Origin of the sequence: Mycolicibacterium parafortuitum, from assembly GCF_002086815.1 — a bacterium.
GTDB lineage: Bacteria > Actinomycetota > Actinomycetes > Mycobacteriales > Mycobacteriaceae > Mycobacterium > Mycobacterium parafortuitum.
Genome location: NZ_MVID01000009.1, coordinates 1 through 56,082 on the forward strand (window position 1 = coordinate 1; position 56,082 = coordinate 56,082).

General features: G+C 68.1%; 60 protein-coding genes (1 of these 60 only partly in view). 22 read left to right on the forward strand and 38 right to left on the reverse strand.

Annotated features, from left to right (window positions below):
- From BST38_RS12250 to BST38_RS12270, 5 genes are all read right to left on the reverse strand, one after another.
- A partial coding sequence (locus BST38_RS12250) for an NlpC/P60 family protein (protein ID WP_237160768.1) occupies positions 1-441 on the reverse strand: 441 nt, incomplete at its 3' end.
- Between the two features lie 267 nt (positions 442-708).
- On the reverse strand, positions 709-1,842 hold the full coding sequence (locus tag BST38_RS12255) for an alkaline phosphatase family protein (protein WP_083143587.1): 1,134 nt from the start codon (positions 1,840-1,842) through the stop codon (positions 709-711).
- A 13-nt stretch (positions 1,843-1,855) separates the two neighbouring features.
- Entirely contained in the window at positions 1,856-2,296 is a 441-nt protein-coding gene (locus tag BST38_RS12260) for a response regulator (protein ID WP_083143588.1), read from the reverse strand.
- The gene (locus tag BST38_RS12265) at positions 2,293-3,882 is read right to left on the reverse strand and encodes a sensor histidine kinase (RefSeq protein WP_083143589.1); all 1,590 of its coding nucleotides are present in this window, start codon (positions 3,880-3,882) and stop codon (positions 2,293-2,295) included. Before BST38_RS12265 ends, BST38_RS12260 begins: the two co-directional genes overlap by 4 nt.
- Positions 3,879-5,054, reverse strand: coding sequence for a PP2C family protein-serine/threonine phosphatase (locus BST38_RS12270; RefSeq protein ID WP_083143590.1), 1,176 nt, complete (start codon positions 5,052-5,054; stop codon positions 3,879-3,881). Before BST38_RS12270 ends, BST38_RS12265 begins: the two co-directional genes overlap by 4 nt.
- A 283-nt stretch (positions 5,055-5,337) precedes the next feature.
- Between BST38_RS12270 and BST38_RS12275 the strand changes: the two genes are divergently transcribed.
- On the forward strand, positions 5,338-6,549 hold the full coding sequence (locus BST38_RS12275; RefSeq protein WP_083143591.1) for an acyltransferase family protein: 1,212 nt from the start codon (positions 5,338-5,340) through the stop codon (positions 6,547-6,549).
- A 58-nt stretch (positions 6,550-6,607) separates the two neighbouring features.
- The gene (locus tag BST38_RS12280) at positions 6,608-7,297 is read left to right on the forward strand and encodes an Rv0518 family GDSL lipase (RefSeq protein WP_083143592.1); all 690 of its coding nucleotides are present in this window, start codon (positions 6,608-6,610) and stop codon (positions 7,295-7,297) included.
- A gap of 54 nt (positions 7,298-7,351) precedes the next feature.
- Here the strand turns inward: BST38_RS12280 and katG are convergent, their stop codons facing one another.
- Together katG and BST38_RS12290 are read right to left on the reverse strand one after the other, a co-directional pair.
- Positions 7,352-9,583, reverse strand: a complete 2,232-nt coding sequence (gene katG / locus BST38_RS12285) for a catalase/peroxidase HPI (protein WP_083143593.1) — start codon at positions 9,581-9,583, stop codon at positions 7,352-7,354.
- Positions 9,584-9,631: 48 nt separating this feature from the next.
- Positions 9,632-10,084 (reverse strand): Fur family transcriptional regulator, encoded by a 453-nt coding sequence (locus tag BST38_RS12290; protein WP_083143594.1) that lies wholly within the window; start codon positions 10,082-10,084, stop codon positions 9,632-9,634.
- A gap of 76 nt (positions 10,085-10,160) precedes the next feature.
- On the opposite strand from BST38_RS12290, the gene BST38_RS12295 reads away from it, so the two are divergent.
- Positions 10,161-10,454, forward strand: coding sequence for a Dabb family protein (locus tag BST38_RS12295; RefSeq protein WP_083143595.1), 294 nt, complete (start codon positions 10,161-10,163; stop codon positions 10,452-10,454).
- 102 nt (positions 10,455-10,556) lie between these two features.
- Positions 10,557-10,934 (forward strand): group I truncated hemoglobin, encoded by a 378-nt coding sequence (locus tag BST38_RS12300; protein ID WP_083143596.1) that lies wholly within the window; start codon positions 10,557-10,559, stop codon positions 10,932-10,934.
- Between the two features lie 3 nt (positions 10,935-10,937).
- Here the strand turns inward: BST38_RS12300 and BST38_RS12305 are convergent, their stop codons facing one another.
- Both BST38_RS12305 and BST38_RS12310 read right to left on the reverse strand, forming a co-directional pair.
- Entirely contained in the window at positions 10,938-11,681 is a 744-nt protein-coding gene (locus tag BST38_RS12305) for a glutamine amidotransferase (RefSeq protein ID WP_083143597.1), read from the reverse strand.
- 36 nt (positions 11,682-11,717) lie between these two features.
- Positions 11,718-12,854, reverse strand: a complete 1,137-nt coding sequence (locus tag BST38_RS12310; RefSeq protein ID WP_083143598.1) for an ABC transporter permease — start codon at positions 12,852-12,854, stop codon at positions 11,718-11,720.
- A 43-nt stretch (positions 12,855-12,897) separates the two neighbouring features.
- Between BST38_RS12310 and BST38_RS12315 the strand changes: the two genes are divergently transcribed.
- Positions 12,898-13,674, forward strand: coding sequence for an O-succinylbenzoate-CoA synthase (locus BST38_RS12315; RefSeq protein WP_083143599.1), 777 nt, complete (start codon positions 12,898-12,900; stop codon positions 13,672-13,674).
- A 4-nt stretch (positions 13,675-13,678) separates the two neighbouring features.
- Here the strand turns inward: BST38_RS12315 and aceA are convergent, their stop codons facing one another.
- The 5 genes from aceA to tenA all read right to left on the reverse strand — a co-directional run bounded on the left by aceA (position 13,679) and on the right by tenA (position 20,083).
- Positions 13,679-15,967, reverse strand: a complete 2,289-nt coding sequence (gene aceA, locus BST38_RS12320) for an isocitrate lyase ICL2 (protein WP_083143600.1) — start codon at positions 15,965-15,967, stop codon at positions 13,679-13,681.
- Positions 15,968-16,026: 59 nt separating this feature from the next.
- Positions 16,027-16,662, reverse strand: coding sequence for a uracil phosphoribosyltransferase (gene upp, locus BST38_RS12325; protein WP_083143601.1), 636 nt, complete (start codon positions 16,660-16,662; stop codon positions 16,027-16,029).
- Positions 16,662-17,873: a URC4/urg3 family protein gene (locus tag BST38_RS12330; RefSeq protein ID WP_083143602.1), complete on the reverse strand. Its 1,212-nt coding sequence runs from the start codon at positions 17,871-17,873 to the stop codon at positions 16,662-16,664. The genes upp and BST38_RS12330 overlap by 1 nt, the downstream gene beginning before the upstream one ends.
- A 188-nt stretch (positions 17,874-18,061) precedes the next feature.
- Complete coding sequence (locus BST38_RS12335) at positions 18,062-19,300, reverse strand: GTP cyclohydrolase II (RefSeq protein WP_083143603.1); 1,239 nt, start codon at positions 19,298-19,300, stop codon at positions 18,062-18,064.
- An 84-nt stretch (positions 19,301-19,384) separates the two neighbouring features.
- Complete coding sequence (tenA, locus tag BST38_RS12340; protein ID WP_083143604.1) at positions 19,385-20,083, reverse strand: thiaminase II; 699 nt, start codon at positions 20,081-20,083, stop codon at positions 19,385-19,387.
- A 99-nt stretch (positions 20,084-20,182) separates the two neighbouring features.
- Between tenA and BST38_RS12345 the strand changes: the two genes are divergently transcribed.
- The 4 genes from BST38_RS12345 (at position 20,183) to BST38_RS12360 (ending at position 24,023) form a co-directional block, all read left to right on the forward strand.
- Entirely contained in the window at positions 20,183-20,866 is a 684-nt protein-coding gene (locus BST38_RS12345; RefSeq protein ID WP_083143605.1) for a DUF899 domain-containing protein, read from the forward strand.
- A gap of 42 nt (positions 20,867-20,908) precedes the next feature.
- Entirely contained in the window at positions 20,909-21,406 is a 498-nt protein-coding gene (gene tpx / locus BST38_RS12350) for a thiol peroxidase (RefSeq protein WP_083143606.1), read from the forward strand.
- Positions 21,407-21,604: 198 nt separating this feature from the next.
- Positions 21,605-22,228, forward strand: a complete 624-nt coding sequence (gene ripD, locus BST38_RS12355) for an NlpC/P60 family peptidoglycan-binding protein RipD (protein WP_083143607.1) — start codon at positions 21,605-21,607, stop codon at positions 22,226-22,228.
- A 658-nt stretch (positions 22,229-22,886) separates the two neighbouring features.
- A complete protein-coding gene (locus BST38_RS12360; protein ID WP_237160769.1) occupies positions 22,887-24,023 on the forward strand; it encodes a PE-PPE domain-containing protein in 1,137 nt (378 codons plus the stop codon).
- A gap of 48 nt (positions 24,024-24,071) precedes the next feature.
- Here BST38_RS12360 and BST38_RS12365 read toward each other — a convergent pair whose 3' ends face one another.
- Both BST38_RS12365 and BST38_RS12370 read right to left on the reverse strand, forming a co-directional pair.
- A complete protein-coding gene (locus tag BST38_RS12365) occupies positions 24,072-24,785 on the reverse strand; it encodes a type II CAAX endopeptidase family protein (RefSeq protein WP_083143609.1) in 714 nt (237 codons plus the stop codon).
- A gap of 18 nt (positions 24,786-24,803) precedes the next feature.
- The gene (locus BST38_RS12370; protein WP_083143743.1) at positions 24,804-25,415 is read right to left on the reverse strand and encodes a YdcF family protein; all 612 of its coding nucleotides are present in this window, start codon (positions 25,413-25,415) and stop codon (positions 24,804-24,806) included.
- A 121-nt stretch (positions 25,416-25,536) separates the two neighbouring features.
- Here BST38_RS12370 and BST38_RS12375 point away from each other — a divergent pair, with 121 nt between their 5' ends.
- The gene (locus BST38_RS12375; protein ID WP_083143744.1) at positions 25,537-26,118 is read left to right on the forward strand and encodes a hypothetical protein; all 582 of its coding nucleotides are present in this window, start codon (positions 25,537-25,539) and stop codon (positions 26,116-26,118) included.
- Between the two features lie 3 nt (positions 26,119-26,121).
- Here the strand turns inward: BST38_RS12375 and BST38_RS12380 are convergent, their stop codons facing one another.
- From BST38_RS12380 to BST38_RS12405, 6 genes are all read right to left on the reverse strand, one after another.
- Positions 26,122-26,556, reverse strand: coding sequence for an MOSC domain-containing protein (locus BST38_RS12380; RefSeq protein ID WP_083143610.1), 435 nt, complete (start codon positions 26,554-26,556; stop codon positions 26,122-26,124).
- A 40-nt stretch (positions 26,557-26,596) separates the two neighbouring features.
- Complete coding sequence (locus BST38_RS12385; RefSeq protein ID WP_083143745.1) at positions 26,597-27,349, reverse strand: alpha/beta hydrolase family protein; 753 nt, start codon at positions 27,347-27,349, stop codon at positions 26,597-26,599.
- A 122-nt stretch (positions 27,350-27,471) separates the two neighbouring features.
- Positions 27,472-27,792: a hypothetical protein gene (locus BST38_RS12390; protein WP_133057221.1), complete on the reverse strand. Its 321-nt coding sequence runs from the start codon at positions 27,790-27,792 to the stop codon at positions 27,472-27,474.
- 132 nt (positions 27,793-27,924) lie between these two features.
- Entirely contained in the window at positions 27,925-28,869 is a 945-nt protein-coding gene (locus BST38_RS12395) for a TAXI family TRAP transporter solute-binding subunit (protein WP_083143612.1), read from the reverse strand.
- The gene (locus BST38_RS12400; RefSeq protein ID WP_083143613.1) at positions 28,866-30,245 is read right to left on the reverse strand and encodes a sensor histidine kinase; all 1,380 of its coding nucleotides are present in this window, start codon (positions 30,243-30,245) and stop codon (positions 28,866-28,868) included. Before BST38_RS12400 ends, BST38_RS12395 begins: the two co-directional genes overlap by 4 nt.
- Positions 30,245-30,919 carry a response regulator transcription factor gene (locus BST38_RS12405; RefSeq protein ID WP_083143614.1) on the reverse strand — a complete coding sequence of 225 codons (675 nt, stop codon included), beginning with the start codon at positions 30,917-30,919 and terminating at the stop codon, positions 30,245-30,247. Before BST38_RS12405 ends, BST38_RS12400 begins: the two co-directional genes overlap by 1 nt.
- A gap of 192 nt (positions 30,920-31,111) precedes the next feature.
- Here BST38_RS12405 and BST38_RS12410 point away from each other — a divergent pair, with 192 nt between their 5' ends.
- Complete coding sequence (locus BST38_RS12410; RefSeq protein WP_083143615.1) at positions 31,112-31,993, forward strand: TIGR03854 family LLM class F420-dependent oxidoreductase; 882 nt, start codon at positions 31,112-31,114, stop codon at positions 31,991-31,993.
- On the opposite strand, the gene BST38_RS12415 is transcribed toward BST38_RS12410, so the two are convergent.
- A complete protein-coding gene (locus BST38_RS12415) occupies positions 31,965-33,512 on the reverse strand; it encodes a class I adenylate-forming enzyme family protein (protein WP_083143616.1) in 1,548 nt (515 codons plus the stop codon). The two genes, BST38_RS12410 and BST38_RS12415, sit on opposite strands and share 29 nt — an antisense overlap.
- Positions 33,513-33,573: 61 nt before the next feature.
- Between BST38_RS12415 and BST38_RS12420 the strand changes: the two genes are divergently transcribed.
- Together BST38_RS12420 and BST38_RS12425 are read left to right on the forward strand one after the other, a co-directional pair.
- A complete protein-coding gene (locus BST38_RS12420) occupies positions 33,574-34,086 on the forward strand; it encodes a DinB family protein (RefSeq protein ID WP_083143617.1) in 513 nt (170 codons plus the stop codon).
- 59 nt (positions 34,087-34,145) lie between these two features.
- Entirely contained in the window at positions 34,146-34,538 is a 393-nt protein-coding gene (locus BST38_RS12425; protein WP_083143618.1) for a DUF4267 domain-containing protein, read from the forward strand.
- Positions 34,539-34,544: 6 nt separating this feature from the next.
- Here the strand turns inward: BST38_RS12425 and BST38_RS12430 are convergent, their stop codons facing one another.
- Together BST38_RS12430 and BST38_RS12435 are read right to left on the reverse strand one after the other, a co-directional pair.
- Entirely contained in the window at positions 34,545-35,090 is a 546-nt protein-coding gene (locus BST38_RS12430; RefSeq protein ID WP_083143619.1) for a class I SAM-dependent methyltransferase, read from the reverse strand.
- Positions 35,091-35,116: 26 nt separating this feature from the next.
- Complete coding sequence (locus BST38_RS12435) at positions 35,117-35,458, reverse strand: DUF3253 domain-containing protein (protein ID WP_083143620.1); 342 nt, start codon at positions 35,456-35,458, stop codon at positions 35,117-35,119.
- Between the two features lie 115 nt (positions 35,459-35,573).
- On the opposite strand from BST38_RS12435, the gene BST38_RS29775 reads away from it, so the two are divergent.
- Entirely contained in the window at positions 35,574-35,969 is a 396-nt protein-coding gene (locus tag BST38_RS29775; protein WP_083143621.1) for a hypothetical protein, read from the forward strand.
- Between the two features lie 86 nt (positions 35,970-36,055).
- Here the strand turns inward: BST38_RS29775 and BST38_RS12445 are convergent, their stop codons facing one another.
- A complete protein-coding gene (locus BST38_RS12445; RefSeq protein WP_083143622.1) occupies positions 36,056-37,012 on the reverse strand; it encodes an alpha/beta hydrolase in 957 nt (318 codons plus the stop codon).
- Between the two features lie 141 nt (positions 37,013-37,153).
- On the opposite strand from BST38_RS12445, the gene BST38_RS12450 reads away from it, so the two are divergent.
- Complete coding sequence (locus tag BST38_RS12450; protein ID WP_083143623.1) at positions 37,154-37,402, forward strand: hypothetical protein; 249 nt, start codon at positions 37,154-37,156, stop codon at positions 37,400-37,402.
- Between the two features lie 6 nt (positions 37,403-37,408).
- On the opposite strand, the gene BST38_RS12455 is transcribed toward BST38_RS12450, so the two are convergent.
- The 4 genes from BST38_RS12455 to BST38_RS12470 all read right to left on the reverse strand — a co-directional run bounded on the left by BST38_RS12455 (position 37,409) and on the right by BST38_RS12470 (position 40,100).
- Entirely contained in the window at positions 37,409-37,651 is a 243-nt protein-coding gene (locus BST38_RS12455; RefSeq protein WP_181792129.1) for a hypothetical protein, read from the reverse strand.
- A 62-nt stretch (positions 37,652-37,713) separates the two neighbouring features.
- A complete protein-coding gene (locus BST38_RS12460) occupies positions 37,714-38,370 on the reverse strand; it encodes a DJ-1/PfpI family protein (RefSeq protein WP_083143624.1) in 657 nt (218 codons plus the stop codon).
- An 83-nt stretch (positions 38,371-38,453) separates the two neighbouring features.
- Positions 38,454-39,419, reverse strand: coding sequence for a GlxA family transcriptional regulator (locus BST38_RS12465; protein ID WP_083143625.1), 966 nt, complete (start codon positions 39,417-39,419; stop codon positions 38,454-38,456).
- A 9-nt stretch (positions 39,420-39,428) separates the two neighbouring features.
- Positions 39,429-40,100 carry an HD domain-containing protein gene (locus BST38_RS12470; protein ID WP_083143747.1) on the reverse strand — a complete coding sequence of 224 codons (672 nt, stop codon included), beginning with the start codon at positions 40,098-40,100 and terminating at the stop codon, positions 39,429-39,431.
- A 147-nt stretch (positions 40,101-40,247) separates the two neighbouring features.
- On the opposite strand from BST38_RS12470, the gene BST38_RS12475 reads away from it, so the two are divergent.
- Together BST38_RS12475 and BST38_RS12480 are read left to right on the forward strand one after the other, a co-directional pair.
- Complete coding sequence (locus BST38_RS12475; RefSeq protein WP_083143626.1) at positions 40,248-41,012, forward strand: SDR family NAD(P)-dependent oxidoreductase; 765 nt, start codon at positions 40,248-40,250, stop codon at positions 41,010-41,012.
- Between the two features lie 49 nt (positions 41,013-41,061).
- On the forward strand, positions 41,062-41,613 hold the full coding sequence (locus tag BST38_RS12480; RefSeq protein WP_237160770.1) for a TetR/AcrR family transcriptional regulator: 552 nt from the start codon (positions 41,062-41,064) through the stop codon (positions 41,611-41,613).
- 36 nt (positions 41,614-41,649) lie between these two features.
- On the opposite strand, the gene BST38_RS12485 is transcribed toward BST38_RS12480, so the two are convergent.
- From BST38_RS12485 to BST38_RS12495, 3 genes are read right to left on the reverse strand one after another with little or no spacing between them, the layout of a single operon-like run.
- Positions 41,650-42,015: an Hsp15 family ribosome-associated heat shock protein gene (locus BST38_RS12485; protein WP_083143628.1), complete on the reverse strand. Its 366-nt coding sequence runs from the start codon at positions 42,013-42,015 to the stop codon at positions 41,650-41,652.
- 44 nt (positions 42,016-42,059) lie between these two features.
- A complete protein-coding gene (locus BST38_RS12490; RefSeq protein WP_181792047.1) occupies positions 42,060-42,926 on the reverse strand; it encodes an EamA family transporter in 867 nt (288 codons plus the stop codon).
- Between the two features lie 50 nt (positions 42,927-42,976).
- Positions 42,977-43,552 carry an FKBP-type peptidyl-prolyl cis-trans isomerase gene (locus BST38_RS12495; RefSeq protein WP_083143749.1) on the reverse strand — a complete coding sequence of 192 codons (576 nt, stop codon included), beginning with the start codon at positions 43,550-43,552 and terminating at the stop codon, positions 42,977-42,979.
- Positions 43,553-43,649: 97 nt separating this feature from the next.
- Between BST38_RS12495 and BST38_RS12500 the strand changes: the two genes are divergently transcribed.
- The 4 genes from BST38_RS12500 to BST38_RS12515 all read left to right on the forward strand — a co-directional run bounded on the left by BST38_RS12500 (position 43,650) and on the right by BST38_RS12515 (position 46,232).
- A complete protein-coding gene (locus BST38_RS12500) occupies positions 43,650-44,114 on the forward strand; it encodes an SRPBCC family protein (RefSeq protein WP_083143629.1) in 465 nt (154 codons plus the stop codon).
- 88 nt (positions 44,115-44,202) lie between these two features.
- Entirely contained in the window at positions 44,203-44,670 is a 468-nt protein-coding gene (locus tag BST38_RS12505; RefSeq protein ID WP_083143630.1) for a nuclear transport factor 2 family protein, read from the forward strand.
- A 209-nt stretch (positions 44,671-44,879) separates the two neighbouring features.
- A complete protein-coding gene (locus BST38_RS12510; protein ID WP_083143631.1) occupies positions 44,880-45,716 on the forward strand; it encodes an enoyl-CoA hydratase/isomerase family protein in 837 nt (278 codons plus the stop codon).
- A 39-nt stretch (positions 45,717-45,755) separates the two neighbouring features.
- Positions 45,756-46,232 (forward strand): SRPBCC family protein, encoded by a 477-nt coding sequence (locus BST38_RS12515; RefSeq protein WP_083143632.1) that lies wholly within the window; start codon positions 45,756-45,758, stop codon positions 46,230-46,232.
- Positions 46,233-46,316: 84 nt separating this feature from the next.
- On the opposite strand, the gene BST38_RS12520 is transcribed toward BST38_RS12515, so the two are convergent.
- The 4 genes from BST38_RS12520 to BST38_RS12535 form a co-directional block, all read right to left on the reverse strand.
- The gene (locus tag BST38_RS12520; RefSeq protein ID WP_272818847.1) at positions 46,317-52,853 is read right to left on the reverse strand and encodes a type I polyketide synthase; all 6,537 of its coding nucleotides are present in this window, start codon (positions 52,851-52,853) and stop codon (positions 46,317-46,319) included.
- Positions 52,854-53,108: 255 nt separating this feature from the next.
- The gene (locus tag BST38_RS12525) at positions 53,109-53,732 is read right to left on the reverse strand and encodes a TetR/AcrR family transcriptional regulator (RefSeq protein WP_083143633.1); all 624 of its coding nucleotides are present in this window, start codon (positions 53,730-53,732) and stop codon (positions 53,109-53,111) included.
- The gene (locus BST38_RS12530) at positions 53,725-54,978 is read right to left on the reverse strand and encodes a cytochrome P450 (RefSeq protein ID WP_083143634.1); all 1,254 of its coding nucleotides are present in this window, start codon (positions 54,976-54,978) and stop codon (positions 53,725-53,727) included. Before BST38_RS12530 ends, BST38_RS12525 begins: the two co-directional genes overlap by 8 nt.
- Before the next feature lie 185 nt (positions 54,979-55,163).
- The gene (locus BST38_RS12535) at positions 55,164-55,577 is read right to left on the reverse strand and encodes a nuclear transport factor 2 family protein (RefSeq protein WP_237160771.1); all 414 of its coding nucleotides are present in this window, start codon (positions 55,575-55,577) and stop codon (positions 55,164-55,166) included.
- A gap of 101 nt (positions 55,578-55,678) precedes the next feature.
- On the opposite strand from BST38_RS12535, the gene BST38_RS29010 reads away from it, so the two are divergent.
- On the forward strand, positions 55,679-55,825 hold the full coding sequence (locus BST38_RS29010; RefSeq protein ID WP_110781737.1) for a hypothetical protein: 147 nt from the start codon (positions 55,679-55,681) through the stop codon (positions 55,823-55,825).
- Positions 55,826-55,852: 27 nt separating this feature from the next.
- On the opposite strand, the gene BST38_RS12540 is transcribed toward BST38_RS29010, so the two are convergent.
- On the reverse strand, positions 55,853-56,082 hold the 3' portion of the coding sequence (locus BST38_RS12540; RefSeq protein ID WP_083143636.1) for an LLM class F420-dependent oxidoreductase. The gene runs 580 nt beyond the window's last position; 230 of the gene's 810 nt are visible here — the last part of the coding sequence; its start codon lies beyond the right edge, outside the window; it ends in the stop codon at positions 55,853-55,855.

The window sequence follows — 56,082 nt, forward strand, 5'->3', positions numbered from 1 at the left end:
GCCCGACGGAACCCCGGTGTCGTCCGGCGAGGGCGGCGCGAGCATCGGATCGGGCGGGGGCGGCATATCGGCGGGCATGGGCAGGAACATGTGGTTGGTGAACTGCGCCTGGTAGGCGCCACCGCCTCCGACCTTCACCCCGCCGCCCTCGCCGGACGACACCGGGGTTCCGTCGGGCAACGTGACGGCGGTGTGGCCGCGGTTCCAGCCGACGACCAGCGCACCCGGCTGGGTGCCGTACTGGAAGCCCCGCGAGAGCAGCGCGCTTTCGATGTTTCCGGTGTGGAACCTGTCGCCGTAGACCGGTCTGCCGGTCGCGGCGTTGGTCACCCACGACACGAGGCCTGAGCAGTCCGTGCCGGCGGGGGAGTCACCGCCGGCCACATACGGAGTCCCTGACACCTGGTTGACAAGTGTCAAGAGCGTGGCGATAGCAAACATGTCGACGGACGTTAACAGAGGGTCTCTAATACGGCCAAAATCTGTGACGGTGGGCACATCAGCTGCTGATCGTTGTGCATCGTCACGAAAAACGTTGAATCAGACCCGGTTTGGAGGACATGTGCGGTGCAGCCTAGTCATCGCGAAAGGGGTTGCCGAGGAATGTCAATCACCCTTCTGGGTGTCGGTGCGTGACACCACACGGTGAGGTCACGTTTTGGCAAATCTCTTTGCTGCGAAGTGGCGGGAACTGTGTCGGGCGGGTGCTCAGCGGTGGGCGAGCAGCAGCGGCACCCGTTGTTCGGCCGTCGTCAGCGATCCATGCTGACCGACCAGCGAAGATTCGATCGGCTCGGTGGCCCGTCGCAGTAAGCCGGTCGAGCCGCGGGCCGCGGCCACCACATCACCGATTCTGGCGAGAACGGGGGCGCCGACCCGTTCGCCGAACCACCCCGCCGCGACCGCTTCGTCGCGGCTCACCACCCAGGCCCGCTCGCCGAGCGTCGTGCGCCACGCGGCGAGCACATCCTCGGTCGCGCCGGCGCGGGTGTAGATGTGTCGTGCCCTGACCTCGCCGCCGATCGCCTCGGTGCCGGCGCGCAGCTCGTCGCTTTCGTCGATGTCGATGACGGTGTCGTCGAGTGTGACCATGCCGTGGTCGGCGACCACGGCGAGCAGGCCGCCGGGCGGCAATCCCTCCACGATCGACTCGACCAGCCGGTCGACCTGGCGCAGCTGCAGACGCCAGGCCTGTGACCCCGGTCCGTGCAGGTGCCCGACGAGGTCGAGATCGCCGTGGTAGCCGTAGCAGAAGCCCCGATCGGCGAGCACCGAGCGAACAGCGGCCGCCAGATCTCCGATCGCGTGCACACCTATATATCTGCCGCCACGCAGCACGGCCCGCGTCAACCCGGAGCCGGTGAACTGCGCGGCGGACACGACGCTGACCGCGACACCGGCCGACGCGGCGCGCTCGAACACGGTGGGGTCGGGCTGGACGCGCTCCGGCGGCGCCTGTTCCCGAAGGTCCGGGCCCCACGGGTGCGTGGTCCAGCGCAGCGCGTTGATCAGGCCGACATCGGGGAGCCGGAACGACATGCCGACCATGCCGTGTTCTCCCGAGCGGTGCCCGGTGCCCACCGCGGCGAGACCGGCGGCGGTGGTGGCCGGGAATCCGACGTGCAGGTTCCTGCCGCGCATACCGGCCAGCACCGGCGCGTCGGCGGCGTAGCGGTCGAGTAGTTCGGCGCCGAGGCCGTCGATGAGCAGGACGCAGGCACCTGCGACGTCGAACGGTAGGTCGATCCGCGGGTCGAAGCCGTCCACCCCCATGGCGGCCAGTACCGACGGGGCGACGTCCGCGAGGTGCGGGACGGCCGGGTCGGGGCGGGGCAGATCCACGGGTGGCGCCGGATCAGTACTGGGGAAGCCGTACGACCTGGACGAAGAACTCGTCGATCTGGCGCACCGCGTTCATGAACTGGTCGAGGTCGACGGGCTTGGTCACATACGCGTTCGCGTGCAGCTTGTAGCTGCGCAGGATGTCCTCCTCGGCAGCCGACGTGGTCAGCACCACCACCGGGATATGGCTCAGTTCGGCGTCGGATTTGATCTGCTCGAGCAGCTGGCGGCCGTCGTACTTCGGCAGGTTCAGATCGAGCAGGATCAGATCCGGGCGCGGCGCACCTTCGAAGGCGCCGCGCTGGTAGAGGAAGTCCAGACCTTCCTGACCGTCGTGGGCGACGTGCAGATTGTTTTTGATCTTGTTGTGTTCGAATGCTTCCCGCGTGATCAGCTCGTCCCCGGGATCGTCTTCGATGAGCAGGACGTCGATAGCGCGTTCGGCCGGTGTCATGACGCCGATCCTTCCAGGGCGGTGTCCGCGGTGTCACCCTCGGTGACCGGCAGCGTGAAACGGAAGCGGGTGCCTTCCTGGAAGGACGTGTCGATCTCGATCGTGCCGCCATGGTGCTCGACGATCTTCTTGCACAGGGCCAGCCCGATGCCGGTGCCGGTGTAGGCGTCGCGGCCGTGCAGGCGCTGGAAGATCACGAACACCTTCTCGGCGAACTCCGGCGCGATACCGATCCCGTTGTCGGTCACGGTGAACGACCAGTTGGTGGACTCGTCGTCAACCTCCCGGTCGCAGTCGATGACGATGTGCGGGGCGACGCCGTCGCGGCGGAACTTCACCGCGTTGCCGATCAGGTTCTGCCACAACATCGTCAACAGCGTGGGATCGCCGTTGATCGTCGGTAGCGCGACGGCGGGGCGGTCGACGACGGCGCCGGACTCCTCGATCGCCGCCGACAGGTTGCCCAGCGCGGCGTCCAGCGCGGCCCCGAGGTCGACCTCGGACTCCGTCGCGTTGAGCCGCCCGACCCGGGAGAACGTGAGCAGGTCGTTGATCAGCACCTGCATCCGCTTGGCGCCGTCGACGGCGAAGCCGATGTATTCGATGCCGCGCTCGTCGAGCTTGTCGCCGTAGCGCTTCTCCAGCAGCTGACAGAACGACGCGACCTTGCGCAGCGGTTCCTGCAGGTCGTGGGAGGCGACGTAGGCGAACTGTTCCAGTTCGGCGTTGGACCGGCGTAACTCCTCGGCCTGCTGGTCGAGGGTCTCGGTCGCCGCGCGCGACGCCTCCAGCTCGGCGACGATCCGCTGCCGCATGTTGTCGACGTCGAGGCTGATCAGACGGATGTCACGGGGGCCGTGCGGGACGATCTTCTCGCCGAAGTTGCCGCCGGCGATGCGCCGGCACGACTCGGCCAACTGCGACAGCGGCCGCACCAGCGCACGGCGCAGAAGCACCGCCAGCGCCACGATGGTCACCGCGAATGTGACAGCCATGCCCAGCAGCACCGCGTTGCGCAACGTCCGGATTCTCTGCAGTTCGGCGACGCCCTGGTCGCGGGCCTGGGTCAGGTGCTCGTTCTGGGTGTCGAACAGTGTGCGCAGAGTGTCGAAATCCCGCTTACCGATGTCGGTCAGCGCGGTGTCGACGGGTCCGGGCGTACCCGGCCGGACGTCGGCCATCACGGGTTCGGCGTATTCGACACGCCAGGCTCCGGAAGCCTGCTCGATCGCGTCCAGATCCTGGAGCAGATCGGGCCGCGCCTGCTCCAGCTGGCGGATGTCGGCGGCGGCCCGCTGTTCGACGACCCGGCCCTCGTCGTAGGGCAGCAGGAACTGCTCGTCGGCGGCGATCAGATAGCCGCGCACCGCGGTTTCCTGGTCGCGAAGCGCCGCCTGCAACTGATAGGCGGCCACCCGGGCCGGCTGGATCTCGTTGATCAGCTGATTGGACACCTGGTCGGTGCGCTGCAGCAGCACCGCGACCGCGATGCCGCCGAGCAGCACCACCACGCCCGTCACCGCCAGCACGACGTACTGCCATCCCTGCACCGTCAGGGCGCGTATGCCGCGCTGGTCGGGGCTCATGTGGTCTGGGTCCGCTCGACCCGGACCACGGCGATGTCGTCGCTGATTCCGCCGTGCGAGGCCGCGCGCTCCTCGACGGCGTCGATCAGCGCGTCGACGAACGCGGGGCCCGGCAGATGCGCCAGCGAGCGCGCCAGTTCGAGCAGTCCCGCCTCACCGAGCCGCTCGTTGCCGCGGCCGATGTGGCCTTCGAACAGGCCGTCGGTGAGCAGCACGAGCCCCATCCCGTCGGGAAGCTCGAGCTGTTGTTCCGCCCAGTCGCTGCCGTGCAGGCCGAGTGCCGGGCCGCTGGCCGGTTCCACCCATTCGACGGTGCCGCGGCCGTGCAGCAGCATCCCGGGGTGGCCGGCCCGGACCGAGGTGATCGCGGTGCCGGCCGGCGGGATCCGCAGGCTCAGCACCGTCGCGAAGATGCCGCGGCCGGCGCGTTCGGCGCGCAGGATGCGTTCCAGTTGTTTCATCCGCTCGGGGCCTTTGAAGCCGGCGAACGTCAGCGCGCGCCACGCGATGCGCAACGCCACCCCGAGTGCGGCTTCGTCGGCACCGTGCCCGGCGACGTCGCCGATCATCACGTGCACGGTGCGGTCCGGGGTCTGGACGAAATCGTAGAAGTCGCCGCCCAGCAGCGCGTTCTCCCGGCTCGGACGGTACTGGGTGACGATTTCGACCCCAGGGTTGTCGAGCAGCAGCGGAGACGGCAGCAGGCCGCGCTCCAGCCGGGCGTTCTCCCGGGCCCGCAACTGGCTGGCGTGCAGGTCGACCGCGGTCAGCTCGGCGCGCTTGCGCTCGATCGCGTAGAGCACGGCGCGGCGCAGCACCTCGGGGTCCACCCGGTCTTTGATCAGGTAGTCCTGCGCGCCCGCCGACACCGCGGACACCCCGAAGTGCTCGTCGTTCAACCCGGTGAGCACCACGATCGGGATGGTCGCGTCGAGTTTGGAGATCCGGTTCAGCCCGTCGATGCCGTCGGTGTCGTGCAGATGCAGATCGAGGAGGATGCAGTCGGGCCGGGCGATCGAGATCTCCTGCTCGGCCCTGGCCATCGACTGAGCCCACACCACGTCGATATCGGCACCTGCGTCGGCGATCAACTCCTCGACGAGGATCGCGTCCGCGCGATCGTCCTCCACCAGGAGCAGCGACAACGTCTCGCCGTTACTCGGGGCAAGCATGTTCCCCTGGCACCCTTGCCGGCGCGCGCACGGGGCACGGGCCTATGTGTGTGGTTGACAATTCTCCAGGAGGATACCCGTGCGGCGGGCTGCTCGGGCACACCGCGGCACGCGGCGTTGCGGACCTCCTCCGGGCCCGGCTCGCTGGTAACCTCCGACCCGTCGCCGGTTTTCACAGGCGCGGATCGGCGGGGCCGAATGCGTCGTCCTGCCGACGGGACCGGCATGAGAAGCCAGGGATTTCACGACCGAAACTCTGGGCCATTCGCTGAGATCTGACGAAATGAGTCGCGTGCGTACCGGAGAGATCAGGGCCCTGTCCGGGCTGCGCATCGTCGCCGCGCTCTGGGTCGTCCTGTTCCACTTCCGCCCGATGATCGCCGAGGCCGCTCCGGGCTTCAGTAGTGCGCTGGCGCCGCTGCTCAACGCCGGCGCACAAGGCGTCGACCTGTTCTTCATCCTCAGCGGGTTCGTGCTGGCGTGGAACTACCTGGACCGGATGGGGGACCGCTGGTCGACGCGCTCGACGCTGAGGTTCCTGTGGCTGCGGTTGGCGCGGGTGTGGCCGGTGTACCTGGTCACGATGCACCTGGCCGCGGCATTCGCGGTCTTCACGCTGTATGTCGGCGGGTTTCCGCTGCCGCCGCCGGTCATCGAATCGCTGAACGCGCTGAGCTGGCTCAAGCAGGTTTTCCTGGTCCAACTGTGGTTCCAGCCGTACTTCGACGGGTCGAGCTGGAACGGGCCGGCGTGGTCGATCAGCGCGGAATGGTTGGCGTACCTGCTGTTCGGCGGCCTCGTCCTGGTCATCTTCCGGATCGCGTCGGCCACCCGGGCGCGCGGACTCATCTGGCTGGCCGTCGCCGCCGCGCTCGCGCCCACGCTGCTGTTGCTCGCCCACGGCGTTTTCTACACCCCGTGGAGCTGGTTGCCGCGGATCATCATGCAGTTCACCGCCGGTGCGCTGGCTTGTGCGGCGGTGCGCAAGTTGGTGCTCACCGACCGCGCCCGCCGGACCGCGGGCCTGACCTCGCTGCTGCTCGGCGGCGCCATTGTCGGTGGGCTCTACGCGCTGGACACGTGGCCTCCGGGTGAGATGCTCGACGCCGGCGGTCTGGTCGATGTGCTGTTCGTGCCGTTCGTGATCGCGCTGTCGATCGGAGCGGGCACGTTGCCGGCTTTCCTGTCGACGCGGGTCATGGTCTATCTGGGGCATATCTCGTTCGGGCTGTACATGATTCACGAGATCGTGCACACGGTGTGGAATTGGGCGGTGCTGCAGTTCCGCATCGAACTGGTGCCGAGTTGGTGGGCCAAACTCGTGGTCCTCGGATTGATCCTGGTGGCCGGCGTCGGCGCGGCGGTGCTCTACCACGTGGTCGAGGAACCGGCGCGGCGCTGGATGCGAAGGATGATCGATCCGCCGCCGCGTGTCGCCGACGCGGCTGAGCACACCGCCGGGCGGTTGCAATCCGTCGCGGCGCGGGCCGGGTGACGGTCGCCGAGCGGCGCGTCGTCGGGGCAACACAGAGCGGCAACCCTAGGCTGGTGCAGTGAGTCGCCTTCTGTCAGTGGTGCTTTCCCTCGCTGTGCTTCTCAGCGCCGGCTACGTCCAGAGTCCGGAACCGCAGCACCGCGAGGTGCGGTACACCGATTTCGTCCGCAACCGCGTCGCCGTGATCGGGGATTCGTACACGACGGGCAGTGATCAGGGCGGCAACGGCGCGCAGGGCTGGACCCCGCAGGTCTGGGAGGCGCTGACCGACCACGGCATCGCGGTGACCCCGACGGTGGTGGCCGAGGGCGGTGCCGGGTACTGCGTCCGCGGTAACCGCGGTGGCGTGTTCGAGGACCTGGTCGTCCGTGCTGTCCGGCCCGACGATGTGCTGGTGGTGTTCTTCGGCTCCCGCAACGACATGCCCGTCGATCCGTCGCGGCTGTCGATTTCGATGTACGGCACGCTGCGGCTGGCCAAGCAGATAGCGCGGGCGGCGGACCTGTTGGTGATCGGCCCGCCGTGGCCGACCCTGAACCCGCCGCCGGAGGTCTTGCGGATCCGCGACGTGCTGAGCTATCAGGCCGAACTGGCCGGCGCGGACTTCGTCGATCCGATCGCGGCGGGCTGGTTCGCCGGACGGCCGGAGTTGATCGGCAAGGACGGTGTGCACCCGACCGACGCCGGGCACGCGTACATGGCGCAGAAGATCGCCCCGCTGATCAGTTCGCGGCTGAATCCGTTCTGAGGCACCGACAAAAAGGGGCGCCCGGAATCCGGGCGCCCCTTTCTGGTCGGGCTGTTACTCGAGTCCCTTGCCGATGTCGTAACGGTCGGCGTCGAGCACCTTGGTGAAGGCGGCGACGAAGTCGTTGACGAACTTCTCCTTCGCATCGTCTTCGGCGTAGACCTCGGCGAGCGCCCGCAGCTGCGAGTTCGAGCCGAACAGCAGGTCGACGCGGGTGCCGGTCCACTTCTGCGCGCCGGTCGCCCGGTCGGTGGCGACGTAGGTGCCGTCGTCGGCGGGCGACGCCTTCCACTCCACACCCATGTCGAGCAGGTTGACGAAGAAGTCGTTCGTCAACGCACCCGGCTTGTCGGTGAACACGCCGTGCTGGGTACCGCCGAAGTTGGTGTCCAGCACGCGCAGACCGCCAACCAGCACCGTCATCTCCGGCGCCGACAGACCGAGCAGGTTGGCGCGATCGACCAGCTTGAACTCGGCGGGCAGCACACCCGCCTTGCCCAGGTAGTTGCGGAAGCCGTCGGCCTTGGGCTCGAGGTAGGAGAACGACTCCACATCGGTCTGCTCGGCGGTGGCGTCACCGCGACCCGACGTGAACGGCACCTCGACCGGGAAGCCCGCATCCTTGGCGGCCTTCTCGACGCCGACGACGCCGCCGAGGACCACGAGGTCGGCGAACGACACCCCGGTGCCGGAGGCCTGCTGGATCGCCTCGAGCTTCTTGATCACCTGGGCCAGCTCGTCGGGCTCGTTGACCTCCCAGCCGAGCTGCGGCTGCAGCCGGATCCGGCCGCCGTTGGCGCCGCCACGCTTGTCGCTGAGGCGGTATGTCGAGGCGGCCTTCCACGCGGTCGACACCAGCTGCGACACCGTCAGGCCGGAATCGGCGATCAGGGTCTTGAGCTTGGCCACCTCGTCGGCGGACAGCTGCTTGCCGGCCGGGACCGGGTCCTGCCACAGCCAGGTGTCCTTGGGCACCTCGGGGCCGAGGTAGCGCACGACGGGACCCATGTCGCGGTGCAGCAGCTTGAACCAGGCCTTGGCGAACTCCTGGGCCAGCTCCTCCGGATGGTCGAGCCAGCGGCGGGTGATCTGCTCGTAGATGGGGTCGAACCGCAGCGCGAGGTCCGAGGTCAGCATCGACGGATGGGTCTTGCCCTCGCCTTGCGCGACCGGCACCGAGTTGGCCCAGCCGTTGTCCTTCGGCTTCCACTGGTTGGCGCCGGCGGGGCTCTTGGTCAGCTCCCACTCGTTGCCGTAGAGGATCTCCAGGAAGCTGTTGTCCCACTTGGTCGGGGTGTGGGTCCAGATCACCTCGAGGCCGCTGGACACGGTGTCGTTTCCGTGGCCGGTGCCCTGCGGGTTGTGCCAGCCCAGGCCCTGCAGCTCCAGGTCGGCGGCCTCGGGCTCGGGGCCGACGAGGGACGCGTCACCGTTGCCGTGGGTCTTGCCGAAGGTGTGTCCACCGACGATCAGCGCCGCGGTCTCGACGTCGTTCATCGCCATCCGGCCGAACGTGTCACGGATGTCCTGGGCCGACGCCAGCGGATCCGGATTGCCGTTGGGGCCTTCGGGATTGACGTAGATCAGGCCCATCTGGACGGCCGCGAGCGGGTTCTCCAGATCGCGCTCACCGGAGTAGCGCTTGTCGTCGAGCCATTCCTGCTCGGGGCCCCAGTACACGTCCTCCTCGGGCTCCCACCGGTCCTCGCGACCGAACGCGAAGCCCGCGGTGTGGAAGCCCATGTCCTCCAGCGCGACGTTGCCCGCGTAGACGATCAGGTCGGCCCACGAGATGTTCTTGCCGTACTTCTTCTTGACCGGCCACAGCAGGCGGCGGGCCTTGTCCAGGTTGACGTTGTCGGGCCAGCTGTTCAGCGGCGCGAACCGCTGCATGCCGGCTCCGGCGCCGCCACGGCCGTCGTGCACCCGGTACGTGCCGGCGGCGTGCCACGCCATGCGGATGAACAGCGGGCCGTAGTGCCCGAAGTCGGCCGGCCACCAGTCCTGCGAGTCGTGCATGACCTCGACGATGTCGGCGCGCAGCGCGTCGACGTCCAGCGACTGCACCGCGTCGGCGTAGTCGAAGTCCTCGTCGAGCGGATTGATGACATCCGGGTTCTTCTGGAGGATCTTCAGGTTCAGCTGGTTGGGCCACCAGTCATGGTTGCCGCCGCCGGCGACCGGCGGCTTGAGCCGACCGAAACCTGCGGGGCAACCGCCTTCGGCCACATCCGACTGGGCTTCGCCGACCGGGGGGCTGTCTTCGATAGGACGATCGTCAGGCACTGCGACTTCCTTCCATGGGGGTGTTGGTGGTGGTGAATCGGGCTGCGATCACGAGATTGTGATCGAAGTACCTTGTGAGGCCGCGCAATCGGGGCAGACGCCCCAGTAGACGACCTCGGCTTCGTCGACGATGAAACCGTCCAGGTCCCCGGTGGGGTCGGACGGAACCAGGCACGGCGCGTCACCGACGGCGCAATCGACATCGGCGATCACGCCGCAGGACCGGCACACGACGTGGTGGTGGTTGTCTCCGACACGCGACTCGTACCGGGCGACCGAGCCGGTGGGCTGGATCCTGCGCACCAGCCCGACCGTGGTCAGCGCGGCGAGCACGTCATAGACCGCCTGGCGCGAGACGTCGGGCAGCGCGGCGCGAACCGTGCCGAAAATCGTGTCGGTGTCGGCGTGTGGTTGACCGCTGACGGCCTCCAGCACAGCTAATCTCGGACGCGTCACACGCAGGTGCGCGCCGCGAAGCAGTTCCGCGTAGTCCGAGTTCACACAGATGTTGTACGCCCTTTTCTGGACTCAGTCAAGATTGACGCGCAGAGCAATTCTGTCCTGTTAGGGTTCTCCGGTGATCCGAAACGTGGTGCTGGCCAAATTGAAGGCGGGCTACGACGCCGCCGAGGTGTCCTCGATCCAGGACGGACTTCGCAGCCTGAACACCACGGGCACGGTGCGCTACACCGTCGGCACCGACGCCGGGCTGCGGGACGGCAACTGGGATTTCGTCATCGTCGCCGACTTCGAGGACGTGGACGCATACCGGACCTATGACGAGGACACCGCGCACAACGAGCTGCGCGCGCGGCTGGCGCCGTTCGTCGACCAGATCGCCCGCGCACAGTTCGAGATTCCCGACGCCTGACGCGCTGACCTCACTGCGGCCGACCGCCGCGGTGAGGACAAGTTAACGCGTTCTCAAAGCCGCGCGACGCGGCGTGTTACCGGGGTCGGCCAACCTCTCGAGATGAGCATCTTCGACCACATCGGTGGCCCGCCGGCCGTCACGGCCGCAGTCGACGACTTCTATCGCAGGCTGGTCGCCGACCCCGACCTGACGCACTACTTCGACGGTGTCGCGATGAACCGCCTCAAGACGCATCAGCGTTCCTTCATCGCTGCCGCGCTGGGCGGGCCCGAGCCGTACCTCGGCCGCTCCATGCGCGAAGCCCACTCGCACCTGGCCATCACCGCCGAGCATTTCGACCGGGTGGTGGCGCACCTGGCCGACACGCTGACCGACCTCGGGGTCGGTGCGGACATCATCGAACAGATCGGCGCAAAGCTGGCGCCGCTCAAGGACGAAGTCGTCAGCGCCGACGGCGCGGCCGTCCGCGCCGGCTGACGGTCACACGCCGCGGGTGTAGCGCCGCACGAAGGTGCGCAACACCGTCATCGGGTGCGTGACGTCGTACCGGCGGGCATCGTCCTTGAGCGCATCGGCGGTCTCGGGAGCGAAGTAGCCGTGGTTCTTGTACACGTCGATGCGGGTGTACAGACCGTCGATGTCGAGTTCGGGATGGAACTGGGTGGCATAGACGTTCGCGCCGACGCGGAAGGCCTGCACCGGGCAGTCGCGCGAACTGGCCAGCCGGACGACTCCGGCGGGCAACCGGGCCGCGGCTTCCTTGTGCCCGCCGTAGGCGTCGAACGTGTCCGGGAGCCCGCCGAACAGCGGATCGCGCCGGCCGTCGTCGGTCAGATGTACGGTGACCCCGCCGACCGGCTCACTGTGCACCCGATCGATCTCGGCGCCGATCACCGCCCCGACAGTGCCGACGCCGTAACAACATCCGAGGAACGGGAAGTCACGGGCGACGACCTCGGTGAGCAGCGCTGCCAGTTCGCCCTCGACGCGGGTCTGGGTCGAGGACTTGGTCGCCGCGTCGTCGCTGACGTTGTAGGGCCCGCCGCCGAGCATGATGCCCGACCACCGCGCCAGGTCCACCGTGCCGAGCTCCTGATGCGTCAACCGGACGCGGCGCAACCCGGACTCGTCGAGCCCGCCGAACCGCATCATCGCCGCGTACTCGTCGTCTGCGGCCTCGTCCTCGGCGCGGATCGACAGCAGCAGAAACGGGGCGTCGGCCACGGCGTAAGCGTAACGAGATCGCCGGTCCCGGCCGGGTCATTCCGGCTTGCGATACACGACCATCTCGCGCGACAGCACCCGCCGCACCCGAGGATCCCGGCTGCACGCCACCGCGAACACCGTGAGCAGTATCCAGCTCAGCAGTGCACTGGCGAACACCATGGTGAAGGCCGCCCAGGCCCCGCCCGTGAGCTCGGTGGACGCCTTGTACCTCGCCCACAGCCGCCAATAGATCATCAGGTTCACGGTCAGGCCGACACCGTAGGAGATCGCGAACGACAACAGGAAGGGCCGCCACGTGCCGTCGTGCCGGCGCGCCGACACCGGCTCGTGCCGTAGGGGATACACCACCGACAGCACGTTGCCGACCCCCAGCCAGATGAACACCATCGTGACCAACTGGTCGATCATCGGCACCGGGTTGACCTCACCGGCCACCGCGAGCAGCGCGATCACCGGAAGCCCCGCGGCGGTGATCATCGCGGCCATCGCCAGGTTCTTCGCCACCAGGATCCGCCACAGCGGTTCCCCGCGCTCCAGCATCGCGCGGACTCGGGCCGCCTCGAAACACAGCGCGTTGGTGCAGATCACGCTGCCCACGACGGCCGAGAACAGGTACAGCGTCAACCGCCCGGCGTCGTCGTATCGGGTAAGGCCGGTGAGGTGATAGAAGGTCACCATCGACAGCGCGATCGCCAGCGTGACCACGATGCGCGCCAGGATCGCGCGTGGCCGGTCGGCCAGCAGGTGGCGCACCTCGCCGGCGACGGGGCGGCCGAGGGACCCGAGTTGGGTCAGCAGGTTCCGCGCCGCGGCGCTTCGCACCGGGGCGCCGGCGCCCTCGGCCGTGGCACGCCGGGCCGCGGCGACGGCGATCACGGCTTCGGCGAGTGCGACCCGGGCCAAACCCACGGCGACGACGGCGTTCGCGCGCGCCTCCTGCGGCGTCGCCGCCCGCGGAGCGTCGCCGGCGCGGCACTGCGCGCGGGTCCGCCACCACGGACTCGCCGCCGCCGCGGCGATGTCGGCACCGCCGTCGACCGCGGCGAGGTCGGCGTGGGCCCGACCCTCCGCTCGCGCCAGCGCCGCGTCGTCGTCCCAGTCCGCCGCCGCGGCGGCGGCGTCGAGGTGGCGCAGGGCGTCGGCGAGGTGTCGCAGCTCGTCGGTCGGCATGGCGCACACTCAATCATGTCGCGGGCGGCTAGCTTGTCCGACAGTGAGAACGCTGATTGATTTCGACGACGCCCCGGTCTTCGCCATCCCGACCGAGACGGGGGTGCGCGAGGGCGTGCTGCTCGACGGACCGCAGGGCTGGGGCGAGTTCTGTCCGCCCGCCGATGTCGACGACGTCGGAGCCGCACTCTGGCTGACCGCGGCGATGGAGCCGAGCACCGTCGGCTGGCCGGATGTGTGGCGGGGCCGGGTCCCGGTGTCCGACGGCCGCTCGCGGCACACCGTCGTGATCGACGACGTCGACGATGCCGTGACGCGCATCGCCGCGCTGGGATCGGCCGAACTGGTGGAGCTGGTGTGCCGGACACCTCAGGACGCCGCGGCGGTCCGGCGCCGGGTCGGCGTACCCGTGGCGGCCGACGCCGCATTGCTGACCGCGGACCCCGAGTGCGCCGACGTCGTGGTGCTGCGGTGCGGCCCGCTCGGGGGAGTGCGCCGGGCGCTGCGCCGCGCCGAGCGGTTGGCGCTGCCGGCGGTCGTCGACTTCACCGGGACGACGAGCATCGGGCTGGCCGCCGACGTGGCGCTGGCCGCGGCGCTGCCGGAGCTGCCCTACGCCTGCGGCCCCGTCCCGCGGTGGCTACACGATGCCGACATCGTCTCTGCCGCACGGTCACTCGTGCCTGTCGACGGGTTCCTGCCGGCGGCCCCGATGCCGGCCGCCCCGGACCCGGAGCGGCTGGCACGGTTTCAGGTCACCGATCCCGAGACAGCCGCACGCTGGCGCGGACTGCTGCACCGCGCCGCCGCACTGCTCTGACGGGTCAGTCCTGCTTGGTGATCAACCGCGTCAGCGCCTTGCGGTCGGGTGCGAGGAGTTCGTCGATCCGGGTCTGGTTCACGTCGGCGACGATGATCTCGCCGACCTCCTGGTAGACATCGCTGAAGATGCCGTGCGACTTCATCTTGTCGGTCTGGTAGATGTTGTCCTCGGTCGGCGTCACGTAGTACACGATCTCGGCCTTGAATCGGTGGATCAGCCACAGGTGGATGACGTCCATCAGCCGCTTCTGGCGCAGCTGCTCGGCGAACGTGTTCTGGTCGCGCACCGTCAGGATGCTGCGACCGTGCCGGTCCTTGATCGGGTCGACGACTACGTTGGCCAGCGGTTCGTCGCCGTCGCCCAGGATCTGCAGGTCCAGCACGTCCGAGCCGGCGCGCCGCGGACGCAACTGCACGTGGAGCCGTTCCGGCAGCTGATAGTGCTCGCTCCACAGCGCCAGCCATTCCTCCAGCAGCTTCTTGGGCACCTCGGTCTGCACCAGGTGCTGATGCTGTGTGGAGCCCTTGCCCATCGATTTCGTCGTCGCCGTGCGACCGGACGAGGCCGCCAGCGCGGCATCGCTGCGCGGTCCGCCGACGAGTGTCTGCGGTGTGCGGTACGGGGATTCGACCAGTCGCATCTTGCGCTGCAACCGGGCCAGCGCGAGCATGCCCTCTTGCCGTAGCGAGGTCGCGAACTCTTCGGACGCCACACCGTCGACCTGGTGCCCGCCGTAGGTGATGAAGTTGAAGACGAACCCGAGCTTGCCGATCTCCTCGGGGAACGCCCGCATCTCCTCGTCGGACATCCCGGTGGTGTCCCAGTTGAACGACGGTGACAGGTTGTAGGCCAGCATCTTGTCCGGATACACCGCGTGGATCGCGTCGGCGAACTGTTTGGCGTCGGCGAGGTCGGCGGTCTTGGTCTCCATCCAGAGGATGTCGGCGAACGGCGCGGCCGCCAGCGACTTGGCGATCGCGTACGGAATGCCGCCGCGCACCTGGTAGTAGCCCTCCGGGGTCTTGACCCGCTCACAGTCCCACGCGACATCGGCACCGAGTTCCTTGGCCTTTTCCCGTGCGGTGTACAGCGGCGCCCGCTCCGCGAACTCCCGCCACTCCGCGACGCTCATCGCCGACGGTTCACCCTCGCGCTCGCGGAACTCCAGCAGCTCGGCGACCGCCTCACCGTAGGTGTTCAGACCCGCGTCGTTCTCCCATGCCTCGACGAACCGCGACTCCACCTTGTCGAACGCGGCGTCGAGGGAGGATTCGGCGCCGTCCTGCCAGGCGGCGGCCGTGTCGTCGATCAGCGACAGCACACCCTGGCGGTCCAGCCAGGCCTCGGCGGTCGCGTACTCACCCTCGGGCAGTGCATAGAGCAGATGGCCGTTCAACTCGGTCACGCCCCTGTTGTAGAAGCGGCGCACCATCGCCAGGAAACACGACTTGTACGACGGGATCTTGAGGTTCGTGGCGCCGAGCAGGAACGGCTGGTCGCGCTCGTCGGCGCGGCTGTCGATCAGGTTGGCCGCCTCGGCGTCGGTGCGCGCGACGATGATGCCGGGCACCCGCATGACGTCGAGCTGGAATCGGGCCGCGTTGAGCCGTTTGATCTGTTCGTCGGACGGCACCAGCACCTTGCCGCCCTGATGGCCGCACTTCTTGGTACCCGGGCGCTGGTCCTCGATGTGGTACCCGGGCACACCGACCTCGACAAAGCGCCGAATCAGGTTGCGCACGTGGGGATCTCCGCCGTGGCCGGTGTCGGCGTCGGCGATGATGAACGGCCGGTAGTCCACCGGTGGCGTGGCCGCCCGTTGTTCCTCGGTCATCTGCAGCCGCAGGTACTGCTGGTTGCGGTCGGCGGTGAGCAGGGCGCGGACGATGCCCGCCGCCTCCTCGGGCACCTGGCTGAGCGGGTAGCTGGCCAGGTCGGGTCCCGGATCCTCGCTGATCGACCCCTTCGCCGAGGTGGCCCAGCCGCCGAGGTAGATGCCCTCGATGCCCATCCGCTTCATCACGACGGCCTGGCCGGGGGAGTACGGCCCGAACGTGGTGATGCTGCGGCCCTGGGCGAACAGTTCCCGCAGGTGCGGGTAGAACGCGGTGGCCGCCTCCCGCGCGGTCGGGTAGTCCGCCGGGATGGTGCCGCGCTGCTCGGCGACCTGACGCGCCGTGTATAGGCGGGTGATGCCCTCGAACCGGGGGCTGTCGAAATAGCGTTGGGTCTCCGCGACGTCCCGCTCGAACGGGGTCTGAGGCTGGAGGTCAGCTTCGATGATGGCCATGCCCCACCCTACGGCGAGGACGGCGCGCCGGGGAGGGGTTGCGCCGCCCGGACGGGGACTTATTTGGTGCCGAAGATGCGGTCCCCGACGTCGCCGAGGCCGGGCAGGATGTAGCCGTGCTCGTCGAGGCCGCGGTCGATCGCGGCGGTGTAGATCGGCACCTCCGGGTGCGCGCCGGTCAGGGTGGCGATGCCCTCCGGACAGGTCAGCAGGCACACGAACTTGATCGACTTGGGCCGGTATTCGGACAACCTGTCGATCGCCGCGACGGCCGAGTTCCCGGTGGCCAGCAGCGGGTCCACCACGACCACGTCGCGCTCGTGCAGCTCGCCCGGCATCTTGAAGTAATACTCCACGGCGACACGGATTTTCGGATCCCGGTACAGCCCTATGTGGCCCACCCGCGCCGACGGGACCACGTCCAGCATCCCGTCGAGGATGCCGGTCCCGGCCCGCAGGATTGACACGAACACCAGCTTCTTGCCGTCCATCACGGTGCCGGTGGTGGACTCCATCGGGGTCTCCACCGGGATCTCGTGGACCGCGACGTCGCGCAGCACCTCGTAGGCCATCATCGCCGACACCTCGCGCACCAGGCGGCGGAAACTGTTGGTGGACGCCTCTTTCCGCCGCATCAGCGTGATCTTGTGTTGCACCAGCGGGTGGTCGACCAGGTGCACGCCTGCGGTTGTCATCAGAACACCGTCCCATCGCTGACGACGCGCAGCGGGGGCGACCCGCCGCGGAGTCGCTGTGCCGACACGCGCCCGGCCGCCCAGGTGCCGCCCTCGAGCACCCGCGCCAACGGCATGCTCTGCGCGTCGGCGCCGAGCCGTTCGCGCACCAGCGGTGCCAGTTCGTCGAGCAGCGCGACGGTCAGGGCGCGCCACTCGACAACCAGTTCGTCGGCCGGGGTCCAGTCCCGCTCGGCCAGCGCCGGGTCGCGCAGCCGCAACACCGCGCTGTCGAGCAACAGTCCGCCGTTGCGATACTCGGGCAGGCCGGTCAGCCCGTCGAGGTCGGTCACCTCGACTCCGGCCCACAGGAACGGTTCGATCAGCGAATAGGTCAGCCACTGGGACAGTTTGTGCAGCGGCATCCAGCCCGCACTGGGGCCGGGACCCGGCACCGATTCGTGCCGCCAGCAGTCGCCGAGCGGGATGTCGCCGATCATGTTGTGCGACGGCCAGATCGGCGACAGCGACACCAGGACCTCCTCGAGGATGTCGTGTGCGCGCACCGGGCCGCTGCTCCCGAGCCGGTCGAACAGCGTCCCGGGTCGTCCGGTCCCGTCGGACTGCGCGGCCAGGGTGTCGCCGAGCCGGTGCATCAGCATGACCCGCCCGGCCAGCCCGACCATAGGGTTGTCCGGGGTCACCTGGAACGCGTCGGCGAGTTGGGCCTCGGTCAGCGCGCGCAGCCCGTCCGCGTCGGCCTGCAGTGGGTGTGCCGGATCGCACGAGAACAGGCCCGAGACGAACGCGTGCCAGCTGGCCACCCCGAGGCCTTCGGAGCGGGTGTACCGGGCGCCGCTTGCCTCCCGATACCCCCAGTCGGGGCCCGCTCCGGCGTCGAGCAGCACGCTGATCACGGTGAGGTCGACCATCCCGCGCGCCCGCTCGCCGGGCTCGGCCCCGGCCAGCAGCGTGTCGAGTTCGGCCCTGCGATCGATCCCGCCCGCCTCGAAATGCCGCCATCGGCTGTGAAACGGGATGTCCAGATCGGGATAACGGTTGCGGGTCACCGTCGCGACATCGTCCGCGGCCCTGGCGAGGGCAGCGTCGTCGACGGTGAACCACCGGGATTCGCCGGCGCGGGCGCGCTCGAGGAGGAAGCGTGAACGCTCCCGCACGGCGACGGTGCTCCGTAACGCGGCCACGACATCTCCGTCGACCGGGCCGCTCATCGGGGTCCTCGGCTCTTCGCGCAAGCGCTCATCGGGATTCTCGGCTCTTCGCGCAAGCGCTCATCGGGATTCTCGGCTCTTCGCGCAAGCGCTCATCGGGATTCTCGGCTCTTCGCGCAAGCGCTCATCGGGATTCTCGGCTCTTCGCGCAAGCGCTCATCGGGATTCTCGGCTCTTCGCGCAAGCGCTCATCGGTCCAGCCCCCGGCCCTTTGCCTTTCGGAGCTCGTCGGCGTCCGGGACGGCGCCGGGGGTGTAGTAGCCCGCCGCGGTCTTGGCGTCGATCTCGACCTGCGCGTCGGCCGGGATCAACTCATCGGGAATCGATACCCGTTCACCGACCTCGATGCCCGAACCGGTGATCGCGTCGTACTTCATATTGCTCATCGACACCAGCCGGTGGATCTTGCGGATCCCGAGCCAGTGCAGGACGTCGGGCATGAGTTCCTGGAACCGCATGTCCTGCACGCCGGCCACGCACTCGGTCCGGGCGAAGTACTGGTCGGCGGTGTCGCCTCCGGCCTGGCGTTTGCGGGCGTTGTAGACGAGGAACTTCGTCACCTCACCGAGAGCGCGGCCTTCCTTGCGGGAGTAGGCGATCAGGCCCACCCCGCCGCGCTGGGCGCCCTGGATGCACTCCTCGATCGCATGGGTCAGATACGGCCGGCAGGTGCAGATGTCGGAACCGAACACGTCGGAACCGTTGCATTCGTCGTGGACGCGGGCGGTCAGTTCCACCGCCGGGTCGGCCAGGGCGCGGGGATCGCCGAAGATGTAGATCGTCTGACCGCCGATCGGCGGCAGGAACACCTCGAGGTCAGAGCGTGTCACGAGCTCGGGATACATCCCGCCGGTCTCCTCGAAAAGCACACGGCGCAAATCGGATTCAGTACAGCCGAACCGCTTCGCCACGCCAGGAAGGTGCCAGACCGGCTCAAGCGCGGCCTTGGTCACCTGTGCCGCACCGGAGTCGAGCAGCACCCGTCCGTCGGGGATCAGCCGCGCCTTGGCGAGGGCGTCGTGCACCTCGGGCAGGATCACCTGCGCCTTGGTGACCGCGATGGTCGGGCGGATGTCGACACCGCGGGCGATCTCGCCGGCGAACGCGGCGGCGACCGTGGCGCCCCACGGATCGAGGCTGACGATGGCCTCGGGATCCGCCCACTGCGGGTGCGGGCCGATCGCGGCGGTCGGGGAGGTGTTGGTCAGGTCGGCGCGATGTTCGCGAGACAGCGAGCCCGCGGCGACAGCCAGGGCGCGGTACACGCCGTACGCGCCGCTGTGAGTGCCGATCACGTTGCGGTGCGCACGGGAGGTGGTGGTCCCGACGACCGGGCCGCGTTCGGCGGCGGTCGGCGCGCCCCAGCGCAGCGCCGGTGCGTCGGCGCCGCCGCTGTGTGACGTCAACCTGATGTGCCGGCCGGTCATAGGACTCCTCGCTGGAGGGAATCCGCCAGCATAGTCGCGCGCGGCGGGTCCCGCCGGACGGAGCGAACGGGCCTCAGAGGGACTTCAGACAGGCCAGCACTCGCGGCGGTACGCGGCGTCGAAGAACATCCATTCGTAGCGCGACGTCGTCACGAAATGTGCTCGGGCAGCGGCCTCGTCGGCGGCGGTGAGGGTCGGGCCGATCCGGTCGGCGAGGCGCAGCACCTCGGTGACGGTCGCGGCGAACTCGTCGCCGCCGTAGCTGTCGATCCAGCGCTGGTATCGCTCGTCGACCGACCCGCGGGTCAGCAGCGCCGCACCGACCTCGGCGTAGATCCAGTAGCAGGGGAGCACCGCGGCCAGCCCGTCGACGAAGCTGCCGCCGTAGACGGTGGCGAGCAGATAGCTGGTGTAGGCCTGCGTGGTCGGCGACACCGGGACCGCGTCGACGGCCTCGGCGGAGAGGCCGAGCGCGGGCAGCAGTTCACCGTGCAGGGACAGTTCGACGTCGAAGACCTCGGCGGCGTGCCGGGCGAACATCGCGGTGTCGGCCAGAGTCGGCGCCTTGGCGGCCACCACCGCCAGCGCACGTGAGTACGTGCGGAGGTAATGGACGTCCTGGGCGACGTACTCGGCGAACACATCGCGGGGCAGGCTGCCGTCGGTCAGCCCGGTGAGGAACGGGTGCGCGACGGTCGCGTCGAAGATCGCGGCGATGTCGGCCCACAGGCGCGAGGTCCAGGATCCGGGTTCGTGCGCGCCGATGCGCGGGGCCACGGGCATGTCCGAGGTCCTTTCAGCGATGAGTTTCGGTTGGGTGCCGGGTCGGTACCGGTGAACACATCCGCTCAGACGAACCGACCATGCTGGAAGGTGACTGTAATGACCGATACCGCTGCGCTGCCGCCCATCGTCGACTCAGAGACCTGGCGGGCCGCCCTCGCGGAGCTGCGCGCCCGCGAGAAGGCCGCCACCCGCGAACTCGACGCGATCGCCGCGCAACGCCGCCGCCTGCCGATGGTGCGGATGCCCGACTACACCCTGATCGGTGCCGAGGGGCCGGTCCGGCTGGCCGACATGTTCGGCGGCAGGTCTCAGTTGATCGTCTACAACCACATGTGGACCGACGGCGCCGAATGGCAGTGCGGCGGCTGCACCGGGTACACGAGCCAGTTCACCCGGCTGGAGTTCCTCGACAACTACGACGCGCGGTTCGTGATCGTGACGGCGGGACCGATCGAGGAGGCGCTGGCGTATCGGGAGAAGGTCGGCAACCGGATGGACTGGTACTCGTCGTCGCAGAGCCCCTTCGCGGCGGACGTGGACGCCGCCCCGGGGACCGGTTTCGGGGTCAACGTGTTCCTGCGTGACGGGGACGCCGTGTATCGCACCTGGCACACCAACGGCCGTGGGACAGAACAACTCAGCCACACCTTCGCATTGGTCGACGCACTCCCGTGGGGCCGCCAGGAGGTGTGGCAGGACTCCCCGGACGGCTGGCCGCAGAGTCCCACGTACTCGAAGTGGCTGGATTCTCCGGACGTGGCCCTCTGGTACGGCGCCTGACCCCGGCGCGACGGGACGGGACGCGCTTGGCAGACTGTGCCCATGGCACAGATCACTTTGCGTGGAAACGCGATCAACACCGTCGGAGAACTGCCCGCCGTCGGATCCGCTGCACCGAGCTTCACCCTCACCGGCACCGACCTCGGCGCGGTGAGCGATGAGCAGTTCCGCGGCAAGCCTCTGCTGCTCAACATCTTCCCGTCGGTGGACACCCCGGTGTGCTCGGCGAGCGTCCGCAAGTTCAACGAGGCGGCCGCATCCAGCGGCGTCACCGTGCTGAACGTCTCGAACGATCTGCCGTTCGCGCAGAAGCGGTTCTGCGGTGCCGAGGGCATCGAGAACGTGACGTCGGCCTCCGGCTTCCGCGACAGCTTCGGTGACGACTACGGCATCAAGATCGTCGACGGCCCGATGGCTGGTCTGCTGGGCCGCGCCGTCGTCGTGATCGACGCCGACGGCAAGGTCACCTACACCGAACTGGTCCCCGAGATCGGCCAGGAGCCCGATTACGACGCCGCGCTCGCCGCGGTGAAGGCGTAACGCGCGACACACCCTAGAGGGCGACGCGCCGGCATAGGTCACCGTTCGGTTCCGGTACCGCATCTGGTTGATTCGCAGTCCTGCGACGACGGAGATGCACCACCTCAGGTGGTGTAGAAGTGGTCATAGTGACTGTTGTTAACCAATGAGTCCAGCGTCGAGCACGGCGCTGGCTTGCCGGAAAGCGGGAAAAGTGCCATGCGACGCGTCTTCGTCTTCGTGATCGGTTTCGCCCTGTTGTTGGCGACACCGGGCCTGGCGGCGGCTCAGCCCAGCCGTTCGGCGACCAATCAGAAAGCCGTCGACGCCGTGATCGCTCGCGCGCTGTCGCAGCGCGGCGTCCCGTTCGCCTACGGTGGCGGCGGGGCGTCCGGACCGAGCAAGGGCACCGTCGCGTTGCCCCAACCCGATGCATCCTCGCCTGACAGCGCCGAGATCGACGCGCAGGCACTGGACCTGGCGCCCGGTCTGAACTTGCCGAGCGTGGCGCCGAACCCGATGGTGCCGACACTTCCGTCGGCGGTTCCCGCGCCGCGGGTCGAGGTCGTCGGCTTCGACGCGTCGGGGCTGATGGTCTACGCGTTCTCGGGTGTCGGTGTGAAGCTGCCCCGGTCCTCGGGGGAGATGTACAAGGTCGGTCAGAAGGTTCTGCCCGCGATGGCGCTGCCCGGTGACCTGATCTTCTACGGCCCTGAGGGAACCCAGAGCGTCGCGTTGTTCATCGGCAACGGGCAGATGGTCGAGACCACCGACTCCGGCGTCGCCGTGTCCCCGGTGCGCACCAAGGACATGACCCCGTACCTGGTCCGCATCATCGCCTGACCATCGAACGCTTCTTCTGCCGTTCCGGCATCTGCTCCAGCCCATGAGGTGGATGCGGGTCCAGCGGGCGCTGCTCCCGGGGCTGTCGCACACGACACCCCGGGCTCCGCGCTGTCTCGGATCGAGCAGGATGGCGACGGGCACGTGGTCGAGCTCAACATCCCGGTGCCCCAACGCCGTGACGACAGGGTGCGGCGGTGGCATCGATGCGGCGACTCTGCACACGGCGCACGACCGGCAGCTGCCGATATCTGTGATCAGTCAACTACCCAGCACATTTTGTAGCTCTAGCAGGCAAACCAATATGTTGTGGCACTACAAAGCATCGTCGGCGAACTCAGAAGATTGCTGAGTCACCGCCGGTGTACGTCGTAATCCAGCGGGTGTGACACGACCGTGTCGCCTCCGGTGCATGGGCGCAGAAACTGTTCTAAACAGAACATTGATTAAATGCGACGAGTTTTCGCTAACTTTTGCGGCATTCGCGGCCGTACTTTAATCTCAACCTGCCTGTTACCTGGACATCCGGGATTTTCCGGACTGCCCCACCCAAAGGACCCCCATGCGCAAGATCCTCGCTGCCCTTGCCGTCGCAGCAGTTGCTGTGACGCCGGTCGCGGCGCCGCCGGCCTACACCCTGGCAGCAAACGTTCTGACGATGACTGGCTACACTGCCGGGGGTCTCATCGATCTGGATATGCGGAAAATCCTCAAAGGCGATTACTGCTCGCCGGAGTCCGGGCACACCTGCAAGTCGGTCGACTACCTGGCGGGAATGCCCGGCGAACTCGCGGAACCGGCCGGCCTGCTGGCGCTGCGCTGGGTGATCGCGACGACGCCGTCGCCGAAGACGGTCGTGGCGTTCTCCCAAGGCGCCACGATCTCGACCCACTGGCTTCAGCAGGACGCCAAGAGCATCTTCGCGCCCAAGTCGGAGGATTTGAGGTTCGTCCTGCTGGCCAACCCGTTGCGCAAGTGGGGTGGGATCCGCTCCGACATCGGGTACCGGCCCACCCCCGACAGCACGCAGTACCAGATCCTCGACATCGCCGTGGAGTACGACGGCGTCGCCGATTTCCCCGACAATCCGTTCAATCTGCTGGCCGTGGCGAATGCACTTGCCGGAGCGCAGTACATCCACATCTACGGTTACAACGACATCGACATCGCCGCGGCGGAGAAGCTGATCTGGAAAGAGGGCAACACCACCTACGTTCTCGTCAGGAGCGCGAATCTTCCGCTGCTGGAACCGCTGCGCAGGATGGGCTTGACCGAACTCGCCGACGACCTCGACAGCCGGCTCAGACCGATCATCGATTCCGCATACAACCGCAGTTATCCGAACCTGGTGGACCCCTCGCAACACAGCGCTGTGCTGGCGCCGTTCAATCCCGTGTGGTCGGAGGTGGGGAGCCCTGAAGCGACGAATGCCGCTGCCCGGGCCACCTCGGTCACGCTGCGCACAGACGTTTCCGAGTCCGTGCCCGACAGCCTCCCCGCGCCCGACGACCTCCCCGTGCCCGACGACTCGGCGGATCCGGTGGACGTCGAAACCGGCTCCGGTTCAGGCGAACCGGACGAGGCCACCGACATCGGGGACACGCTGGACGACACGCCGGCTGACACCGACACACCCGTGGACGACGACACACACGTCGACGAGGACACGCCCGTCACCGACGACAGCGACGACACGGACACCGACGGCTCCGACGACCGCGATGCGGCAGAGAGCGACAGTGGGTCGTCGTCCGGCTCCGCCGAGTCGTCGGACAAGGACGACTCCGGCGACTGAACGCCGAAAGGCTGCCGATCGCCGTGTTTCAGCGCCCCTGCGGGACCGTCAAACAGCCGGCATCGCCCCGGCGACGGTGTACATCAACACCAGACCCGGCAGCAGATTGGTCACCTGGTGGGCCAGGATTCCGGCGCAGAGGTTGTCGGTGTAGAGGCGCGCCAGTCCGATCGGGATCGCCACCACGAGCAGCAACGGGATCCGGGTCCATTCGAGGTGGGCGACCGCGAAAACGACCGTGGTGACCCCGAATGCGGCCCAGCGGCCCCAGCGTTGGTCCACCGCACCCCACAGCAGGCCGCGGTAGACGATCTCCTCGCACACCGGCGCGACGAGCGCGATGAGCACGAATACCGCGATCGCCCAGCCCCAGCCGCCGCGTAGTCCGCCGAACACCTCGCCGGCCGCCGATGTCGCGTCGTCGCCGACGACGCGAATCCACAGCAGCGACGCGGGCACGGTGACGAACAGGCCGGCGACGCCGAACAGCACGCCGATTCCCGCCGCCCGCGAAGACCACTGCAGCCGTAGGTCGATCCGCGGGCCGTTGCCCCGCAGTCGCGTGATCACGACGGCCAGTGCCGCGGCCAGCAGGCTGGGCACGCCGACGGCGATCAGCACGACGGAGACGTGGTTGGGTTGTGGTCCCGCGACCGCGAGGGCCACGAGCACGGCGGTCAGCAGATAGACCGCTTCGACGACGACGAACGCGCCGATACCCCAGCGGTGCCGCCGCGCGGGCAGGTGTTGGTCGGTTGACACCGCCGAACGCTAACGCACCTAGGTGATCGGGGTGAACGGGCTGATCACGTCGCGGACGAACTGTGCGATGTTGGTGTTCGGATTGTTGTCGGGAAAGCTGACGGTGGCCAGCACGTTGGCGCCGGCGTTCGCGAAGACGGTGTCCGCGCGGTCCTGATGCGACGACGAGGTCACCAGGATGATCCCCGACGTTCCCGCCTTTTCGGCCAGCGGCACCGAGAACGCGGCGTTCTGCACGGTGCTGTTGGCCCTGTCCTCGACGATGACGCGTTCGGCCGGGATGCCGTAGAGCCGCAGCATCTTGCCCATCTGCCCGGCTTCGGTGTTGCCGTTGCGCGGGTTGCCTCCGGTCACGATGATCGGCGCCTGCGGGAACATCTGCGCCACCGCCAGACCGGCGAGCACCCGGGTGTGCAGGATCAGCCGCATGGTGCCGTTCGGTTTGAGCCCGTAGCCGAGGATCACGATCGCCGGCTTCGAGAAGTCCTTGGCGACGATCGGTGGGGCGGCCTGTGCGGTGCCGATGGCCGGACCGGCGGTCACCGGGACCACCGCCAGCATCAGCGCCACGATCAGCGCCGCGCAGCGGACCGCCGAGAGACCGGATGTCGAGGCAGATCGTTGAGTCATCACTCGGTTCATCGCCCCGCGGACGCCGGTCATTACGGTCCGGTCTCGAATCGTCAACGATGCGTGACCGCCGCGGGTCGCGATCCGCGGTGATCGCCGCGGCGTGGTCAGGTGGGTGGCGATGTTTCCGATCAGAGCGATTTCACGCGCGGCAGCGCTGGCCGGGGCCGGCGCGCTGACCGCCATGCCCCTGGTTCTGCTGGCCGCGCCGCAGGCTTCGTCCGCACCGGCCTATGACAGCCGTGGCTACGTCGATTCGACGGCACGCTGCACGGGTGACAGCACCGTCGTCGTGTTCGGCAGCACGGCGAGCTCGCGGGTCGCGATCTGCCAAGACGGTGACGGGCGCTACCAGTACCGCGGGGTGCGGGTGCGCGACGGCGCCCGCCTGATCGTGCCCGCGTCGAAGTCCTCCGACGGTGCGTTCACCGCGACCACGGACGGCGTCGAATACCGGGTCACGTCGAAGACACTCGTGATCAGCGTGGGGGAGAAGGTGATCCGCGACGAGGCGATGCTGGACTTCCACCGCGCCGGATCCGACGGCACCGGCTCCGGCAGCGCCGAGACGACCTCGACCCAGACACCGTCGACCCAGACACCGACGACACAGCCGTCCGCACCGACGACCAGCTCGGCACCGTCGACCCCGTTGCCGCCTCCGCTGCCCGCCGAGGTCGGTGGCGGCGAAGACGGAGGCTAGCGGTCAGGCCGCCGGGACCGTCACGGCGGAACCCACTTCGATCAGACCCGAGGTGAGCACCCGGCATACCGAGCCGCCGCGTTGGCTCATCGCCCTCGCCGCCCCGCTGCCGATCCAGTCGTCGAGCAGCCGGCACGGCGCCGCGATGCGGACGACTTCGAGTTCGACCGCACCGATCCGGAGGCGACTGCCGGGCCGGGTCGGGATCGTGCCGGTGTCCACGGTCAGGTTGCGGCGGGTGGCGCCGGCATCGATGGGACGGCCGAGGTCGGCCGCGGCGAGGTCGAGCATCTCCCGGGACTGGATGGTCACGTGCCGGTGTCGCGTGCCGTGATAACGATCGCCGACCAGTCCCTTGCCGGCATCGGCCTCGACGGACGTGACCGAGCGGGTCGGGATCTTGCGCCCCGGCGCGATGTGGATGGCAACGATCTTCACGCCGTCCGAGTGTATTGACCCTGGCGGCGGAACGGTCCGGCTACAGATACGGGTCGGCCCACGCGCTGATGATCCGTGCCGCCCGCGCCGCCTGGTTCTTGCCGGTGAGCAGATGGTCGGCACCCTCCAGCGACACAAAGCTGCGTGGGTGCCTGGCGGTCCGGAAGATCTCGCTGGCGTTCTCGATTCCGACAGTGTTGTCGATCGGTGAGTGCATGACGAGCAGCGCCCGCCGCAGCGTCGTGATGCAGTCGCGCAGATCGGCGGAGCGGACGTCGTCGATGAAATGCTTGCGCAGCGTCAGCGCCTTGCCCCCGACGCGGAACGGCGCCTCACCGTCGGTTTCGATCCGGCTCAGCAGCGCGTCGTAACTCCGCTCGACGTGGGCGGGCTCGAACGGCGCACCGATGCTGGCCACCGCGGCCACCGACGGGCAGCCGTGGGCCGCCGATATCACGGCCGAGCCGCCGAACGAATGGCCGACCAGAAGCCGGACGTCATGACCGCGTTCGGTCATGAACTCGACGGCCCGGACCGTGTCCTGAACCTTGTGCGAGAACGATCCGTCGCCCCAGTCGCCCTCGGAGTCGCCGAGGCCCAGGTTGTCGAACCTGAGCATGCCGATCCCTTCACCGGCGAGCTGTTTGCAGATCCTGCTCGCCGCCGGGCTGTCCTTGCCGAGGGTGAAGCCGTGCGCGAAGACACCCCAGCCGCGGATCTCCGCGTCGGGGTGGTCGATCAGGCCGGCCAGGGTCGGGCCGCTGCTGCTGGGAAAGGTGACGCGTTCAGCCACCGCCACATCCTGTCATCGCCTCCCGTCGTCGGCACGGGCGCGGTGGGAACACAAAGGCCCCCGGGCGGGGAAACCATGCGGAGTCCACAGGTTTCCGCCGCCCGGGGGCGATGCCGGCGTGTTCAGAGCCGCTCGGGACACAGCTCCTCGGCCGCGATGGGGTCGAGGGTCTGCATGATCAGATCTTGATACTGCGGGCAGGTGTGGTGGATCGCGACGATCGTGACGAGCGCGCCATCGATGTCGTCGAGCCCCTGGTCCGTGAGATGCATCAACCCGCCGACCACACCGCCTCGGGTGGGATCGGCCTGGATCTCGCCGCACAAGCGCACGGCCGACTCTTCGATGACCGGCATGGGCACCGCGGGATTGGCCTGTGCGACCGCGGTACTGGTGAGAGCGACGCAGCAGACGAGGGCTGCAGCGACTGTTCTGATCCTCATCATTGTTCCTTTCGCCTGGCGCCCGACCGCTGCGCGTGGTGGTTGCGTCAGGATGAGCCGCGCGGGCGCATACGGCCAAGGGCCGGCCCTGCTAAGTCCGGAATTCCTTGCAGAAAACGCAGATTCGCTCGGTCAGCCGTGCAGATCCCGGTACGTTCGGATCGCGTCGGGGTGTAGCGGAATCCGACCGGTCTGGATCATCGAGGGCGTGTCGAGATACTGCAGACCCCGGACATGGGGCGGAACGAGATGCGATGCCTGGGTGGCGATCACGTCGACGACCGCGGCCACCACATCCGTGGCCAGGCCGCCTCGGCACAACAGCAGATCGGGCACTCCGAGCGACCGGATCCCTTGGGGCACATACTCCCCGCCGGGAACCCTGCGCATCACGTACGGATAGCCGGCGATCCGGCTCATCGGTGCGGCCAGTCCGCCGAGATCGAGCATCCGCAGCGGTAGCGCGCTGTCCAGTTCGGCGACCGCGGGGGTGGGCACCCCTCCCGACCACACCACGGCCTGCACGCCGCCGTCCCGCAGTTGTGCCAGGCCGTCGCGCAACCGTAGGCGTTTGGTATCGACGCGCCGGTGCAGGCCCGCGGCCTCGATGAGCACCTCACTGGTCGCCGCTGCGCCTGAGCCGGGCGGGCCGATCGACACCGGCATCTCCTGCAGGTGCTCGAATCGCCGGACACCGTCGGCGTCGCGGACGATCACCTGGAGATAGTTCTCGTAGACCCTGGCCACGGCGTGCGGGGCGAAGCTGGGTGCACCCACCTTGCGGTCCCGTTCGGCGACATCGGCGAGTGCCAACCCGAACTCGGCCTGACCCGATCGCAGCCGGGCGAGGTTCTCGACGGTGCCCTCGGTCGGCAACACGTCCACGGTCAGGTCCGGATAGCCGGCGCGGAGCCGGTCGGCGAGCACCGTGGCGAAGGCCAGATACAACCCGCCGGGGTCGCCCGCGGCGATCCGTATCCGTCCGGACGGGCGGTAGGTCGCGCATCCGGCGGCCAGCACCGCCGCACAGACGAGGAACGACCGGCGCGACAGCCGTGCCGGGAACTGTTGCCTCACAGTGGATCTCCCGCCCGCGGAAGTCGATACCTGATCAACAGCCCGCCTTCGGGAGCGTGTTCGACACCGACCTCGCCACCGTGCCCGGCGGTGATCTCGGCGGCGATCGCCAGCCCGAGACCGGTTCCGGACCGGTCGTCGCCGCCGCGCCAGAACCGGGTGGTGGCCTTCGCCAGTTCTGCCGCGCCGAGGCCGACGCCGTCGTCGCTGACCACCAGGTCCACGAAATCGTCGCCAGGCTGCGCCGACACGGTGACGGTGGTGTCGGCCCCGGCGTACCGCAAAGCATTGTCGAGCGCGACATCGAGCAGCTGCTCGACCTCGTGCCGGGCGACCTGCACTGTCAGGCCGGGACGATCGGTGAGGCAGCGTAGGGTCTGGGCGCGTTCGTCGGCGACCGGTCGCCAGAACGCGACACGCTCGGCGATCACGTCGCCGAGATCGGTTGCGTCGCCGTCGGTGTCGACGAGGCCGACCTGACGGCTACCGCTGACCTGCTCAGCACGCGCCAGTCGCAGCAACTGCTGCAGCAGGTTCTCGAACCGGTCCAGCTCGGCGCTCATCGAACCGTAGGTGGAGAGACCGTCTTCGGCGACGTAGCGTTCCAGGCTGTCGGCACGCAACCGCACGGCCGCCAACGGGTTGCGCAACTGGTGGGACGCGTCGGCGATCAGGCGCCGTTGCCGGTCCAGGGAGGCGCGCACCACCTGGGCCATCGTGTTGAACGCGGCGGTGAGATGCCGTAGTTCCGGTGGTCCCGCGACATCGGCGGGTGGGCCGGCGACGCCTTCGGTCATCTCCGCGACGGCCCGCTCCAGACCGGTCAGCGGTCGTAGCACCCATCGGGTCAGACCGCGGGCGACCAGCACGGCAAGCGTCAGAAAGCCGAGACAGCAGACCCCCAGCCACATCCAGCCCTGCGCGATCTGACGTGCGGCGGTCCTCGGGTCCACGGCCAGCACGACGGCACCGACCAGCTCACCATCGCGACGCACGCCTTCAGCGGTCAGCAGGGCCTTCTCGTGCCACGGCAGTATCCGCCCCCACCCAGGGGCGGGGGCATCGACGATGGTGCGCCCGACCGCCGCGGCGACCTCGGGATCGGCGGCCTCGAGCCCCCGCGCGGCCATGATCCGGCCGTCGGCGTCCATCACCAGCAGGCCTTCGCCGTAGACGTCGAAATAACGGTCGACCGACAACTGCAGGGGGACATCGGTGGCCGCGGCGGCCGCGGCGAGCGCCTCCAGTTGACGGTCGCGCTCGTCGGCCAGCGCGGCGGTCCTGCGGTCGGCGAGGCTCAACGCGAACGGTACGGCCAACGCGACCACGACGATCAGCAGCAGCGCCACCAGGACGATCCGGACGCGCACACCCATCAGCTGTCCAACCGGAAACCGAAGCCGCGGACGGTGTGCAGGGGAAGGCCGACCAGTTTCGCGCGGAGCTGGCCGATGAAGAAGTCCAGGGACCTCGACCGCCCCACCACTGCGGTGCCCCACACCTGCAGCATCAGCTCCTCACGGCTGACCGCTTCGCCCTGCCGGCCTGCCAGGGTGCTCAGGATCTGGAACTCGGTGCGCGTCAGCGGCTGCGGGGTGCCGTCGAGCAGGACTTCGCGACGCTCGCGCTCGACGGTGACGGGGCCCGCCGTCACCGGTCCGGTGGTGGCGGTGGTGGCACCGACCTCTCCGGCGCTTCGCCGCAGGCGCCTCATCACGGCATCGATCCGCGCCAGCAGCACTGCTTTGCGGACCGGTTTGACGAGATAGTCGTCGGCGCCGGCCCGCAGGCCCAGCACGACCGAACCGTCGCTGTCCCTGGCGGTCATGATGATCACCGGTACCGCCGACGCCCGTCGCAGGGTGCGCAGGACATCGAGGCCGTCCATGTCCGGCAGCCCGAGGTCCAGAAGCACCAGATCGCAGCCCTTCATCCGGTGCAGCGCATCGGTTCCGCGCGTGGTCAGTACCACGGAGGCGCCGTGCTGGGTCAGCAGCTCGGCCAGCGCGGAGGCCACCCCGTCGTCGTCTTCGACGAGCAACACTCGCATGAGCCACCCCTTCCGCGCGTCGTGCCGGAAACGTGCAGGTCCTCGTCGATTCATCATGACGGGGACGCGTGTGAACCGACAGGGTCTTCGCCCGGTGCCGCCCGGTTTCTCGCACGATCCTCAGATTCGCGGGCACAAAGGCGGGCCGGGATACGTTGCGCAACGAGAAACACCCGGCGGAAGGGCCAACGCGTGAAGATCCGGTTCGGAGTCGGCCTCGGTGCCGACGTGTCTCCCGGGCGCCTGCCCGCCATCGTCGACCGGCTCGAAACAGACGGGGTCGACTCACTGTGGCTCTCCGAACTGGTCTATTCCCCGGCGGTGGAGCCGTTCATCGGCATGACGTACGCGCTGGCGCGCACCAGCCGCCTCAAGGTCGGAACCTCGGTGGCGGTGTTGCCGGGCCGGCACCCTGTGCTGGTCGCCAAACAGCTCGCGTCACTGGCGGCGCTGGCGCCGAAGAGGGTGCTGCCGGTGTTCGGGCTGCGCTCGGCGATGACGGCCGAACGCGATGCGTTCCCGGTTCCCGCCGGGCGTCGGGCCGCGGTGTTCGACGAGTCGCTGCGACTGCTGCGGAGCGCACTGGACGATACCGACGTGTCGTTCGCCGGCGAGTTCTTCACCGTGCGCGACGTCCGGGTGCTGCCGAAACCACAGTCCCGCGTGGACATCTGGCTCGGCGGGGCCAGCGATGCGGGGTTTCGGCGGATCGGAGCGTACGGCGACGGTTGGCTCGGCAGCTTCGTCACCCCCGATGAGGCGCGCGCGGCGGTGCACTCGATCCGCGCGGCCGCCGAGGCCGCGGGCCGGGCCGTGCCCGACGACCACTACGGGATCAACCTGGCGGTGGGCGACGGATCATTGCCCGCTCCCGTCGTGGACGCGATCCGCAAGCGCCGCCCCGATCTCGACCCGGACCAGCTGGTGGCCCGCGACTGGGATCAACTGCACCGCCAGCTGGATCGCTATCTCGACGCCGGGCTGACGAAGTTCGTGATCCGGCCTGCCGGGGATCAGGACATCGACGGTTTCCTCGACCGCTTCGTCACCGAGCTTCTACCCCGGGAGAACTGATCACCCACTCGCGCAGTGCTTTCCGGTTCAGTTTGCCACTGGGCAGGGTCGGGATCTGCGCGCTGTCGACGGTGATCCACCGGGTCGGGACCTTGTAGGGCGACAACACCTCCCGGGTGCGGCCGGCGACCGCTGCGACGTCGACGGCCGCACCGGTAGGGACGAGCACGGCACAGACCTCCTCGCCGCGTTCGGCGTGTTCGACCCCGACCACCACGCACTGGGCCACCTCGGCGAAGCCCTCGATCACGGCTTCGACCTCCAGCGGTGACACGTTGGCCCCGGCGGTCTTGATCAGATCGGTGGTGCGGCCGACGTAGAACAGCCGCGGGTCGCCGGGACGGCGATACACCCGGTCTCCGGTGTGATACCAGCCGTCGGGGTCGAAGGTGTCGGCGCGTTCGCGTTTGTTGTAGCCGGCCATCACCCCGATCCCGCGCACCAGCAGCTCGCCGACGACACCGTCCGGCACGAGGGCCCCGGCGGCATCGACGATCTGCATATCGGTGTACGCGAACCCGCCCGCGGTCTCGGTCATGGTGCGGTGCACAGGAAATCCGTCGGGCACATCGGTCATCGCGATGTCGAGCGGGCCGTCGCGCAACATCGGTGCGCTGGACAGATCGCGGTCGGCGAAGCCGGGGTGTTCGCGCAGTCGCTGGGTGAACGCCGGCCATCCCACAATGCCGGTGGCGCGCTCGTTCTCGGCGAGGTCCAGCGCGACACCGGGATCCAGGCGGGGCATCACCAGCAGCGTCACCGGCGCGTGTAACGCACCCATCACCGCCAGCACCCCGCCGATCCAGAAGAACGGCATCGCGGACAGGATCACGGGATCGGCGGGCGAACCGGTGACCGCGCGGATCGCATCGGGCCACGTCGAGGTCTGGCGGACCAGCGTCCCGTGGGTGTGCAAAACCCCCTTCGGGTCGGCGGTGGAACCGGATGTGTGCACCATCAGGGCCAGGTCGGCGGGGAACACCTCGGTCTCGGCGGCACGCCGGACGGTCTCCGGCACCGCGTCGGCCTCGTCGATCGCCGTCGCCCACGGCGCGTCACCGGTTCCGGTGAGCGCGACGGTGCGCAGGTACGGCGCGGCCGGGATCTGTAACCGGTCGCGGCGCTGCCCGCTGAGGTCCGGGAACGCCGCCTCCAACCGTTGCGCGACGTCGATGTCGAGCACCCGCACGGGCGCCACGAGCATCGCGACGTCGGCCAACCGCACCACCTTCGCGATCTCGGCGGGCCGGTACAGGGTGCTCAACGGGACCGCCACCGCCCCGATCCGCGAGACCGCCAGCCACCAGATCACCCACTCCGCACCGTTGGCGAAGAACAACCCCACCCTGGTGCCTTTGCCGGCGCCGTGCGCCAGCAGCCAGCCGGCCAGCGCCGCCGAGCGCCGGTCGGCGTCGGCGTAGGTGAGCCGCTCGGTGGGGGAGACGAGATAGGCGCGGTCGCCGGAATCGCGGACAGCCCGCTCGAGCAGGGCCGGGATGGTCAGGGGTGCGTGCTCCACCGTCCGATCTTCCCCAATTCCGGACCGGTGGTGTCGGATTCCGGTGGCAGGATCGTCAATCATGACCGGATCCGAACGCGCGACACCGTTGATGACCAGTGACGAGCGGGCCACAGTGGAGTCCTGGCTGGATTTCCACCGGCACACGCTGCTGCTCAAATGCGCCGGCCTCGACGACGCTCAGGTGCGCCTGGCATCGGTCCCGCCGTCGCCGATGACGCTGCTGGGCCTCGTCCAGCACATGGCCGAGGTCGAGCGGAACTGGTTCCGGCGGATCCTCTCCGGCGAGACCGCGCCGCCGATCTTCGATGCGTCGGCGGACACGTCGGGCCACGACGGCGGATTCGACCTCGACCCCGGGGTGTCCTTCGCCGACGCGGTGCGGATCTGGCAACGGGAGATCGACGCCGCACGCGCCGGCTGCGCGCGCCACGATCTCGACGACACCAGCCCGTTCATGGGCACCGAGGTGTCGCTGCGCTGGATCTACCTGCACATGATCGGTGAGTACGCCCGGCACAACGGCCATGCCGACCTGATCCGGGAGCGCATCGACGGCGCCACCGGCGTGTGAGCACGAATGCACCGCGAAACGGCAACTCGCGGTGCCGATGTCGGCGTAGGGTGCCTGCCATGGCAGTCGACCGCGCCGCCCTGATCGTCGGCGGCATCCGCCTGGCATCGGGTGTCCAGTTCCTCATCGACCCGCTGCGGGCCAACAAGCTGTGGGGTGACCCGGATGAGCCGCCACCGACGGCGCGGCTCCTGCTGCGGTCGATGGGCTACCGGGACGCGCTGATCGGAGGTCTGCTGGTCGCGTCCGGTCTGCGCGGCGCCGACAGCCGCGGCTGGTTCCTCGCCTCCGGTGGCGCCGACGCGTCCGATCTCCTCGGCGGGATGAGCGTGCACGACCAGATGCGGCCGTCCCAGCGGTATATCGGTCTCGGCGGCGCCGTGATCGGTATCAGCGTCGGCCTCTGGGGCGCGCTCCGTCGCCCAGGGGCAACGAATCACGCTGCAGAATAGGCGCTCTCACTGGTTCCGAGCGAGCAGCCATGCCACACCGTCGGATTCGTCCGCGGCGATGGGCTGCAGCGCGGTCCCGAACGCACGTACCAGTTCGCCGGCTTCGGCTCGGAACCGGCCCGGCTGTGCGCCGACCTCGCTGAGCACGCTGATCGCGAGCATCCCGCCTTCAGCGAGTCGCGCGATGATAGGAGCGTACAGTCGGGGGTCGCGGAACCTGTTGCACAGCAGCACATCCACCGGGTCTCCGGAGGGCAGGCCGAGGTCCAGATCGGCCACTTCGAAGACACACCGCCGGGCAACGTCACAGCGCCGTGCGAGTTCGGCGGCGTGCGCGATCGCCACCGGCGACACATCGTAGGCCCGCACCGCAAGCCCGCGTCGCGCCAGCCAGACCGCGGCGGTGCCGACGCCGCACGCGAGTTCGAGTGCTCGGCCGCCGACCGGGAACAGGTCGGCGTACGGCGCGAAGACCGCCGGCGGTCCGACGTCGGCGAGGCGGGGCGCGGCAATCTCTCGGTACCGGTGATCCCAGCGGTCGCGGTCGGCCATGTCCTGCAGCCTAGAAGTGGTGGGCGCTAGGTGCGGATCCTGATCCGGATCGGACCGCGCCACTCGGCGCCGGGGTCGACCACCTTGCCGCTCTGAGTGATCTCGACGGCCCCGGCAGTGGCCAGCTCCCGGGCGATCTCGCGCGCATCATCCATCAACGCCCGCCATCCGTCCTCGTTTCCGACGGCGCGCGCGGCATCCGACGGACAGGTGCTGCTGCCGGGTCCCCGGTGTCCGGCCAGGGCTCGTATCGCCGCCTTGAGCCGCTCCCGTACGGGACCGTCGGAGAGCGCGATGCGTGCCGCCTGCGAATCGGCACCCGAACCCTGTGCGATGCGCTGCAACTCGGCATGAAGCGGGGCGGCCATACGCCCAGTGTGCAGCAGCCCACAACACGGCCGGGGTTTACCGGTGGGGTCTTGTGGCTAAGTGTGAGCCGTACTCGACGATTGCGGGTGCCAACCCGGGAATGGAGTTTTGACGATGAAGTTGAGCCAGGTCCTTGCCAGCGCAGCGGTGTTCGGCGGGCTGACCGCAGGTGCGATGGGAGTCGCGTCGACGGCAGCAGCGCAGGAGGGCTGGAACCCGCCACCGGCACCGCCGGCTGGGGCAGAGGCCGGTCATTCTCCGGCCCAGCCGGGCGCCATGCCCGCGCCGGCGGCTCCGGCCGGGCATGACGCCGTTCATCCGGCGGCTCCGGCCGGTTGGAACCCGCCGCCCGCGGCGCCGCCGGCCGGCCCCAACGAGGGGACCCCGCCGGCCTGGGCGCCGCCGAAGCCGGTCGACCCGTCCTGGGCCAACGGCCAGCCGCAGGTCTGGGACGAGGGCTGGCAGCACTGGGGCGTGTGGCTGAACGGCGTGTTCGTTCCGACGTACTGATCGCCCGCGACACCGAAGGCCACCGCAGACATCGTCTGGGGTGGCCTTCGGGGTTTTCGGGTCCGTGGAGTTCTGGGCAGACGGGCTCAGGCGCCCAGCACCCGCTGGATGTCCGGCTTCATCGCGTTGAGCTGCGAGCCCCAGTATCCCCATCCGTGGGTACCGTTCGGCGGGAAGTTGAACACGCCGTTCCCGCCGCCCGCGCGCTGGTACTGGCGCTGGAAGTTCCGGTTGCTGTCGAGGGTGATGGCCTCGAGCACCTGACCCGGGACGTCGCCGCCGCCGCCGAGGTCGCCGGGCCGCCCGGTGCCGCAGTACACCCAGATCCGGGTCCCGTTGGCGACCAGCTTGCCGACGTTGACGGTCGGATCGTTGCGCTTCCATGCGGGGCCGCCGCCCAGCCCCCACATCGCCATCGAGCTGAACCCGCCTGCGTCGCGCATCGCGACGCTGACCAGCAGCGGCCAGACGCCGTCGGACAGGTTCAGGTAGCCCGACAGCGACGCGGCGTAGCTGAACTGGCCGGGGTGGTACGCGGCAAGGATCAGCGCCGCGCTGCCGGACATCGACAGGCCGACCACCGCGTTGCCGCTGGGGGAGATGCCCTTGGTGGCGGCCAGGTAGGCCGGCAACTCCGAGGTCAGGAAGGTTTCCCACTGGTAGTTGTAGGTGGCGCCGTTGCCGACGGCGGGGCCCTGCCAGTTGGTGTAGAAGCTGGACATGCCGCCGACCGGCATGACCACCGAGAGGCCGGATTCGAAGAACGTTTCGAACGCCGCGGTCTCGATGTCCCAGCCGCTGTTGTCGTCGCGCGCCCGCATCCCGTCGAGCAGGTAGACCGCCTTGGGTCCACCGCCCTGGAATTTCACCGGGATGTCCCGCCCCATCGCCGCGGACGGCACCATCAGGGTTTCCACCGGGAGCCCGGGCCGCGAGTACGCACCCGCGGGCGCTGCACCCGCGATCGTGATGAGGCCGGAAACGAGAAGTGCCGCGACCGCACCGGCGAAGAATCGTCGCAACACGTCGTGCATCAGATCCATGTGAACAGCCTGTCTTTCGTGCGCATCCGAGAGATGCGCGTGCCTGGTCGCGGCGCACCGACTCCCCCCAAACCGGTGCGCCGCATCAGGTACTTCGTCATGTGACGATTCGGCGTTACCTTCGGCGGGCATACGACGGCGATGACGATCTCAGCGCAGGACCTGCGCCGACTCCTCGACGCGGACGACGCTTCGGCACTTGTGCTGATCGAGGGCCGCACCGAGGTGATCGACGCCGAACAGAAGGACGAGGACGCCTATCGTGGAGCGCTCGAGGTGATCTCCCGCGGCGAACTCGTGACGCGGATCGGCAGCGCGCAGCCCAGTGACGACGAGTTGGCCGCCCAGGCGTCCACCCTCGACGTCTCGGTCAACGAGCTTGGCGGGTAGCCCGCGCTACCGTCGGCGCACACCGCTGACGACCGAGCGCGGCAGCCGTCCCGCGCGCGAGTACCCGTCGAGCCGGTCGCCGTCGACGCGGATGTCGAACCGCAGGTGCAGCCGCATCGGTCTGGACACCGTCTGGCGCCAGGTCACGGTGTCCTCGCCGGTACAGACGATGTCGGTCACCGGGACGGTCTCGTGGGCGCCGGTCGCGGTCGCGCTGAGCACCCCGTTCCGCTCGGTGAACGTGTACATCACCGACAGGGTCCCGATCGGCGTTTTGATCCGCACATCCCAGACGCCGACGAGCGCCGCGCTCACCACGCTTTCGGTTCCCTGCCGGAGTCCGACCACACCGTGCCCCGGCGCTCGTAGGCGAACATCTGCTCGACGGCGTGGGCGATGCGGGGACCGTACCCACGCTCGAGCAGATACAGCGCGAGGTCCAGTCCCGAGGTCACTCCGCCGGCGGTGACGAGGTTCCCGTCGTCGACGACTCTGGCCGAGACCGGCACGACGCCGGTCGCCTCGAGGACGTCGACGCCGAGGTGGTGGGTGTTTGCGCGCCGGCCGTCGATGAGCCCGGCCATCGCCAGGGCCAGCGAGCCGCCGCACACCGTCGCGACGGTGATGTCAGGGTTGGCCAATGCCGCACGCACCAGGTCGACGGCCGCGGTCTCGCCGAAGCGGGCCAGCAGCACCGGGATGGTCTCGACACCGTCGTCGGGATCGCCCGCCAGGGGACCTACGGCGCCGGGCACGATGACGTAACCGGGTTTGGCCGGATCCAGCCGGTCCGTCGCACCCAGGGTCAGTCCGCGAGAGCCGCTGACGACCGTGCGAGGTCCTTCCGCGGTGACCAGGTGGACCCCGAGCTCACCGCCGACGTAGTCGCTGCCGGCGACGAGGACCTCGTACGGCGCGACGACATCGAGTGGGTCGAACCCGTCGAACAACACGATCTGTGCATCCATGGCCTCAGCGTGCATGGCGGATCATGTTCGGCGAAACCGTATTTCGGCCAATCTGCGCCGCAATCCGGCCATCGGGGGATGGATCAGCCGGCGTGCCTGTCACGGAAGGTGTTGCGGTAGCTCTGCGGTGCGACACCACTGAGCCTGCGGAACTGCTCCCGGAAATTGGCCGCCGAGGCGAATCCGACGTCGCGGCCGATACGTTCGATGCCGTGGGCGGAGCGCTCGAGCAGTTCCTGAGCCCTCCGTACCCGCACCCCGGTGAGCCACTGCATCGGGGTCTGCCCGACCTCGGCCTGGAATCGGCGGTTGAGGGTGCGCACGCTCATGGCCGCCTCCGCGGCGATATCCATCAGCGTCAGGTCTCGGTGGGCGTTCTCCTCGATCCAGGCCAGCACCGAGTCGAGTTCGGTGCGCGCGCCGATGCCGTTGGCCGGCAGTTGGTTTCGTACGATGAACTGTGCCTGGCCACCGCTGCGATGCAGCGGTGTGACCGCGATGCGGGCGGCGGTGGCCGCCGCGGCGGCACCGAAGTCCTTGGCGACCATGTGCAGGCAGAGATCCAGGCCGGCCGAAGCCCCCGCGGAGGTCAGAATCTGTCCTTCGTCGACATAGAGCACGTCGGGGTCGAGATCCACGGCCGGGAACGCACCGCGGAACAGGTCGGCCGCCATCCAGTGGGTGGTGGCCCGCCTGCCGTCGAGAAGCCCTGCCGCGGCCAGGATGAATGCACCGGTGCAGATCGACGCGATGCGGGCGCCGCTGTCGAACGCCGCGCGCAGCGCCGCCGTCACCTCTGCCGGAACCTCGGCGGCGGCGTCGTTGCGGCCGGGTACCACCACGGTGTCAGCCCCGGCGAGTGCGTCCAGGCCGTGATCTGTCGCGATGCGTAGCAGCGGCCCGGCGGAGACGGCGGGTTCGGTACCGCACACCACCAGGCGATAAGCGTTGTCGCCGTTGCCGAGTACGACGCGGCCGAACACCTCGACAGGGACGCTCAGGTCGAACGCGATCACGTCCGGCAACGCCAGGATTGCCACCGTGTGCATGGGCGGACCCTAACAGGGGAGAGACCGAGCGCGGTCGCCCCACGGAGCGTTGTCGACGACGTCCCAGAACGTCATCGGTGGAGCACCGTTGACGAGTTGGTGGATGTGAGCGGGGAAGCTGAACGGCGGAGCCTTGTCCGGCTTCGCCGCGATGCCGCGCGCGACGCGGTGGGCGATGGCGTAGCCGAGATCGTCGCGGGGCCACTGCGCGTGCACCCGGTCGGCGAATCCGGCCGGCAGCGCATCCCTGTCGCGGCCGTCGATGTCGAGGGTGATTCCGAGGAACGCGACCGCCTGCACGGGTCCGAACCGGTGCGCCACCCCGAGGCTGGTGTGCAAAGCGATCGCCTGCCACACCGGCGTGACCCGATCCTCGGCCACGGCACGGTCGCGCAGAAACCGGGCGGCGGCGTCGGCGCCCTCGACCTCGAAGCGCTGGTCGCCCTCGCCGTAGTCGGTGAGACCGAGGTCGTGCAGCGCGCAGGCCAGGAAGACGAGTTCTTCGTCGTAGTCGATGCCGCCGCGCAGGCCTCTGGCGGCGGCCAGTTCGCGACCGAACACGAAGCTGCGGACACAGTGGTCGGCGAGAAAGGCAGGCGATACGTCGTAGAGCAATCGCAGTGCGGCGGAACAGATGTCGGAGTCGGGCAGATTCCATTGGGTGACGGCGGCATCGGTCATGCCTGTCACCATGCTCGATGGGGACGCGTGCCAACAGTGGCGAGATGGTCAGCCTTCGCCGGAATCTGGCCACACTCTCGTGCGGACTTGCCATCCGCCGTGACATTGCTATCGTAACGATACGTACCGTTTCGATGAAGGAGAGTCATGGCTGAACCACATTTTCGTGACGACGTCGGTAAGGGCGCCGTCGGCAAGGTCGCCGTCGTCACCGGCGCGGCGAGCGGCATCGGACGCGCGACCACCCGGTTGTTCGTCGAGCGCGGCATGTCCGTCGTCGCTGAAGACATCGACCCGCGGGTGGTCGACGAATACGCCGACATCGACGCCGTCGTCCCAGTGGTGGGCGACGTGGCGTCCGAGCAGACCGCCTCCGAGGCCGTCAACACCGCCGTCGAGAGCTTCGGCCGACTCGACACGCTGGTCAACAATGCCGGCACGATCGTGAACAAGGCCGTCATCGAGACCACGCTCGAGGACTGGAACCGAATCATGGCCACGAATGTCACAGGCGCGTTCCTGCACACCAGGGAAGCGATGAAGGCGATGGTCCGGCAAGGCCGTGGCTCCATAGTCAACGTCGGCTCCTACGCCTGTTTCCAGGCTTTCCCGACCATCGCCGCGTATGCCGCATCCAAAGGAGCGCTCGCCCAACTCACCCGCACCGCCGCGCTGGAGGGCGTCGGGAACGGCATCCGGGTCAACGCCGTCGGTGTCGGTGACACCGTGACCAATATCCTCGGTGACCCGGATGCGCTCACCGAGCACGGTAAGGGTGCGCCGATCGGCCGCGCCGCGGATCCCCGTGAGATCGCCGACGCCATCGCGTTCCTGGCCTCCGACGCGGCGAGCTATGCCGTCGGGGCAGTATGGATGGTCGACGGCGGCATGAGCGTGGCAGTTCCGAACTAGGACAGGGGGAGTCGTGGCATCGACCGGGGTGCGCCCACGGGGAACGGCGGTGACCGGCTCCATCCTGCGCGCGGCACGGGATTTGATCGAGGAGCACGGGCTGGACTCGCTCACTGCGGAGAAGGTGGCCGCGCGCGCCGCGGTCGGTAAGACCACGGTGTATCGCCGGTGGCCGAACGTATGGGCGCTGGTGGTCGACGCGTTCCTGGAGGACGTGAGTGCGCTGGCGCCCATCCGCGAGGGGGACACCGTCCGCGAGAGTTTCCGGTCGTCGATGAGGTCGCTGGCGCGCGCCTACCGGGGCCCGACCGGACAACTTCTGCGCGCGGTGATCGGCCGTGCGCAGGTCGATCCCGTTCTGCGGGAGGAGGTTCGGAACCGGTGGGTGGAGCCGCGCAGAGCCGTGGCGCGCGAACTCGTGCGGCGCGGCATGGACAGCGGGGAACTTCGCCGCGACCTGGATCCCGATGTCCTGCTCGACACTCTGTACGGACCGGTCTATCACCGGTTGCTCGTGCCCTATACCGAAGCCGGCCTCAGCGACGAGTACGTCGATCGTGTTGTCGACCAAGTGTTCTCAGGAGCCCAACAGCCCCATTGAAGCCGTGCGCGACTGAACCGGGCGGATCACCGGGGATCAGCCGTGCTGTGCGCGCCATTTGTCGAGCACCCGCCGGTCACGCTTGGTCGGCCGGCCGGCGCCACGGTCGCGCGCCGCGACAGGCACTGAAACCGTCGACGGGGGCGGGGGAGTGCGGTCCAGATAGCAGGTCACCGCGTCGGCTGCGCCGACCCGCTTCTGGATGATCCGGGACACCTGGACGATCCGGGTGATGTCGCCGACGCGGGCCCGCACCTCGTCGCCGGGAGACACCATCGTCGAGGGCTTGGCCTGGCGACCGTTGACCCGGACCTGACCGCCCCGGCATGCCGAGGCGGCATCGGGGCGCGTCTTGGTCAGGCGGACAGCCCAGAGCCACCGGTCGACGCGGGTGGATTCCATGGGGACATCATGAACCGCGCGCCCGGCTCGGGGCTACCCGTCGGTCAACCGACTTCGACGGGTACGGCCATCTCCCGGCCGCCTGCGCGGGCGGCGCCGACACCGGCGGCCACCACCGCACCGATGCCGAGCAGGCCCGCAATACCCGGATTCTGGTCGAGCAGAAGGAATCCGACCAGGGCCGCGAAGGCCGGTTCCAGACTCATCAGGACGCCGAAGGTCGCGGTGGTCAGCCGGCGCAGCGCGAGCAGCTCCAGGACATACGGGATCACCGGCAGCAACAGCGCCATCCCGAGGCCGATCAGCAACAGCTGGGGGGTCAGCAGCGAGAATCCGATGCTGTCGACGAAGAAGGTCGACACCAGCCCGGCCACGGGCATCGAGATCGCCAGCCCGTTGATTCCGGCGACCTGGTCGCCGACCCGCTGGGTCAGCAGGATGTAGACCGCCCAGCAGACGCCCGCCGCCAGAGCCAGGAAGGCGCCCTTCCCGTCGATGCCGCCGCCGAACGGATGGCTCAGCAACACGACACCGAGCAGCGCGAGGGCGGGCCAGAGCACCCGGGCCCGGCCGCGGCCGTGGAGCATCGCGATGGCAAGCGGGCCGAGGAATTCCAGCGCGGTGGCGGTTCCCAGAGTCAGCCGATCCAGCGAGGCCATGAACAGCAGCGAGATGGCGGCGGTGACGCAGCCGAGGACCACGCACATGCCGAATGTGCGCCAGGTGAAGGCCGACGGCCGGGGGCGCACGGCGATCAGCAAGATGATGCCCGCCAGCGACAGCCGCAGCCATGCGGTGCCGTCGGAGCCGATCTGGTCGATCAGCCCGACGGCGACGACCAGGCCGAGTTGGATGCACATCTGCGCGGCGATCGCCATCAGGACGCCGTTGCGGGCATGGTCGGTCGTCACTCGTGAATGCTCACGCTCGTCGTGTAGTCCCCCCGGGGTATCTGGCTCCGTCAGCCGGCGGCGCCGAGAATCTTGATGGCGAAGATCAGGGAGTCGCCCGGCAGGATGCCGGCGCCGGGCTGGCCCTGGGGGTATCCGTCGGCGGAGGTCATCGCGACCGCGACCGTGGAGCCGACGTTCTGTCCGGCGATGGCCTTCTGGAATCCGGGGATGACCCCATCGAGCGGGAAGTCGACCGGCATACCGCGCTGATAGCTGCTGTCGAAGATCGACCCGTCCCGTCCGTTGACGCCGAGGTAGCAGACCGAGACGGTCGCGGCGGGGGCGACGACGGGGCCCTCGCCTGTCTGCAGCGTGTGCACCGTGGTCTCCTCGACGCTGAACGGCGCCGCGACACGGACCAGCGGTGACGCCGTGTCCGTGGGCCCGGTCACCTCGACGCTGCCGGTCGCTCCGGGCAACGTCCAGTCCGGGGTCCCGTCTTCCTGCGGCGCTCCGGTCGGGCAGGGGCTGGCGGGTGCAGGTGTCTGGGCCTCCGACGACGGGACCGTGCCGGAACCGCACGCTGTCAGGGCAAGGGCGATTGCGGCGGCGGGGACGGTGTAGCGCAGGCGAAGGCTGATCATCGTCGCCACGCTACCGTGGCCTCCTGCCGGTCGGTGACCAGACCAGCGCAGACCGCGTCGACGTTTCCCGGTCGCCGAGTCGGGGCAGTGTGAAGACATGAGCGACGACAACAAAGTCACGGTGGAACGAACGATCACAGCTCCCGTCGATGCGGTATTCGACGTGTTGTCCAATCCGCAGCGGCATCCCGCGCTCGACGGTTCGGGATTCATCCGCAGCGTGGATCACGCCGACCGCATCCAGAAAGTCGGCGACGTGTTCACGATGAACATGCACGGCCCGCACATGGGCGGCGAGTACAAGACCGACAACCACGTATCCGGCTACGTGAAGGACAAGCTGCTGGCCTGGCAGACTGCCCCGGCCGGCACCACGCCGCCCGGCTGGGAATGGTTGTGGGAGTTGGAGTCCCAAGGCCCCAACGAGACCCTGGTACGCCACACCTACGACTGGTCGAAGGTCACCGACAAGAAACTGCTCGAGAAGGTGAAATTTCCGCTGGTCACCCAGGACCAGCTGAGCGACACCCTCGCCCGGCTCGCCGAAGCGGTGTCGTCCTGACCGGTATGGGCTGATGCGGACGCCCGTGTCCCGGGCCATCCTTGATGCGGGGACCGGTAGGTTCTCGGAACATCGTCGAGGAGTCGTCATGTCGCAACCACTGGTTCCGCCGTTCACCCTGGCAGGCGCCACCGCGAAGGTGCGCGCCGGGGAGAATCTCTGGAACACCCGGGACCCGCAACGGGTGGCGCTGGGCTACACGCCGGACAGCCGGTGGCGAAACAGGTCCACATTCCTGCGGGGTCGTGCAGAGATCATCGAGTTCTTGGCGGGCAAGTGGGCAGCCGAACTCGACTATCGACTGATCAAGGAGCTGTGGGCCTACGGCGACGACCGGATCGCGGTGCGATTCGCCTACGAATACCACGATGCCGATGGCCGGTGGTTCCGCGCGTATGGCAACGAGAACTGGGAGTTCGCGGCCGACGGCCTGATGAAGACTCGGCACGCGAGCATCAACGACGTGCCCATCACCGAGTCGGACCGACTGTTCCACTGGGACGACTCCGGGCCGCGCCCCGACGACCATCCCGGGCTGAGCGAACTCGGGCTCTGACCGAACTGCGTCCCACCGGGTGGACAGTGTCCGGTTGTGGCATCCCTTTGGTAGGCGCCGCGGACCAGGGCAGACCAGGGCAACGGTAGGCCGGGAGCTCCGGACGGTCAACGGGACTGGCTCCGGGGAGGTCTCGATCCATCGTCGTTTCGGACATAGGCTGCTGATGGCTTCGCCGTCGGCCCGGCCATCAAGAGCAGCACCACGGGATGAAAACGATGCAGTGGACGCATTTCTCCGTCATCACCGAAAGTGATCACCTGTGGCGGGTGGTCTTCGACAACCCGCCGATCAATCTGGTCACCCCCGAGATGATCGCCGAGTTGCCGCAACTGATCGACGAGATGGAGTCGGCGGACGAACTGCGCGTGGTGGTGTTCGAGTCCGCCGATCCGGACTACTTCCTGAACCATTACGACACCTCGCGAGTGGCGGAAACCCCGAAGAACCTCGGCAGCACCGGATTTCCCTTGGTGATCGACACCAGCGTCCGGCTGGCACGGCTGCCGGTGGCGTCGATCGCCAAGATCCGCGGCCGGGTGCGCGGCATCGGCAACGAGATCGCGTTGGCGCTCGACATGCGGTTCGCCAGCGAGCGGGCGATCTTCTGTCAGCCCGAGGCCGCCAGCGGCAACGTGCCGGGAGGGGGAGGGCTGGAGCATCTGCCGCTGTTGATGGGCCGGGGCCGTGCGCTGGAAGTCGCGCTGTCCAGCGACGACTACCCGGCGGATATCGCCGACCGCTACGGGTGGGTCAACCGGACCGTCGACGACACCGAACTCGACGATCTCGTCGATACGCTGGCCGCCCGAATAGCCTCATACGACAAAGAGTCCATCGCGGCGGTCAAGCAGCAGATCAACCGGCACACTGTGCCCTCGCCGGACGACCTGCTGTCGTCGCTGCAGATCTACCTGTCGTCGTTCGACTGGCCGGGATCGAAGCGCCGGCTGGCCGCTGCGCTGGCGGCCGGGCGCAACCAACCCGGGGACTACGAGATGCGCCTCGGGCACCATCTGGGCCGACCGCTGGATCCCGACGTGTGAGACCGGTGAGTTTTCGAGTCCTCGGCGGTCAGTACGGATATGACTGACGAAACCATGAGCACTGCGCTCATCATCGACGCGCCGGCCGAGGCCGTGTTCGCGGTCCTGTCGGATCCGTCGACGCACCAAGCCATCGACGGCACCGGCTGGGTGCGGGAATCTCTCAGTGGAGAGCCCTTGGCCGAAGTGGGGCAGATCTTCCGAATGGCCATGTATCACAAGAACTTCGGTGGCATGCATTATGAGGTGGCCAACCGGGTCGAGGTCTTCGATCCGCCTCGGGCTATCGCGTGGTTGCCCGGCGAAGGCGATGACGACGCCGACCTGCGGTTCGGTGGATGGTTCTGGCGCTACGACCTTGAGCAGATGAGCCCCCGGACGCGCGTGACGCTGACCTATGACTGGTCGGCGGTGCCGGGGATCCTGCGCGAGGAGATCCAGTTCCCTCCGTTCGATCCGCAGCACCTGGACAACTCGCTCAAGCACCTCGACGAAGTCGTGCGGGATCAGATGTGACGCAACCAGGGTCGGGACGGATCGCGGCGCTGCTGCTGCACCGGTGACCTGGGGCCCGAGGTGGGCCCGCGACGCAGGGCAGTGTCAGTTGATCTTCGCCGTCAGTTCGAAGCCGGCAAAGGTCTCGGATACCGCATTGCGCAGTTCGTCTTCGGTGTTCTGTCGACCCAGCGTAAAAGCGGAGACCTTGATGAAGATTCTGCCCTGACTTCGTCCGGAGCCCACGAACAAGTATCCGCCCATTCTCTCGAAGACGCTTCTCGTCAGCCCAGGGGTAACCGCTCGCATATCCAGATGGGTGGCATCCGTCCCGTCGGGCTGACTGGCCGCTGGAGGTAGGTCGCCGAGATTGGAGACGATGACCGGAAGGCTCGCACCGCCTTGCGCTGATGCTGCCAGCTTCCGGTTCAGTCGCACCGGCACCAGCACTGCCAACGGCAGCGTTGCCAAGGCCTCGTCGTCGGTGTTCTCCAACGACCTGAGGATCGTTTCGGTGATCCTGGCGTGGATCTCCTTGAGGTCTGTCAGGGCATGCGCCGCGGTGACTGAGACATCGACCTGTGTGAGCGCGTTGCCGCGGGTGTCGTTCTCCGTCCGCAGGGATACCGGAAAACGAAGCATGACCGTTCCGTCGTCATGGACCCGTCCTACCTGCACCGCGAGTCTGCACGCCACCGCCGCTACCAGCGAATTGCTGCTTATGCCATACCCTTTGGCTCGGAGATCCCATTCCATCAGATCGAGATATGCGGTAACGGAGGGCACTTCGACTGTTTCGTCGCCGCTGTCGCGGCGTTCGGGCCGCGCCGAATCCGACGTGGCCATCAGGTGTTTGCGATCGCGCCAGATGCTGCGGCCGGCCGCCAGGGCCGCGCGCCCAAGGCCTGGCAGATCTCTGGCGGTTTGGCCGAGGTCCTCGCGCAGCGCCTGTGTGAGGCGGCGCGATCGTGCCGAGGGAAAGCCCAGGTTCCGCGTCTGGCCTCGTGCGGCATCGGCGATGGCCTGTCCCAACCCGACCGCGTCGATCACGCCGTGCGAAACGACCAGACTCACCGCGGTTCCGCCGTCCTCCAGTGGCAGCACCCCCAGATGCCAACTGGGGCCCCATTCGGGATCCACCGGCAATCGAAGCCGCTCGTCTACCCACCGATTCAGATCGGCACGCCGCCTGGGTCTTTCGATGAAATCGATAGGTTCACAGGCGTCAGGGATCACCCAGCGGTCACGCGCGAACGGGAGCGGTGATCGTTCGATCCTGCGTCCCAGTAGCCCGTGGCCGAGATTGTGGTGAAAGCGCCGTAGTCCCTCGGTGTCGATCGGGCGGTCATACATCCACGTGACCTGGAATATCTGGCTGGGGACTGCACGCAGCATGCGGAAAGAGGCTTGGTCGACGTGGTCGAGCCTATTGTCGACCGGTCCGTCCGTGCTGCTGACCGGGCTCTTCGGTAGCGCGGGTGAAGACGGGTCGGTAACCACGTCCGCCAGGTGGATGGCGAGTGCTCTCGGCGTGGGGTGATCGAAGACGATGGTCGTCGGTAGGTTCAGACCGGTGCCGCGGCGAAGTGCATTGCGGAGTTCCAGGGCGGCCAGAGAATCCATTCCGAGCTCTTGGTAGGACTGGTCTGGATCGAGCCCGTACGGATCCGGATGGCCCAATGCGTCGGCGGTGGCCTCGAAGACCGCCGCGGTGAGGGTGTCGAGTCGCTCCTGATGCGGTCGGCCGGCCAGTGCGGCGGCGAGCTCGCGCTGCCGGACCAAATCGTCGTCCGTGTCGACCGACATCGGTGGTGTGTCGCCGGGCCGGACGCCGAACGCGTTGTACAGATGGCCGCGGCCTACCCCGTACTGGCGGTGCTCGAACGGGTAGGTGGGCAGCGCGACGGCGCGGACGCCCGCATAGAGAGTCGGCCATGCCGGACTGTGACCACGGTTGTGCAGATGGGCCACCGCGGTCGCGAGCATGTCAGCGCCGGAGCGGTCTCGTCGCAGTGTCGTGATCACCGTCGATCGGCCACGCCGGGCATCCTGAGCCAGGATGTCAGTGATTGCGGGCGCCATCACCGGGTGCGGCGAGACCTCCACGAACGTATGCTCACCCGATTCCGCCAGGGCTGCCACACGCTCGTGGAGATGAACCGGCTGTCGCAGGTTGCGGTACCAGTAGTCGGCAGTCATGGTCGAGGTGTCGAGAGGCTCAGGGGAAAGCTCCGGCCCTACGGTGGAGTAGAGCGGCACATCGCCCATCCTTGCCGTAACGCCGGCCCATTCCGCCATCAGACGTTCTCGCACACTGTCGATCTGCGTGGAGTGCGAGGCATACCCGATCGCCACCGGTCGGACCCAGATACCGTCGCTTTCACACGCGGTCGTGAACTCCTTGAGCACGCCGAGGTCACCGCTGACGACGGTGTGTGACGGCCCGTTGATTGCGGCGATGGTCAGTGCGGCACTCCAGGTTTCCAATCGTGGCCGCAGCTCTTCGACATTGAGCATCACCGACACCATTCCGCCGGCGCCGCTCAATGCCCCGCAGACCTGACCGCGCACCCCGACGACTTTCGCGGCGTCTGGCAGGGAGAGCGCACCGGCGATGTGTGCGGCTGCGATCTCGCCCTGGGAGTGGCCGATCACCGCGTCGGGAAAGATCCCGTGGTGACGGAGCACGGTGGCGAGCGCGACCGTCATGGCGAATATCGCCGGCTGGACGACATCCACACGGTCCACCGGTGGTGCGTCGGGCCGCTCGCACAGGACGTCGCGCACAGACCATCCGGTGTAGGGGAGTAGCGCCTCGTCACAGTCGTCGACGGCGTTGGCGAACACCGGATGAAGTTCGTAGAGTTCACGTCCCATCCCCGGGTACTGGCAACCGTGGCCGGAGAAGACGAACGTGACTCTGGTCTGACGCGGTCCCTGGTGATGGTGGCGGGTCAGCTGCCGGTGGGGTCGGCCGCCCTGCAGGGCATCGAGCGCCTCGAGCAGGTCTTGCCGGACGTCGGTGCTCTTCGCCGGGACGGTGACGGTGGCGCGGTGGGGATGGTGACAGCGCGTCGTGGCCAGGCTATGGGCGACATCGGTGAGATCGATGTCGGGATTCTGGATGAGGTGACGACGCAACCGGTCGGCCTGCGCCCGCAATGCCGCGGGGGTGCGCGCCGACAGCGGCCAGAGTGGGCCGATCGTTGCGCTGGGGCTACAGTCCGCGGAACGGACTTGCGCGGCAGGCGATCCGGGGGTGACGGCGGGGGCCTCACGCAGGATCAGGTGGGCGTTGGTGCCGCTGATCCCGAATGAGGACACGGCCGCGGTGCGCGGATGGGCGGTGCCGGGCCAGGGTCTCGTGTCGGTGAGTAGCCGGACGGTGCCGTTCGCCGCGTCGATGTACGGACCCGGGCGACGGGCGTGCAGGGTGGGCGGCAAAGTCTGGTGGCTGAGCGCCTCGACCATCTTGATGATTCCGGCGATTCCGGCGGCCGCCTGCGTGTGGCCGATGTTCGACTTGACCGAACCCAACCACAGCGGTTGCTCCGCGCTTCTGGCGGCACCGTAGGTGGCGATCACGGCACCGGCTTCGATCGGGTCACCCAGCGCGGTCCCGGTGCCGTGCGCCTCAACCGCATCCACCTGGTCGAGGGCGATACCGGCGCTGGCTGCGGCCTGGGCGATCACCCGCTGTTGGGCGAGTGCATTGGGTGCGGTCAATCCGTTCGACGCACCATCCTGATTGATCGCCGATCCCGCGATCACCGCCAGCACCGGATGGTTGTTCCGCCGGGCATCGCTGAGCCGTTCCAGCACGAGCACTCCGACGCCTTCGCTGAAGCTGGTGCCGTCCGCGTCGGCGGCGAATGCTTTGCAGCGGCCGTCAGGCGCCAGCCCGCGCCGGCGGGAGAACTCGGTGAGAATCGACGGAGTGGTCATCACGGTCACGCCGGCCGCCAGAGCCAAGGTGGACTCGCCGCTGCGCAGTGACTGGCAGGCCATGTGTGTGGCCACCATCGACGACGAACATGCGGTGTCGATCGTGATGGCCGGGCCCTGCAACCCCAGCAGGTACGCGATGCGGCCCGATGCCACGCTGGTGGACAGCCCGGTCATCGCATACCCCTCGGCGCTGTCGGATTGGGTTGCGCCACAGGGCTGCGACCATGCCCCGACATAGACCGCGGTGTCCGTGCCGGCCAACCCTGTCGGGTCGATCCTGGCAGCTTCCAACGCCTCCCAGGTGACTTCCAACAGCAGTCGCTGTTGAGGATCCATCGCGGCTGCTTCACGACTCGAGATCCCGAAGAATTCGGAGTCGAAGCCGCCGGCATCGGAAAGGAATGCCCCGGCCGTCACGTAGGTCTTGCCCACCGCATCGGGATCCGGATCGAACAGATCTCCCAAGTCCCAGCCACGGTCGGCAGGAAATCCGCCCACGGCATCCTTGCCGTGAACCACCAGATCCCAGAGGGCGGCAGGCGAATCGACACCGCCAGGGAACCGGCACGCCATTCCGACCACGGCCACCGGTTCGTCACGGCTTTCATAGGCGTTCGCAGGTGCGGCCGTGGCTGCCGGGCCCCGGGCCACGTGGCTGAGGTGGTCGGCCAGCTTTCCCGGCGTCGGGTGATCGAAGGGCACAGTGGCCGGCAGATCGAGGTCGGCGGCAGCCTTGATGCGATCGAGCATCTCCGTCGACTTCACCGAATCCAAGCCCAAATCCGTGAAGGTTCGCGCCGGGTCGATGTCCTCGGCGTGAAGCTCACCCAGTACCGCCGCGACGTGCGAGCAGACCATCTCGACGAGGAGTTCGTGTTCGTCTCGGCGTAGACGACGCAGGCGTTCGGTGAACCCCTGGTCGGTGGGACTCCGATCGTTGTCCCTGTCGCTCTGCTGTTCGGTGCCCTGGACAGGCAGGGCTATCCGTGTGAACCTATCGCCGAGATAGAGCTGCTGGCAATCCCTACGCCGCACCTTGCCGCTTGTGGTCAACGGGATGGAACCCGGCTGCACCAGAACCACATCGGTGACGCTGAGGTTGTGGGTCCTCGATATCGCCGCGATCACATCACGCCTGACGGCGGTTGCTTTTCGGGCCGCCTCGTCGCTGTCGCCGGGGACTTTCAGTTCGACGATGGCCACCAGTTGGTCGGTGCCGCCGTCGTCGTGGGCCGCGATCGCCACACAACGTCCCGGGGTGACCTCCTGGATCGTCGCCTCGATGTCGTCGGGGGAGTAGTTGCGCCCGTAGATGACCAGGAGATCCTTGATCCTCCCGACGATGAAAAGCTCGCCACCTGAGATGAATCCAAGGTCGCCGGTGCGTAACCACGGGCCCGCAGGAGTATGCTTTGATGCGTCGACAATTGTTGCACTGAAGGTTCTTTCGGATTCCTCGGGCTTCCTCCAGTAGCCGTACGCCACATTGTCACCGGTCACCCAGATCTCACCGACGGATTCGTCGGCGCATTCAGTGCACGTTTCGGGGTCGACGATGCGCACCACCGGCGACTGTGGGACCCCGTAACTGACCAACGGCGTACCGTTTTTGCCGAGAATCCGGATAGCCTGGCCGGCGGCGAGACCCTCGGGGTCGAAAACGATGCTGACCGGTGCTTCGCCCGATTCCCTAGTCGCCACATACAAGGTGGCTTCAGCGAGTCCGTACGAGGGCCGTATGACCTTCGGGTCGAGATTGAACCGGCTGAACCGCTCGACGAAACGCTCCAGTGTCGCGGTATGCACGCGCTCTGCTCCGGTGACCACACCGAGTACGTTGCCGAGGTCGAGTCCGGCGAGATCGTCGTCCATGGTCCTGCGGGTGGCCAACTCGAAGGCCACGTTCGGTGCAGCCGAGAACGCGCGACCGTTGTCTGCCAGCAGTTGCATCCACCGTGCGGGGCGTTGCAGGAACGACAGCGGGTCGGTCAGCACAGCGGGTACGCCGGCCAGTATCGGTATGCAAATGCCCAGCAGCAAGCCCATGTCGTGGAACAACGGCAGCCACGAGACCACCGTTGTCTCCGGTGGCGGCACGCCGTCGTGCGCGTCGAGATAGGCCCCCATCATCTGGGCGACGTTGGCCTGAATATTCTTGTGCGACACCATGACGCCCGCCGGAGTGCGGGTCGACCCCGACGTGTACTGCAGATGCGCGACACCGCGCGAATCGTCGAAGTCCTCGGATCCCGGCCCGGAGTCGGCGACCAAGGCGCCCAGATCGATGACGGGAGGCGCGGCCCCGCCGAAGGCGCAACGCACGTGGTCGGCCAGGCCCGTCGCGTGGGAGGACGTGGTCAGAACTGCCGACGGCGAGGCGTCGCGCAGAACCGCGCCGACCCGTTCGTCGGCCGCACCGCCGTTCGGCTCCGACAACGGAACCGCGATCAGTCCCGCCTGCAGAGCCCCGAGGAACGCGGTGACGTACTCCAGTCCTTGCGGGGCGACGATGACCGTCCGGTCGCCCGTGGAGCCACACGACTTCAGTTCACGGGCGACTCGCGACGCTCGCCGATGCAGTTGCGACCACGTCAGGCTCTCAGTGATCCCTGTGTCGTCTCGGATGTAGTCGACGAACGTGAACGCTGTCTCGTCAGGCCGTAGCCTGGCGTGCTCGCGCAGCGCTGCAGGCACCGAAATGCCGCCCGCAGCTAACCTGCCGTCCCTGGTACGCGGCGATCGAGCCACCCACAACCCCCATAGCTGTCATCCTTTTCCGTGCCCCCACGTGGATGTTTACGTAGTCGTCAATACGTGCTGGTTATCTAACCACATAGTTGCTATCGCAACGAGTCAAAACGATCTACCGCGCGGATGCCGCAGTCAGGATGCTCGCCGCACAGGCGCCGCGCCACGTTTGCTCGAGTGCGCCGTCACCTCGGCGCCGCGTTACTCGTGGATCAACACTGCCGAGGAGCGCGGGAACAGGATCGCGGGCCCCAGCCACCGGGAGACGAAGCGGCGCAACGGAACACCCGAACGCGGCGACTCGCCGGGATCGGACAGCATGGACTGCACTGTGCGCAGCGTCATTTCGGCCAACTCGTCCAATCCGTCGCCATCGAAGCCATGCAGCTCCCAGTCCACGTCGAGTCTGCGGAAGAACGACGAGCAGAATGCCTTTGCCGTATCGGAGGTCAACGAGGTCGCGGCCGCCCCGTCCTGTCGCCGCGCCAGCAGGCTGTCCAGCTGCGGATCACCGACCAGCTTCTCGACAGCGAAAGCGATACATTCGACGACGGCATGCACCGGATCGTGGACGCCCTGGACGCGCTGCACCGCCTGGTCGATGAAGCCGTCGACGGCGCGCATGGCGCTGGCGATCAGCAGCGCATCGGCGTTGGGGAAGTATCGGTAGACCGTCTGGCGTGTGACGCCGAGTTGGCGTGCGACGTCGGCCAGATGGATCGCGGATCCGTGCTCGGCGACGACGTCATCGACGGCGTCCAGGATGCGGTCGATCGCCTCCTCGTCGGAGGTGGGTGTCGCGCCCGCCCAGCCGCGGCTACGCATCCGCGGTCACGAACTGGTCGCTGGTGAACTCGATCGGAAGTGTTGTCGGGCCGGTCATCCCGAGAAGAGATTTCCACGGAGCAGGACCGGACCGATGGACGTGCGGAAGACGGCGGGTGAGCACGACGAGCGCTTCGGCCAATTCGCGGCGGGCCAGGTTGGCTCCCAGGCAGTAGTGAGCGCCGCCGCCGAAGGTCAGGATCGGGGGAAGGTCGTCGCGGGAGATGTCGAAGCGGTCGGCATCGCGATAGATCGCCGGGTCCCGGTTCGCGGCGAAGGTGTTCACCAGGACGAATGTCCCCGCCGGGAACAGGTAGCCGCCGAATTCGACGTCCGTACTCGCAGCGCGTGGAACGATGCTCGCCGCCGGCGAGTGGCGCATGCTCTCCTCGACCGCTTGCATCGCAAGTTCGGGCTCATCGCGCAGCTTCGTCCATTGGTCGGGGTGCTCGCAGAGCACCTGCACCGACGCGGCCAGTTGGTTGCGCGTCGTATCCGTTCCCGCCATCAGGAAGCCGGCCACCAGCATGCGAAGTTCGTCGATGCTGAGCCGATCGCCGTCGCTTTCGGCGCGGATGAGTTCGGACAGCAGATCCTCGGTCAGGTTGCCGCGGCGGGCCGCGACCATGTCGTCGACGTAGGCGTCGAGTTCGCCCCAGGCCTTCATGATCTCGGCCTCGTCGAAGTTGACGTCGGGCTGGAAGTTGAGTGCTTTGAAAACCTCTTCGGTCCAGTCGGCGAACAGGTGCCAGTCCGCGCGCGGCGCACCGAGAAGAGCGCACATGATCGGGGTGGGGTAGGGCCGCGCGATGTCGGTCACGACATCACACCGACCGGCGTCCATCACCCGGTCGACGAGTCCGTTGACGACCTCGCGGATGGTGTCCTGCAGATGTGCCGTCGCGCGGGGAGTGAACGCCTTGAACACGAGTTTGCGCAACCGGATGTGAGGAGGGCCGTCCAGGCCGAGGAGACTGTTGGCCAGTTTGTCGTACAGCGGCCCGGACGTGATGCCCTGCGCTGCCAGGGTGATACCGGGTGGCAGACGGAACCTGTTGTCGCGCAGCATATCGCGGGCCAAATCGTAGGACAGGATCTCCGGCCCTAATGGGCCCATCGCGATGGGGGCGCGCGCCTGGGCCTCCAGCGCGTCGTCGAGGATGTCGTGGGGACTGGCGGTCAGGCCGTAACTCAACGTGGGGAGGTCGGCTTCGAAGACGTTCGGAGCGGTGCTGGCCACGGGCATCGACGGCTCGACTTTCGCAGGTGCACCGGACGGCGCAGACGGACGCTTGAGGCATAAGCGTATGACCACACCAGATAGAGGTCAATGAAAAAGCCGAAATATGTGGACGATGACCGGCGCGACCGGTCGTGAGGTCATACGTTGTGCGATCGAACGTCTAATGGTCGAGGAAGTGCCGGATCGGTTCAGCCTGCGAACGCCCGGAACACCGACAGGCTGTCCTCGTAGATGTGGTGACGTGTGATCAGCCCGTTCTCCACGGTCACGTGCAGCGCGAATGCGGCGTCGTAGCTGCGCCCGGTCGGTTCGGCGGTGTTGTGCAGTTCGCCGAGCACGACGGCATCGTCGCCATCGACCAGCACCGAAATCACCTCCGCGGAACTCAGTCTCGCGATGTGATGGTCGGCGATGAGCCGAAAGTGCTCCTCGACGCCGGCACGGGTGGACCGCTGCCGGATCCAGGGGGTGACGTTCGCGTAGTCGCCGGCCGGCCAGTTCAGTTTCCACGAGATCTGTTCGGCGTAGAGCTCAGCGATGTGTGCTTGGTTTCCGGACGCGATACGACGAAGCAATTCGTTGACGGTCCCGCGGGTGTTCACGACACGAGTCTGGCAGTCCGATGACCGCCGGACCATTACCTCTCAGGTCATCCCCGGCCCATTCCTGCCCGTGAAGCGGTCCGCGGGCGGACACTTGGTACATGTCCACTGCAGTTTGGATCGTCATCGCGGTCTTCGCGATCGGGACCATCGCCGGAGGGTTGCTGCGGATTCGGGCCTGGCTGCAGAAGCCCGCGCCGCCGGAGATCATCGAAGCCGCGCACCGTGACGACGACGAGGACGACTGACCTCACGGGCGCGCCCAGCCGCGGGGGTCAGCTGCGGTCGCGCCAGGCGATCACCTGCTTGAGGGCGGCGAGGTCGAAACCGTTGTCAGCGGTGAGCTCGGTCTGGAACAGCGTGACACCCGCCTCGCGGAACGCATCGGCGCTGTCCTCGTTCTCCCAGAGCGTCGATCGTTCGATGTCGGCCCCGTTGCGGCCGAACGTCGCCGCCAACTCGTCGACGCGGTCGGTGGATCTGCGGAACGCGTCGAGATCCTGGA

Coding starts and splice junctions, on each gene's coding strand:
- BST38_RS12310 (WP_083143598.1), bottom strand. CDS start 12,854: ATGCCGACCGACGAGCTGCGACACCTCGCCGACGCCCTGCGCCACCTC.
- BST38_RS12500 (WP_083143629.1), top strand. CDS start 43,650: ATGAGCGACGACAACAAAGTCACGGTGGAACGAACGATCACAGCTCCC.
- BST38_RS12505 (WP_083143630.1), top strand. CDS start 44,203: ATGTCGCAACCACTGGTTCCGCCGTTCACCCTGGCAGGCGCCACCGCG.
- ripD (WP_083143607.1), top strand. CDS start 21,605: ATGCGACGCGTCTTCGTCTTCGTGATCGGTTTCGCCCTGTTGTTGGCG.
- BST38_RS12400 (WP_083143613.1), bottom strand. CDS start 30,245: ATGGGTGTGCGCGTCCGGATCGTCCTGGTGGCGCTGCTGCTGATCGTC.
- BST38_RS12370 (WP_083143743.1), bottom strand. CDS start 25,415: ATGACTCAACGATCTGCCTCGACATCCGGTCTCTCGGCGGTCCGCTGC.
- BST38_RS12425 (WP_083143618.1), top strand. CDS start 34,146: ATGGCAGTCGACCGCGCCGCCCTGATCGTCGGCGGCATCCGCCTGGCA.
- BST38_RS12260 (WP_083143588.1), bottom strand. CDS start 2,296: ATGACACCGGCCGAACGCGCTATCGACGTCCTGCTCATCGAAGACGAT.
- BST38_RS12420 (WP_083143617.1), top strand. CDS start 33,574: ATGACCGGATCCGAACGCGCGACACCGTTGATGACCAGTGACGAGCGG.
- BST38_RS12265 (WP_083143589.1), bottom strand. CDS start 3,882: ATGAGCCCCGACCAGCGCGGCATACGCGCCCTGACGGTGCAGGGATGG.
- BST38_RS12460 (WP_083143624.1), bottom strand. CDS start 38,370: ATGGATGCACAGATCGTGTTGTTCGACGGGTTCGACCCACTCGATGTC.
- BST38_RS12455 (WP_181792129.1), bottom strand. CDS start 37,651: ATGTACACGTTCACCGAGCGGAACGGGGTGCTCAGCGCGACCGCGACC.
- BST38_RS29775 (WP_083143621.1), top strand. CDS start 35,574: ATGAAGTTGAGCCAGGTCCTTGCCAGCGCAGCGGTGTTCGGCGGGCTG.
- BST38_RS12405 (WP_083143614.1), bottom strand. CDS start 30,919: ATGCGAGTGTTGCTCGTCGAAGACGACGACGGGGTGGCCTCCGCGCTG.
- BST38_RS12435 (WP_083143620.1), bottom strand. CDS start 35,458: ATGGCCGCCCCGCTTCATGCCGAGTTGCAGCGCATCGCACAGGGTTCG.
- BST38_RS12470 (WP_083143747.1), bottom strand. CDS start 40,100: ATGACCGATGCCGCCGTCACCCAATGGAATCTGCCCGACTCCGACATC.
- BST38_RS12390 (WP_133057221.1), bottom strand. CDS start 27,792: ATGAGGATCAGAACAGTCGCTGCAGCCCTCGTCTGCTGCGTCGCTCTC.
- BST38_RS12530 (WP_083143634.1), bottom strand. CDS start 54,978: ATGCCCGTGGCCAGCACCGCTCCGAACGTCTTCGAAGCCGACCTCCCC.
- upp (WP_083143601.1), bottom strand. CDS start 16,662: ATGACAACCGCAGGCGTGCACCTGGTCGACCACCCGCTGGTGCAACAC.
- BST38_RS12270 (WP_083143590.1), bottom strand. CDS start 5,054: ATGCTTGCCCCGAGTAACGGCGAGACGTTGTCGCTGCTCCTGGTGGAG.
- BST38_RS12300 (WP_083143596.1), top strand. CDS start 10,557: ATGAGCATCTTCGACCACATCGGTGGCCCGCCGGCCGTCACGGCCGCA.
- BST38_RS12445 (WP_083143622.1), bottom strand. CDS start 37,012: ATGGATCTGATGCACGACGTGTTGCGACGATTCTTCGCCGGTGCGGTC.
- BST38_RS29010 (WP_110781737.1), top strand. CDS start 55,679: ATGTCCACTGCAGTTTGGATCGTCATCGCGGTCTTCGCGATCGGGACC.
- BST38_RS12330 (WP_083143602.1), bottom strand. CDS start 17,873: ATGAGCGGCCCGGTCGACGGAGATGTCGTGGCCGCGTTACGGAGCACC.
- BST38_RS12510 (WP_083143631.1), top strand. CDS start 44,880: ATGAAAACGATGCAGTGGACGCATTTCTCCGTCATCACCGAAAGTGAT.
- BST38_RS12275 (WP_083143591.1), top strand. CDS start 5,338: ATGAGTCGCGTGCGTACCGGAGAGATCAGGGCCCTGTCCGGGCTGCGC.
- BST38_RS12495 (WP_083143749.1), bottom strand. CDS start 43,552: ATGATCAGCCTTCGCCTGCGCTACACCGTCCCCGCCGCCGCAATCGCC.
- BST38_RS12335 (WP_083143603.1), bottom strand. CDS start 19,300: ATGACCGGCCGGCACATCAGGTTGACGTCACACAGCGGCGGCGCCGAC.
- BST38_RS12525 (WP_083143633.1), bottom strand. CDS start 53,732: ATGCGTAGCCGCGGCTGGGCGGGCGCGACACCCACCTCCGACGAGGAG.
- tpx (WP_083143606.1), top strand. CDS start 20,909: ATGGCACAGATCACTTTGCGTGGAAACGCGATCAACACCGTCGGAGAA.
- BST38_RS12485 (WP_083143628.1), bottom strand. CDS start 42,015: ATGGAATCCACCCGCGTCGACCGGTGGCTCTGGGCTGTCCGCCTGACC.
- BST38_RS12375 (WP_083143744.1), top strand. CDS start 25,537: ATGTTTCCGATCAGAGCGATTTCACGCGCGGCAGCGCTGGCCGGGGCC.
- BST38_RS12450 (WP_083143623.1), top strand. CDS start 37,154: ATGACGATCTCAGCGCAGGACCTGCGCCGACTCCTCGACGCGGACGAC.
- tenA (WP_083143604.1), bottom strand. CDS start 20,083: ATGCCCGTGGCCCCGCGCATCGGCGCGCACGAACCCGGATCCTGGACC.
- BST38_RS12475 (WP_083143626.1), top strand. CDS start 40,248: ATGGCTGAACCACATTTTCGTGACGACGTCGGTAAGGGCGCCGTCGGC.
- BST38_RS12360 (WP_237160769.1), top strand. CDS start 22,887: ATGACTGGCTACACTGCCGGGGGTCTCATCGATCTGGATATGCGGAAA.
- aceA (WP_083143600.1), bottom strand. CDS start 15,967: ATGGCCATCATCGAAGCTGACCTCCAGCCTCAGACCCCGTTCGAGCGG.
- BST38_RS12515 (WP_083143632.1), top strand. CDS start 45,756: ATGACTGACGAAACCATGAGCACTGCGCTCATCATCGACGCGCCGGCC.
- BST38_RS12465 (WP_083143625.1), bottom strand. CDS start 39,419: ATGCACACGGTGGCAATCCTGGCGTTGCCGGACGTGATCGCGTTCGAC.
- BST38_RS12345 (WP_083143605.1), top strand. CDS start 20,183: ATGACCGATACCGCTGCGCTGCCGCCCATCGTCGACTCAGAGACCTGG.
- BST38_RS12430 (WP_083143619.1), bottom strand. CDS start 35,090: ATGGCCGACCGCGACCGCTGGGATCACCGGTACCGAGAGATTGCCGCG.